Source organism: Curtobacterium sp. NPDC086286 (assembly GCF_044746255.1).
Taxonomy (GTDB): Bacteria; Actinomycetota; Actinomycetes; order Actinomycetales; family Microbacteriaceae; genus Curtobacterium.
Genome location: NZ_JBIVBW010000012.1, coordinates 1 through 41,915, shown reverse-complemented (window position 1 = coordinate 41,915; position 41,915 = coordinate 1). Strand labels below are relative to the sequence as shown.

Below are 41,915 nucleotides of genomic sequence, written 5' to 3'. Positions count from 1 at the left end.
GCCCGGTCACATTCCGAACCCGGAAGCTAAGCCTCTCAGCGCCGATGGTACTGCAAGGGGGACCTTGTGGGAGAGTAGGACGCCGCCGGACTCAACGTTACGAATACCAGGGAACCCCTGACCACCACGTGGTCAGGGGTTTTCTGCGTTTGCGGGTCCTCCACAGCCTCTCGTGGCGGTCGGTGCCGGGCCGGTAGGATCGTCGTGTCATGACTGCGCCATTCACCACCGCTTCCGGTTCCGATGTCCGTGTCCGCTTTTGCCCGAGCCCGACGGGGACGCCGCACGTCGGACTGATCCGTACTGCGCTGTTCAACTGGGCGTACGCGCGGCACACCGGCGGCAAGCTCGTGTTCCGCATCGAGGACACCGACGCCGCCCGTGACAGCGAGGAGTCCTACCAGCAGATCCTCGAGGCACTGCGCTGGCTCCGGCTCGACTGGGACGAGGGCGTCGAGGCCGGCGGCCCGCACGGTCCGTACCGGCAGTCCGAGCGGACGGACGTCTACGAGGACGTCATCGCGAAGCTCAAGGCCTCCGGACACGTCTACGAGTCCTTCGTCACCCCCGAGGAGATGGAGGCCCGCAACAAGGCCGCCGGGCGTGACCCGAAGCAGGGCTACGACAACCACGAGCGCGACCTCACCGACGCCGAGCGCCAGGCCTTCCGCGACCAGGGGCGTGAGCCGGCACTGCGGCTGCGCGTGCCCGACCGCGACCTGAGCTTCGAGGACCTCGTGCGCGGTGAGATCACCTTCAAGCAGGGCACCTTCCCGGACTTCGTGGTCGTCCGGCCGAACGGCAAGCCGCTGTACACCTTCACCAACCCGGTGGACGACGCGCTGATGGGCGTGACGCACGTGCTCCGCGGCGAGGACCTCCTGTCGTCGACGCCACGCCAGATCGCCCTGTACGAGGCCCTGTACGAGGTCGGCCTCGCCGAGTTCATCCCGGTGTTCGGGCACCTGCCGTACGTCATGGGGGAGGGCAACAAGAAGCTCTCGAAGCGCGACCCCGAGTCGAACCTGTTCCACCACCGTGCCGCCGGGATGATCCCCGAGGGGCTCGTCAACTACCTCGCGCTGCTCGGGTGGTCGATCGGTCCGGACCGCGACGTGTTCACGGTCGACGAGATGGTCCAGGCGTTCGAGGTCTCCGACGTCAACCCGAACCCCGCGCGCTTCGACCACAAGAAGGCCGAGGCGATCAACGGTGACCACATCCGCCTGCTGGACGCCGACGACTTCCGCGGGCGGCTGCTGCCGTACCTGTCGGGCATCGTGTCGGATCCGGTGACGCCGGAGCAGCTCGAGATCCTCACGAAGGCGGCGCCGCTCGTCCAGGAGCGCATGCAGCTCCTCGGCGAGGCACCGGGGCTCCTGGCGTTCCTCTTCACGTCGGACGACGCGCTCGAGATCGACGAGGACGCCCTGGGGACCCTCAAGGCCGACGCCGGTGACGTGCTCCGCGCGAGCATCGCCGCGCTCGAGCCGCTCGACGACTGGACGACGGCCTCGATCGAGGGCGCGCTCCGTGCGGCGCTCATCGACGGTCTCGGCCTGAAGCCCCGTGTGGCGTTCGGTCCGCTGCGCGTCGCGGTGTCTGGTCGACGGATCAGCCCGCCGCTGTTCGAGTCGATGGAGATCCTGGGCAAGGAGTCCACCGTCACGCGCCTGCGTCGCCTCGCGGACCGCTGACGTGGCCGAACGGCAGGGTGACGCGGCCGACCGGCAGGCTGACGCAGCCGAGCGGCTGACGGTCGACGTCGTCGTCGTCGGTGCCGGCCCGGCCGGGCTCAGCGCCGCCCTCAACCTCGTCCGTGCGAAGCGCACCGTGCTCCTCGTGGACGCCAACCGCCCCCGGAACGCCGCCACGCTGCGGTCGCACGGGTTCCTGACGCGCGACGGTGTCTCACCCCTCGAGCTCCGGAAGCTCGGGCGCGCAGAGGTCGAGGCCTACGCCGAGGCCACGGTCGTGCAGACGGTCGTGGACCGGATCGCGCCGGAGGGCGACCGGTGGCTCGTGCACGGTGCCTGGCGCGGCACCGAGGTCGAGGCGACGGCCCGTGCCGTCGTGCTCGCGACGGGCCTGCGCGAGGAGTTCCCGGCGCTCCCGATGCTCCGCGCGTTCTACGGCACCGCGGTGCACAGCTGCGTCGAGTGCGATGCCTACGAGAAGGCCGGCGAGCCGTTGGCGTTCCTCTGCGAGACGGACGACGTCGTCGATCGCGCCCTGCTGCTCGCGGCGTGGGCGGACGACCTCATCGTGTACACGAACGGCATCGCGCCGCTCGACGACGCCGGCCGTGCGCGTCTGGCCGCAGCGGGCGTGCGCGTCGACGAGCGGGCCGTGGCAGACCTCGAGGGGGACCGCTCCGGGATGACCGGCGTCCGCCTCGCAGACGGGCACGTGGAGCCGCGGACGGGTGGGTTCGTCCGGCCCCGGTGGCACGCCGACCTGGACTGGGTCGACGCGGACCTCCGCCGCGACGCCGAGGGGCTCGTCGTGGTCGACCGCTCCGGACGGACGAGCGTGCCCGGGCTGTACGCCGTGGGCGACGTGACGCCACCCGGACCGGAACAGCTGATCGTGGCGGCCGGCCACGGGGCGGTCACGGCCGCCGCGGTGCACCGGGATCTCGTCGGTGGTCTCACGGACCTCCGGGATGCTGTACAGTAGTTGATCGTGCCCCGGGCAACCGGGACCGAAGGCCTCCGGGCCTTTGGGGTATGGTGTAATTGGCAACACAGCGGTTTCTGGTACCGTCGTTCTTGGTTCGAGTCCAGGTACCCCAGCACTCGTAGAACAAGCCCCCGGGATCTCCCGGGGGCTTGTTCCGTTTCGGGCGCAGAAGCCGCGTGACACGCCAGGCGACGAACCGACACGCCAGGCCACAGCCCGACACGCCAGGGCGGCCGATCAGGTCAGGACTGCGCCCTGCTCTTCCGGTACGCGACCACCCAGTCCACGAGCACGTGCCCGGATGCGTCGGCCGGCACCTCGGCGTCGTGGATGATCGTCTCCGCCTGCAGCGTCACGCGCATCGGCGTCGTGGGCACCGCGCCCGTGACCGTCTCGAGCAGCTCGTCGTCCCAGTAGAAGCGCACCGCGTCGGCGGTCCACTCGACGGTCGCGACGTGCCAGTCGGTCTGCCCGCCGGACACCACCGTCGGGTCCTCGGGCAGGAACGTCATCGCCTCGGTCGCGGGGTCGTAGCTGCCCGGGATCGCCGACACCGGGCGGACGTCGCCGGTGAGGTCCCCCTCGGGCCAGTCGATCTCGCCCTCGTTCCAGTCGCCGGACAGCGGCCAGAGGATCATGACGAACTTGTAGCCGGGGACCTCGTCGGCGCGGTACCGGATCGAGACGCGCTGGTGCGTGTACGCCCGGTAGCCGGCGGGGAGGACCGTCGCCACGAGGGGCTGGGACCCGTTGCTGCGGAGGTGGAAGTCGAGCACCGAGTCGTGCACCGACACCACCTGGTCGGGGGAGTAGAGCCCCTTGCCCGACGTGTCCCGCATCCCGCTGTACTCCGCCATCCGCGGGTACACCGCGAGGAGTTCGCCGAGCGCGGCGTCGAGGTCGAAGTCCTGTGCGAGGTAGGGGACCCACCGCGTCCCCTCGGACTCGAGCGCCCCGGTGGGCATGCGTTCGGCGCGGGCGGTCGAGTCACCGGCACGCGTGGGCAGCACGACGGCCGTGGTGCCGGCGACCACGGCGACCCCCGCGATGCCGGCGATCGTCACGCCGCGGCGCAGGAAGGACCGCCGGGTGGTCATCCGGTGACGTGCCCCGGGCTCATGCTGCATCGCGCACCTCGTAGATCCGGACTCCGTCGCGGTCGTAGCGGAGGGTGCCCTCGTCGGCCACGGACCGCTCGATGGCGTCGATCTGCGCGCCGGTGAGCGTCCCGCGGGTCACGGCGTCGGCCCGCTGCGCTTCCGAGAACACGAGCCAGGAGTGTCCGCCCTGGTCGCGGTCCTGCAGGACACCGGTGAGGTCGTCGGCCGTCATGCCCTTCGGGAACCACGCGGCCTCGCTCTGCAGCGAGTCGACCTGGCCCCAGTGGCGGAGGAAGTTCTCGTAGTTCCCGCCGATGATCGACGGGAAGCTGCCGACGGTCGTGAGGGTGTCGTCGGCCTGGAACCGGCCGTCGAGCCACTTCGCCGCGGCCACGTCGGCCGGTGCGGTCTGGTTCGCCTGCTCGGTCTGGAACGTGGCACCGAGGAACAGCGCGGTGGTCACGGTCAACACAAGGGCCGTGGCGGCGATGCGGAGCCGGCGGCCGTGGAAGGCGTGGACGGCTGCGATCGCCAGGAACGGCGCGGAGAACAGGACGACGCGGAACTTCGCCTCGCCGCCGTAGCTCTGCCCGAGCACGAGCACGATCGGGCAGGCCGCCAGCCAGAGCACCAGGAGGGCGCGTCGGGCGTGCCCACCGCGGACCATCCGGACGAGTCCGATGACGGCGCACACGGCGACGAGTGCCGTGATCCCGAGGACCGCGCGGGACTGCAGGGTCGTCGCGATCGACGGGATGGCGATCGACGTCGACGCGGCGGTGACGTTGCTCACCGGGTCGAAGCCGGTGGTGAGACCGAACTTCTCCTGGATGTAGTCGAGGTTCGGCACGAGGTAGAGCAGGGGGAGCAGCGTCAGCGGGACGGCGAGCCACCAGGGGCGGAGGAAGCCGAGCACGAGGAGCGGCACGAACGCGGCGACGACCACGAACGGGGTCAGCTGGTGCGAGGCCGTGATGACGAACTGCAGGACGACGACGAGCGCCACCGCCGCGACCACGGCGGCCCGCGTCGGCGTGGCGACCGCCTCGGCCACGGGGGAGCGGCGTGCACGGAGCAGCCGGCCGGTCAGCGTCGCGCTCCACCGCCCGATCACGTTGGGCTCGCCGCGGAGGACGGTCAGCGCGACCAGGACCGCCGCGAGGAACAGGAAGAACGCGAACGCCTGCGGGGAGTAGTAGTCCTGCCCGACCCAGTTCGCGGCGCTGAACAGGACCGCGGCGACGTACGCCCAGCGGCCGTTCGCACCGAGTGCCCGTGCGATCCCGAGGACGAGTGCCCCGTCGGCGAGGGCGAACGCGAGTTCCGTCCAGCGCACCGGGTCCGCCGCGTCGAGCGTGCCGGTGGCGGCGCCGAGGAACGCGCTGAAGCTGAAGAACCCGGGCCAGCGGTTGTAGATGTCGATCGACGGGTCGACGGCGCCGTGCTGCAGGATGTACGCGGTCACCGCGATGTGCTTGAACACCCACGGCGGTCGGGGCTCGGCGGCGATCAGGTTCGAGGTGCCGTACATGACGAGCAGGAGGACGCCCGAGGACACCGCGCGGACCACCACGTGGTGGCGACGGTCGACGAGTGTCACCAGGGCGACGACGAACACCAGTGCGGCGCCAGCCCACCAGACCGCGGGCAGTGCAGCCAGGAGGCCCCACTCGCCCAGTCCGGTCGAGTCCGTCTGCGCGACACCCACCGCCCAGAGCGCGGCTCCGGTGACGAGGACGCCCGACGCGGCGACGGTGCGGACCAGGACCGCGGTCGGCAGGGCCGACCGCGCGCGGGCCGACCTGGGCGCGGTGCGCGCGGTCTGGACGCCCTGGCCGAGCGACACCCACCCGGCGACGAGCAGGAGGAGCCCGGCGGCGGGCAGCGGGACCCACTGCCCCGTCCAGACCATCGCGAGCCCGAGGACCGCGTCGATCGCGGCACTGGACGCGACGACGAGTCCGGCGCGCCCGATCGGCTCGCGGAGCCCGAGCAACCGGACCACCGGCAGACCCGGGACGACCAACAGCGCGACGAGCACGACGGCCGTGCGGAGCGGACCGGACGCGTCGGCCGCGATGAGGGCGGCTCCGGCGAAACCGAGTCCCGCGGCGACGAGGGACGGCACCGGTGAGGTCGGCAGCACGCGGGTTCCGTGGCGGAGCGACATCCTGGTGGGGGTCGTGGTGGCGGTCACTGCTCGACCACCGCGATCGACTGACGCATCGAGCGTCCCTTCGGGTCTGGGCCGGCGACTGGCAGCGGCCTTGCGGGTGTCACGACGGTAACCGGGGGCCGAGGGCGCACGGGAGAGCGGTCACCGGGAAGTGCGGAGGGCCTGCGGCATTGCGGGATCACGCACGCGTGGCGGGCGTCGAGCGAGGAGAAACCGCACGGTTCCGCCTGCTCGTTGACCCCCGCCGTCCCCGCAGCGACGGTGGGATGGCCGGCTGCGACCGCGCACGTCCCCCGACACGAGACAGGCTCTCCCATGACCGACACCATCCAGCGCTCGCTCCCGCCCCGCGTCGAGCTCGCCCGCCCGATGTCGAGCGCCGTCGACCCCACCTGGGGCGGTGCCGTGTGGGTCGGTGCCGTCGACCTCGCCGAGGTCCCCGGGGACGACGCCGGCACGGTGGGGCTGCACGACGCCGCCGGTCACCGGTCGGCCAGGCTCCTCGTCCGCGACGGCGTGGCACCCCTCGGGTTCGTCGACCTGCCGGTGTCCGACGAGACGATCGAGGTCGCCGCGCTCCGTGCCGCCGTCGCCGCCCTGCCCGCCGTCCCGCAGCCGCCGATCCCGGTGCGTCTGCCGAGCACCTCCGTCGTCCTGTGCACCCGTGACCGCGCCGACCAGCTCGGCGCCGCCCTCGACTCGCTGCTCGCCCTGGACCACCCCGACTTCGAGGTCGTCATCGTCGACAACGCGCCCTCCGACGAGTCGACGCGCGAACTCGTCGAGGCCCTCGACGACGACCGCGTGCGGTACGTCCGCGAACCCGTCCCGGGCCTCTCGAGCGCACGCAACGCCGGCGTCCTGGCCGCGCGGCACGAGATCGTCGCGTTCACGGACGACGACGTCGTGGTCGACCGGGCGTGGCTCCGTGCCGTCGCCTCGGGGTTCTCCCGCGGGGACGACGTCGTCTGCGTCAGCGGACTCGTCGCCAGCGGTGAGCTCCGCACCCCCACGCAGCGGTACTTCGACGAACGGGTGACCTGGTCGCGCAACCTCGTGCCGCGCGTGCACCGCCTGTCGGCACCGCCCGTCGACCGGCCGCTCTTCCCGTTCGCGGTCGGTGACTACGGCACGGGTGCGAACTTCGCGATGCGGCGGTCGGCGATCACCGACCTCGGCGGCTTCGACGAGGCACTCGGCGTCGGCACGGTCACCGGCGGCGGCGAGGACATCGACATGTTCTCGCGCGTCGTGCTCTCGGGCGCCGCGCTCGTCGTCGAACCCGCGGCGCTGGTCTGGCACCGGCACCGTGCGGACCTCCCGGCGCTCCGGAAGCAGGCGGAGGGCTACGGCACCGGACTCGGGGCCTGGCTCACGAAGATCGCCCTGCAGCCCCGCACGCTCGGGATGGCGCTGCAGCGCGCCCCGCGGGCCGTGCGCCACCTCGTCTCGGGCACCGCCGCCGAGCCGGCCGTCACCCCGGCAGCGGCACCGGTCGCCGTCGGCACCGCGGACGCGCCGCTCGACGACGCCGCGTTCCTCCGCGAGGTCGGACGGATGCGCTGGGTCGAGCTCCTGGCCGTCGGGCGTGGTGTGCTCCGCTACGGGCGGTCCCGCCGCACCGTCCGCGCCCGCGAGCGCACAGCGAACCGATAGGTCCGTCACCGGGGATCCACGGCGGATCGCGAGGATGCGCCAAACCGCAGGATCCCCGCACGGCGCTCCTCGGCCCCTCGATCGGGGGCGTCCGGTCGGCTTACCGTCCTCCAAGCACCAGCAGCGCACCACCGGCCCGCACGACCCAGGGGAGAAGCAATGCGTCCGACACACCCGACAGCGCGTCACCGGACGGTCGAACCGGCCGTCCCGGCATCCGACGACCACTCGGTCCTCGACCGGTGGACGCGCGTCGTCGCAGCGTTCCCCGAGTCCCCGGCGCTCGCCGGTGCCGGGACCGCCCGCACGTTCGCCGAGACGGACCGGACGGTCCGGGCGCTCGCCGCACGGCTCACCGAGGTCCTCCGGCCCGACGACCGCACCGGCGCCGGCGTCGGACCCGAGCGCACCGGCGCGTCGGTCCCGGTGGGGATCATGGCCGGGCACACGACCGAGACCGTGGTGGGCATGCTCGCGCTGATCGCCGCCGGGCGGACGATCGTCGTGCTCGACGACCACCTGCCCGAGGCACGCCTGCAGCACGTCGTCACGCTCGCGGGGATCGCCGAGGTGCTCGCCGACGACACCCGTGCGGACCTCGCCGCCGCGGTCCTCGGCCCGGACGGCACCGTGCACGACCTCGACGCCCTCATCGCGACGAGCACCGAGCAGGCCGCGACCGGCAGCGCGACCGCCGCCGGCACCGCGACCGGCACCGTCGCCGACCCCGCAGCGACCTCTCGCCCCGGTGGCACCGACCCCGCCGCGATCGTCTTCACCTCGGGCTCCACGGGCCTGCCGAAGGGCGTCGCGATGACGCACCGACAGCTCCTCCGGAACACCGAGCAGAGTGCCTGGAGCGCCGACTACCGCCCGGGCGACCTCGTGGGCGTCGTGCTGCCGCTTTCCTTCGCCGCAGGCATCCTCACCACGCTCGACAGCATGCTGAGCGGGGCCGCCGCGGTCCTGCTCGACGCACGCGACCTCGGGACCGAGCGACTCCTCGAGGGCATGGCCGCCGAGGACGTCACCGCAGTGGTCTGCACGCCGCACCTGCTCCGGTCGGTCGTCTCCACCGTGCGCGACCGCGGCACGGACCTGCACCCCGCGCTCGCCGGGCTCCGGCTCGTCATGACGGTCGGCGAGCCGATCACCGGCACCGACGTGCACGCCGCTCGCCCGGTCCTCGGCGCCCGCACGGTCCTCTGGAACGGGTTCGGGTCGAGCGAGATGGGGGCGGTCTCGTACTTCCCGGTCGGTCCGGACGACGCCGTCCCGAACGGCGTCGTGCCGGCCGGGTACGTGCCGCCGGGCAAGACCGCCCGGGTCCTCCGCGAGGACGGTACCGCCGCCGCGACGGGGGAGACCGGCCAGCTCGTGGTCATCGGAGACGGCATGACCGCCGGCTACTGGGGCGCGCCCGAGAAGACGAGCGAGCACCTCTCCGTCGACGAGGACGGCACCCCGCTGTGGCGCCAGGGTGACCTCGCCCGCGTCGAGGAGGACGGCTGCCTGGTCCTGCTCGGCCGCGACGACGACGCCGTGAAGGTCCGCGGGTACCTCGTCGAGCCGAGCGAGGTCGAGGCGGCGCTCCGTGCCGTCGAGGACGTGCACGACGTCGTCGTCACCGCCCTCGTCGACCCGCCCGCCGTCACGCGCCTCGTCGCCTACGTCGTCGGCCGTCCCGGTCGCCGCACCCCGGCGCCGGCGGCCCTGCGCCGCGCACTGCGGGCGACGCTGCCCGAGTACATGGTGCCGGCGGCGATCGTCCCGATGCCCGAACTGCCGCGCAACGAACGCGGCAAGGTCGACCGGGCGAAGCTACCCGGTGCGCCGTCGCTCGAGGTCGAGATGGTCGAGGGCGAGTACGACCAGTGGGAGCTCGTCGTCGGGCAGATCTGGGCCGAGGTGCTCGGACTCCGCGGCGTGCACCTCGACGAGGACTTCACCGCGCTCGGCGGCGACTCGCTCTCCGCCGAGGAGATGCTCGCGATCGTGCAGGCCCGGCTCGGCGTCGACCTCCGCGCGTCGGAGCTCCTCGAACAGCCCACCCTGCGCGCCTTCGCCCGACGGGTGCGCTCGGGGGCGAAGTCGCTGCCGAGCCACCCCGACGTCGTCAAGGTCTCCGAGGCCCGCGTCCCCGGGCGCCCGCCCGTGTTCTGCCTCAGCGGGGCCGGAGCCCTCGGCCTGACGTTCCTGCCGCTGTCCCGGTACCTGCCCGAGCACGACGTGTACGCCTTCCAGCAGCACGGTCTCGAGCGACGGGCGATCCCGGACTGGAGCATCCAGCGCACCGCGCGCCGCACCGTCGAGCTCATGCGCATCGTCCAGCCCCGCGGACCGTACCTGCTCGTCGGGCACTCCCTCGGCGGCCTCGTCGCCCTCGAGGTGGCGAAGCTCCTCACCGAGGGCGGCGAGCGGGTCGAGCACGTCGCGATCCTGGACAGCTACCTGCCGCGCAGCAGCACCGAGCAGGCGCAGCTGCACTTCGGCCGGATGGCGGAGAGCCCGGTGCGCAACCCGGCGCTCCGAGCACTCAAGCGCGGGCTCGACCGGGCGGCGAAGCGCATCCTGCCCGCCGGCGTGCCGGTGGGCGAGGAGTTCGCCAAGCGCGTCCGCGCCTACGGTGCCGGCGTCCTCCGCTACGGCGGGCAGAAGGACTTCGACGCCCTCTTCGACCAGGCCACGATCGTGACGCGGCGGCACACGCCCTCGCCCTACGACGGCACGGCGACGTTCGTGCTCGCCGACGGCAACCCCGACGTGGACGGCTGGAACGACGTGCTCCGCGGTGCGACCACCACGGTGCGCATCGAGAGCGAGCACAGCTCGCTCCTCCGCGAGCCGCACGTCGCCGAGCTGGCGACCGCCTTGCGCGCCGCCTTCACGACGCAAGAGGCGCGTCCCTGACGCGACCAGCGAGGGCCCTGGAGGCGCGGGGCGGGCCCGCCCCGCGCCTCCAGGGCCCTCGTGCGTGCCGACACGCCACCCGGCCGCGGCTTGCGGGTTTCCGTATCCGCACTCGGGGGTCCGCAACCAGTGCCCACCCGCATTGACCAGCCCCGTCCGCCGGACGATGGTTGGTCCAAGCCCAGGGAACGGTGTACCCCCGTTCCGACGCCCACCCAGCGCCGGGTCCTCCCTCGACCACTCCCGCATGCAGCCTGAACCCGACAGGAGCACCATGTCCGCCAGCACCGTCCGACCCCGAGACCCCCGCGTCTCGGTCGTCATCCCCGCGAGGAACGAGGCCCGCAACCTCGAGATCATCCTCCCGCAGCTCCCGCCCGTCTACGAGGTGATCCTCGTCGACGGCAACTCGGTGGACGACACCATCGCGACGGCGCAGCGCCTCATGCCGACGATCAAGGTCGTGCAGCAGACCCGCAAGGGCAAGGGCAACGCGCTCGCCTGCGGCTTCGAGGCCGTGACCGGCGACGTCGTCGTCATGTTCGACGCCGACTGCTCCGCCGACGCCGCCGAGATCCCGCGCTTCGTGCAGGCGCTCGTCGACGGTGCCGACGTCGCGAAGGGCTCCCGCTACGCACCCGGTGGCGGCAGCGACGACATCACGATCATCCGCGGCCTCGGCAACAAGGGGCTCAACATGATCTCCAACGTGCTGCTCCGTGCGCGGTACACCGACCTCTGCTACGGCTACAACGCCTTCTGGGCGGACACGCTGCCGACGATCGGGCTGCTGTCGTCGACGCTCCCGCAGCCGACCGACGGCTCGATGCGCTGGGGTGACGGCTTCGAGATCGAGACGATCCTGACCTGCCGCTGGTCCGCCGCGGAGTTCGCGATCACCGAGGTGCCGAGCCACGAGAAGCTCCGCGTGCACGGCACCAGCAACCTCAACGCGGTCAGCGACGGCATCCGTGTCCTGAAGTCGATCATGCACGAGCGTCGTCGTGCCCGCGAGGCCAAGGCCCGCATGCGCCTCATGCCGACCCCGGTCTCGGGCCTCGTGGTCCCGGCCGCCGTGCCGGCGATGGACGAGGAAGCGGCGTGAGCGTCGCGACGGTCGCCGTCGTCATCTGCGCCTACACGCAGCAGCGCTGGGGTGACCTGCAGGACGCGGTCGAGTCGGCGAAGCGCCAGCCCGACGCGACCGAGGTGATCGTCGTCATCGACCACGAGCCGGAGCTGTTCCGCCGTGCGGCCGCCCGCTGGCCGGAGCTCCGCGTCGTCGAGAACGCCGAGGACCGCGGCCTCTCGGGTGCGCGCAACACCGGCGTCGCACTCACCGAGGCCGACGTCGTCGCCTTCCTGGACGACGACGCGACGGCTGACCCGGACTGGCTGATGCACCTCGTCGAGGCGCTCGAGCTGCCCGACGTCGTCGGTGTCGGCGGCCGGGCGACCCCGTCGTGGCCGACCGCGACCGGCGCCGGGCCCTACCCGGACGAGCTGCTCTGGATCGTCGGGTGCAGCTACACCGGCCTCCCCACCACGTCCGCGGACGTCCGCAACGTCATCGGGTCGAGCATGGCCTTCCACCGTGACGTCGTGCTCGCCGCCGGCGGCTTCCGCTCCGGCATCGGTCGCGTCGGCAACCACCCGCTGGGGTGCGAGGAGACCGAGCTGTGCATCCGCATCGCCCGGATCCGTCCCGGCGCCCGCATCCGCTTCGAGCCGCGCTCGAACGTCTCGCACCGGGTCTCCCCGGACCGCGTCACGATGCGGTACCTGCGGCGCCGGAGCTACTACGAGGGCATCTCGAAGGCCGTGCTGAGCCGCCGGGTCGGTGCCCGCGACTCGCTCTCGAGCGAGTCGACGTACCTCACCCGGGTCCTGCCCGGCGCGGTGCTCCGCGAGCTCGGGGCCCTCGGTCGCGGTGGGGGCCTCCGTGCCCTGGCGATCGTGACCTCGGCGGTCTCGACCGTGTTCGGCTACGCCGTCGGCCGTGTCTTCGGCACCGTCGTGGTCCGTGCACCCGCCCCGGTGTCCGCGCCCGTGCAGCAGCCCGTCGGCGCTCCCTGACCGACACCCACCCACCCGACCCACCCACGCACAGAAGACGACATGCAGCGAGACGCCCCGACCCCGAGTGCCACCATCCGACGCCGTTGGAAGGTGGCACTCGCGGTCGCGGCAGCGGTCATCACGGGCGCCACCGTCTCGGCGCCGAGCCTCCTCGCGCCGTCGAGCGCCGGTGCGGCGACCACCGCGGACTGCAGCGCGGGGAAGGTCCTCACCGTCGTCGCGCACGCCGACGACGACCTGCTGTTCGAGGGCACCGAGCTCCGCAAGGACATCGACGCGGACAAGTGCGTCCGCTCGGTCATCGTCACCGCCGGGGACGCGGGCAAGTCCGCCACGTACTGGAAGGGCCGGCAGACGGGCCTCGAGGCCGCCTACGCGAACCTCGCCGGCGTCACGAACGCCTGGACCTCGGGCTCGGTCAGCGCCGGTGGCAAGACCCTCGTGACGCGCACCCTGACGGCGGACCCGCGGCTCAGCCTGGTCTACCTGCAGCTGCCGGACGGCAACATCGACGGCTCCGGGTTCGCCGCCACCCGGTACCAGAGCCTGCAGAAGCTCTACCAGCGCTCGATCACGAGCATGAGCACGGTCTCCGGTGCGACCTACGGGACCACCTACACGCTCGCCCAGCTCCAGGCCACCGTGCTCGCGCTGATGAACGGGTACGGGCCGCAGGAGGTGCACACCCTCGACCACGTCGGCACCTACGGCGACGGCGACCACAGCGACCACCACACCGTCGCGTACCTCACCAAGTCGGCGCAGCAGCAGCTCACGACGGCGAGCACGCTCACCGGGTACATGGGGTACCCGATCGCGGACAAGCCCTCGAACCTCACCGCCGCGCAGACGCAGGCGAAGGGGAACGCGTTCTTCGCCTACTCCGCGTACGACGCCGAGACCTGCGCCTCGGTGGCGTCGTGCTCGTCGCGTCCCGAGGGCTCGTGGCTCAGTCGTGAGTACACCGTCGGCACGCAGACACCCACCGACCCGGGCACCGGTTCGGGCGGGTCCGTCGGAGCCGACGTGACCGCCGGTGCGGCCGTCACCGCGAGCAGCGAGAACCCCGCGGACGGGCAGACCGCCGTGAAGGCCGTCGACGGCGTCGCGAGCGGCTACCCCGACGCGCCGACCGCCGAGTGGGCGACCCGCGGGGGCGGCACCGGTTCGTGGCTGCAGCTCGCGTGGTCGAGCCCGGTGACGCTCGGCGCCGTGGACCTCGCGGACCGTCCGAACGCCGACGACCAGGTCACGGCCGGCACGCTGACGTTCTCCGACGGGAGCAGCGTCGCCGTGCCGACGCTCGACAACGGCGGCGCGTTCACCCGCGTCACCTTCTCGTCCCGGCAGGCCAGCTCGGTGAAGTTCACCGTCACCGCCGTCAGCGCGACGACGCGCAACGTCGGCCTGGCGGAGATCCGGACGTTCGCCCCGGGCACCACGACGCCGACGCCCACGCCGACCCCGACGCCCACCCCGACGCCGACCCCGACCCCGACGCCGACGCCGACCCCGACGCCCGGGGGCGCGACCGACGTCACGGGCTCGGCGACCGCCACCGCGGCGTGGGACGACACCTCGACCGGGCAGACCGCCGCCAAGGCGATCGACGGAGTCGTCAGCGGCTACCCCGACAACACGACCGCCGAGTGGGTCGCTCCCTGGGGCACGACCGGTGTCTGGTTGCAGCTCGACTGGTCCTCGTCGAAGGCGGTGAACCGGGTCGTCCTGTACGACCGACCGAACGGCGACGACCAGGTCACGAGCGGCACCCTGACGTTCTCCGACGGCAGCCAGGTGGCGGTCGGGACACTCCCGAACGACGCGTCGCCGCTCACGGTGGACTTCTCGGCGCGGAACGTCACGTGGGTCCGGTTCACCGTCACCGGGGTGTCGGCGAGCACGCGGAACGTCGGCCTGGCCGAGTTCCGGGCGTTCACCGGCTGACCCGGGAGCACCCGACGGACGGGAGGCGCGGTGCCGGTGGGCACCGCGCCTCCCGTCCGTCGTCCGCGCGCGTCGCGGGTCGCGGGTCGCGGGCGCAGCGTGCGAGGTTCCGCGCACGGTGCGGCCCGTGAGCCGTTGCGCCGTGCGCGCGAGCTCGCACGCTGGTGCGGCGCGTGCCGCCGCGGGTGACCGTCGTCGTGGGCGCGACCTCATCGCGGCGAGCGGCGCGGTACCGGCGGGCGGACGCCTGCGGGAACGGCGGACATCGCGCGGGGAGAGCACGTTGCGGACGGGAGGCGTGACCGTTCTGGTTCGCGATCGCCGGGGATCGCGAACCGGAACGGTCAGGCGGCGAGGAGAACGCGACACGGACGCGAGCACGCGACGGACGGGAGGAGCGGTGCCAGGGGGAGCCGCGCCTCCTGGGCTTCAGCGACGGGCGTGGGTGAGCAGGGCGCGGAGGAGACCGGCCACGTGCGGTCCACGGCCGTAGTGGTCGCGCACCCAGGCGCGGCAGCGCTCGCCGAGGGAGGGGTCGCGGTCGGCGCGGTCGAGGGTGTCGAGGACCTTGGTGGCGAGCGCCTCGGGGTCGGTCGGGTCGACGGTCGACGTCGCCCACTCGCCGGCGAGGATCTCGCCCGTGCCACCGCTCTCGGCGGCGACGACCGGGCGGCCGGCGGACATCGCCTCGACGACGACCCGGCCGAAGCCCTCGGGTTCGATGGATGGCACGACGACCATGTCGGCGGCGTGGAGCAGGGTGACGACGTCGTCCCGCTCGGGGAGGAGCACGACGGAGCCAGCGGGGAGGGACGCGACGGCGCGTCGGACGTCCTCGGCGTCGTCGGGGTCGGCCGCTCCGGCGAGCACGAGCACGGGCGGGTGGTGCGGCTGCGTGGCGTGGTGCGTGCTGGCGGGCCCGAGCGCGGGGGTGAGGGCACGCACGGCGGCGCGCGGCGCGCGCGCGCGGTGGCGTTCGGCGTCCTGCTCGAGCACGAGGCGCCAGGCCTCGAGCAGCGCGAGCACGCCCTTCGACCGGGTGAGGCGGCCGTAGTAGAGGACGGTGCGGGTGTCGTCGTCGAGCCCGAGGGTGCGGCGGGCGCGGACTGTCGCGGACGGCGTGGCCGCGGGGAAGAGTGCGGTGTCGACGCCGTTCGGGACGACGGTGATCCGCGAGGCCGGGATGCCCACGTCCGCCCATGCACGAGCCATCGCGTGCGAGACGGCCAGGTAGTGCGTGCGGCCGCCGGCGATCGGGCCGAGGCGTCGGTAGTTCGGCGCGTGGTGCAGGTGCACGACGAGCGGGACGCCGGAGACCACGGACGCCACACGACCCCAGGGGAGGTGCTCGGGCCGGTTCAGCCAGATGACGTCGGGGCGCGAGCGGCGGAGACGGAGGCCGTCGAGGACGAACCGTGCGGCGTCGCCGGCTGCGCTGCGGAGGCCGAAGGACCGGTCGCCGGTGCGGTGCAGGGCGACCCCGAGCTCGGTGAACTGGTCGCTGCCGGGTTCGGCGCCGTCGGGTCCCGGGGCGAGGTGGCCGCGGTGCCAGACCTCGACGTCCTGTCCGGCGCGCACGAGCTCGCGGGTGTCCTCGAGGACGCACCGCTCGACCCCGCCGGTGATGGCGAGCCCGTTCGTGACGACCGCGATCCGCAGTCGACGGTCGGGGCGTTCCGGGGCGTGGGTCACGGTGTGCCTCCTCGCGCGATCGCGAGCCTGCGGATGAACCAGGGCAGGCAGCCGAGGACGCCAGCCACGCGGACGATGTTCCACACGAGGTCCTGGGGCACGAGGACGGACACCCCGGCGACGACCACCACGGCCGCGAGCACGAGGACCGTCCGGGCACGCGGGCCGCGCCACTCCCGGCGGTCGGGGAGCGAGAGCTGTTGCAGCGCCGCGAGCACCATGTAGGCGAAGACCGTGGAGACCCCGGCCCCGGCGATGCCGAGCAGCGGGACCAGCAGCAGGTTCGCGCCGATGTTGACGGCACCGGCGATGGCCGCGATCACCCCGACGGCGACGCCGCGACGCTCCACGAGCAGGAGCCGTCCGGTCGCGCCGCTGGCGATCACCGGGAACGCCGTGAGCGCCACGATGAAGACCACGACGGTGAGCTCGTGCACGCGGTAGGACGCCGGTGCGAGGATCGGCAGCGCGACCGGTGACACGAGGGTGACCGCGAGCAGCACCGGGGCGAGCAGCAGGTACAGCTGGTCCCGGGCGTGCAGGGCCAGCTGTCGACGGGCGACGGCGTCCCGGAGCGCCGCGAAGTGCGGTGCCCAGGCCTGGTTCGTGAAGGTCAGCAGGAGGATCACGGCGGAGCCGACGACGTAGGCGATCTGGTAGCGCGCGACCTCGTCCGGGCCGAGCAGCCGCTGCACGACGATCCGGTCGCCGGCGTTCAGCACGAAGTAGGACAGGTTGCCGAGGGCGATCGGCACGCCGAGCTTGAAGGCCCGTGCGGTGGTCTGGCGGTCGAACAGACCGGCGAGGCGAGGCCGGGTCGCCGCGAAGCCGATGACCATCGCGGCGGCCTGGGCGAACACGCCGCCCCAGGCGTAGGTCGTGGCGTCGGCGTGCACGAACACGAGCAGGCCGAGGCCGATGATCGAACCGCCGACCGAGGACAGCAGGCTCGTGACCGCGAAGACCCGGATGCGGTCCTGGGCGACCAGGATCGCGAGGGAGAGCTGCACGACCGCGGCGGGGAAGATCCAGAGGACGGCGACGAGCAGGATCGGGTGTTCGCCGACGAACCCGGCGACGTCGCCCCAGAGCGGGATCGTGGCGAGGGCGACCGCGGTGACGACGGCTGCGAGGACGATGCCGACCGCGATGAGCCCGCGGGCCTTCCGGTCGTCACCGCCGTCCTCGGCGCGCTGCAGCACGGACGCCTGGTCGAGTCCCGCGACCGCGAGCACGACGAGCGCTTGGTAGAGCGCGATCGCCGAGGCGAGCACCCCGAACTCGGAGAGCGGCATGAGGTGCGCGAGGACCGGCGAGATCAGCGAGCTCACGACGAGCTGCATCGACCACACGACCACGTACAGCAGGCCACGGCCGAACAGGACGGACGCGCCCTTCTGGACCGCGGTGCTGCCGGTGTCGGGGACGGTGTGGGCGGCGGCCTCGACGGCGGCGGCTGCCTCGGCGGCCTCGACCGCGGCGGCCTTCCGACCGGTGCTGTCGGCGTCGGGCGGGGTGGCTGCGGCGTGGCGGGCCTCGCGGCGGGTCTGGGGAACGGTCACGAGACACCCACCTCCGGGGTCCGGACGTGCTGTCGGAGTCCGAACGCCTGGTCGACGACGTCGAGCAGGTCCGAGCTCGCAGCGGTCGAGAACTTGCGGGCGAAGAGGTGCGGCATCGCGGTGGGGTCCGTCGTCCATCGTTCGAGCAGTCGACCGGCGTGGGGGAGCGTCAGCCACGGCGGGCTCTTCATCTTCGAGCCGTCCCAGCCGATGAACCACAGGGTGTGCGGGACGTGGTCCTCGGCGAAGCCGTCGACCAGGGCGGGTGAGTTCAGCACGGTCGGCACGAACGACTCGTCGGCGATCCAGGTGCGGCGCCAGAAGCGGACGAGGTCGGGACGGGCATCGACGACCTCGACGACCGCGGCGGCGTGTGCGGCACTGAGGACCTTGAGCTGCGACCCGCCGGTGAGCACGACGTCACGCGGGATCCGGCGGGGGATCGGCAGGCGGAGCATGTGCTTCCGCCACGCCCAGTGCGGGTACCGCATCCGGGCGACCCCGCCGCTGGCGCCCCACGCCGCGTGTGGGAGGGGGTGCGGGATGAGGAAGGACTGGTCGCGGTGGGCGTCGAGCAGCGCGGTGATCTCGGCGGGGTTCGCCAGCGGGTAGTCGCTGCCGGTCAGCACCGCCACGTGGCGCGCGCCGGTCTCGGCGAGGGCGGCACGGTAGCCGGAGACCTCGGCCGCGACGTTCTCCCACTTCGCCCAGCCCGTCCGCAGTCGCGGCAGGAGGCGGACCCGGTCGGGGAGCCCCTCGGTCATCGCCCGGTGCACGTCGTCCGGGGTGCGCGCGTCGACGTGCAGGAACACCGGGAACGGGTCGAGTGCCTCGACGAGTCGTCGGACGTGCTGGGGGTCCTCGTGGGCGAGGACGATGCACGCGAGCGCCGCGGGGGAGTTGGCCATGTCTCGAGTGAACAGGGCCGTCCGGACACCGACAAGGCGGTCCCGGGGCGGGTGCGGGGAAGCGGCGGTTTCCCGCAGCGGTCACCGGCGGCGGCGGTACCTCGGGCAGTCGCAGAGGGCGCAGTCGCTGCCCGGCCGGTAGTGCTCGTGGGCGTCCTGCGCGTGGCCGCACACGCAGACGGCCGTCTCCGTGGTGGCGTGGGACGTCGGCACGGTGACGGGCTCGAGCACGAGCGTGGGCCCCAGCGGCATGCGTCCTCCTCCGACCCGCGCGGTACGGGCAGCTGCACCGATCCTACGGGGCAGGGAGCGACGCGTCCGCCGACAGCGGGGGTCGGGCGTGGACCCGCCCGCGGGCTCACCCGGCGTGGAACCGCCCGGCCTCGACGTCCCGCCAGCGACGACGGCTGCGGAACCACGCCGCCGGGCCCGCCGGGAAGCCCCGGAGCTCGTGGTAGGCCAGCGACCGCGGCACCCCGGCGTCCGGGACGGCAGGGGTCGCGGGATCGACGGGCGCGGACTCGACGGCAGCGGGGGCCGGTGCGCTGCCGGTGCGCAGCCGTCCGACCGTCTCGCGGAGCTTCACCATCGCGGCGGCGGGCACGAGCCGGGCGAGGACCGCGACGTGCCGTCGGTCCTTGGCAGCGAGGGCGCACATCAGCGCGGTGAACCCGACGCCGTTGCCGTGCAACTGCTTGTGCAGGTCCTCGATGCTCTGCCGGTGCCGGTGGTGCACGACCGCTCGCGGCTCGAACCCGATGCGCCCACCGCGCCAGAGCGTCTCGATGAACATCGCCAGGTCCTCGCCGCCACGGGCCGGGGAGCCCGCGCCGAGCGTGGTGTCGAACCCGCCGACGGCGTCGATCACCGATCGGCGGAACGCCATGTTGGCGCCCGCGCCGTAGGCACCGATGCCGTACACGGCGAAGTGCTTCACGACCGACCCGTCCGGGCGGACCGCCTGCACCCGCGCGTGCCGCATCGTGCCGGCGACGTCGTCGGGGACGATCGTGACGGGCGCGAAGGTGCGCTCGCCGCTGAACCCGCCGTAGTACGCCTCGTACCAGATCTGCGCGGGCGTCGAGAGCTCGGTGGGGAGGATCACGCCGGACACCGCGTCGAGGTCGGCCTCGCGGACGAACCGCGCGCCGAGTGCGCGCAACCACTGCGGGTCGACCCGCACGTCGTCGTCGGTGAACGCGACGACCTCGCCGCGGGCGGCTGCGACCCCGGCGTTGCGGCCGGCGGACAGGCCGGGCCGGCGCTCCGTCACGAGGCGCACGCCCCGACCGGCGAGCAGTGCCGGGAGCCGGTCGTCGGCGGGCACCCGGACGCGGTTGTCGACGACGATCAACTCGTGGTCGGGGTAGTCCAGGTGCTCGAGGACGTCGAGCAGTGCGCCGAGGTCCTCGACGCGGTCCACCACCGTCGAGACGACGACGGAGATCGTCGGCAGGAGGGCATCCGGCACCGGTTCGACGTCGGCGAGCACGGTCTCCCGCAGCGATCCGAGGGCACGGGCGGCGTCGGCGGGGTCGTCGGTGAGCTCGACGTCGAGCGTGCCCGTCGGACGCCCGCCGCGGTAGCCGATCACCAGCGCGGACGAGCCCGTGCCGTCCGCGACGAGGCGGGGGAGCGGTGCGTCGAGGTCGACGTCGATCACGCGTCGGGGTGCGGGGAGTGCACGAGCGGTGCTGGTGGTGGCCATGGTGTGGACGGTAGGTGCCAGGCCGCGGCGGCGACAACGGGGAGCGGGGCCGCTGGCGGTGATCGTGCGGAACCCCGCACGGCAGCGCCGCCGAGCCCCCGGACGAGGGTGAGCGCTCACACCCGAAAAGCGAACGGCGCACGGTGGTCACGAGCAGGTCACGGATTCTTTGCAACCGGTTGCGGACGGCTGAGAGCGGGCGTAGCTTCCTCCTCCAGCAGGCAGCGTCGCCTGCTCCAGGCAGCGTCGACCCGATGGTCCTCGCCTGGTGATCTCAACGTGGAGACGACACTGTGAAGACAACACGCGCCAAAGTGCGGTTCGCATCCGTAGCGGGGATCGCGGTCATCGGCCTCGTGCTGACCGGGTGCTCGAGCGGCAGCTCGGCGTCGGACGACGCCAAGAACGGTCAGGACAGCCGCGGGCCCATCACCTACGTGCAGGGCAAGGACAACTCGAACGTCGTCCGCCCCCTCATCGCGAAGTGGAACAAGGCCCACCCCGACGAGAAGGTCACCTTCAAGGAGCAGTCCGACCAGGCCGACCAGCAGCACGACGACCTCGTGCAGCACTTCCAGGCGAAGGACGCGAACTACGACGTCGTCGACGTGGACGTCGTCTGGACCGCCGAGTTCGCGGCGAAGGGCTGGCTCACCCCGCTCACCGGCAGCATGAAGATCGACACGTCGAAGCTCCTGCCGGCCACCGTCAAGACGGCCACCTACAACAACACGCTCTACGCGGCACCGCAGACCTCCGACGGTGCGCTGCTCTACTACCGCAAGGACCTCGTCAAGACGCCCCCGACCACCTGGGACGAGATGATGCAGGACTGCGACATCGCCAAGCAGGCCGGCATCGGCTGCTACGCCGGGCAGTTCGCGAAGTACGAGGGCCTGACCGTGAACGCCTCCGAGGCGATCAACGGCTCCGGCGGCTCGGTCCTCAGCAAGAGCGGCACGCCGGACGTCGACACGTCCGACGCGAAGGCCGGCCTGCAGAACCTGGTCGACGCCTTCAAGGACGGCAACATCCCCGCCGAGGCGATCACCTACCAGGAGGAGCAGGGCCGCACCGCCTTCGAGGCCGGCAAGCTGCTGTTCCTGCGCAACTGGCCGTACGTCTACAGCCTCGCGAAGACGGACGGGTCGAGCACCGTCAAGGACACCTTCGGCATCGCGCCGATCCCCGGCAAGGACGGCACCGGCGCCTCGACGCTCGGCGGTCACAACGCCGCGATCAGCGTGTACTCGAAGCACAAGGCGACCGCGCACGACTTCCTCGAGTTCCTGGAGTCGAACGAGACGCAGAAGTTCTTCGCCACGCAGGGCTCCCTCGCCCCGGTCGTCGGTGACCTCTACACCGACTCCGAGCTGACGGCGAAGCTGCCCTACCTGCCGACCCTGCTCAAGTCCATCGAGTCGGCCGAGCCGCGCCCGGTCACGCCGTTCTACCCGGCCGTGACGAAGGCGATCCAGGACAACACCTACGCCGCGCTCAAGGGATCGAAGAGCGTCGACGAGGCGATGAAGGACATGCAGGCGGCCCTCAAGACGGCCACCAGCAGCGGCAGTTAGCACCCGAGTACGCGGCGTTCGCCGCATCGGACTGGAGGCGCGGGTCGGCCCCGCCCCGCGCCTCCCGTCCGTCCCATCCTGCGTTCCGACACCCGGCAAGGAGGCCGTCACGTGTCAGCAGCAACCGAGATCCCCGCCGCCATCCCCAACCCGACGGGCATGGAGCCGCAGAAGCGGCGCAAGGGCGGACTCAACGCCGAGCACGGCCGATGGGCCGTGTACCTCATCGGCCCGACGATCGTGCTCCTCGCCATCGTCATCGGCTACCCGGTGGTCAGCGCGATCATCCAGTCGTTCCAGCTCGACCAGGGTCTCGACAAGGCGACCCAGCTCTTCGTCGAGGGCGGCTTCGCCGGCGTGACGAACTACGTGCACTGGCTCGGGCAGCAGTGCGGGAACGTCACCTGCCCACCCGGCAGCCTCGGCTCCCAGTTCTGGGTGTCGATGGGCAACACGTTCTTCTTCACGGTCGTCACCGTCGCCCTGGAGACGGTGATCGGCGTGTGGATGGCGATCATCATGAACCGCAACTTCAAGGGACGCGCCCTCGTCCGTGCCGCGATCCTCGTGCCGTGGGCCATCCCGACCGCCGTCACCGCGAAGCTCTGGTACTTCATCTTCGACGCGAACGGCGTGCTCAACCACGTCATCGGGCAGCAGATCCTCTGGACGAGCGGCGAGTGGGCGTCCCGGTGGGCGGTCATCATCGCCGACACCTGGAAGACCACGCCGTTCATGGCGCTGCTCATCCTCGCGGGGCTGCAGCTCATCCCGGAAGAGGTCTACGAGGCCGGGAAGATGGACGGCGCCTCCACCGTCCAGCGCTTCGTGCTCATCACCCTGCCGCTCATCAAGCCGGCGCTCATGGTCGCCGTCCTGTTCCGCGTGCTCGACGCGCTGCGCATGTACGACCTGCCGGCGATCCTCACCGGCGGTGGCGGTGGTTCCGGCAACGCCACCACGACCCTGTCGATCCTCGTCGTCGAACAGATCCGGCAGGGCTTCAACTCCGCGTCGGCCCTGTCGACCATCACCTTCCTGGTGATCTTCATCGTCGCGTTCGTCTTCGTGCGGTTCCTCGGCGCCAACGTGGTGCAGACGCAGGCCGCCCAGCAGAAGGGGGAGCTCAAGTGACCCTCGCAGCCGACCGTCCCCGGTCCAACGCCCGAACCCGCGACATCGCCGTCGACCGCAGCGACGTTCGGGTCAAGCGCCACACCGGCCCGCGGATCCGCACCGCCGTGCAGGCCATCGTCATCGCCGTCTGGTGCCTCCTGCCGTTCTACTGGATGGTGGTGACCAGCTTCCGCGACGTCGGGTTCACGTTCGACGCCACACCGTGGCCGACGCACGTCACGCTCGACAACTACGCGACGGCGTTCTCCACCGCGCTCGGCAACCACCTCGGGCGGGCGCTCGCGAACAGCCTCCTCATCGGTGGCGTCGTGACGATCATCGCCCTGCTCGTCGGCACGAGTGCCGCGTACGCCCTGGCCCGTCTGGAGTTCAAGGGCAAGTCCCTCATCGCCGGTGCGATCCTCGCGGCGTCGATGTTCCCGGGCGTCGCGCTCATCTCCCCGCTGTTCCAGCTGTTCACGGACATCGGGTGGATGGGCTCGTACCAGGCGCTGATCCTGCCGAGCATCTCGTTCGTGCTGCCCCTGACCGTCTACACGCTCGCGAGCTTCTTCCGCGAGATGCCGTGGGACCTCGAGGAAGCGGCACGCATCGACGGGTGCACCCGCGTGCAGGCGTTCCGACGGATCATCCTGCCGCTGGCAGCCCCGGCCGTGTTCACGACGGCGATCCTGGCGTTCATCTCCAGCTGGAACGAGTACCTCATCTCCTCCCAGCTCTCGAGCGACGCGACGCAGCCGGTGACCGTGGCGATCGCCTCGTTCGCCGGGTCCCAGCCGCACCAGGAGCCCTACACGGCGGTGATGGCCGCCGGCACGATCGTCACGATCCCGCTCGTGGTCCTCGTGCTCATCTTCCAACGACGCATCGTGGCCGGCCTCACCGCCGGTGGCGTGAAGGGGTGACGACCATGGCACAGCGCGGACCGACCCGGCCCACGGCCCGGATCGAGGAGGCCATCGGCTTCGTCGGCACGTTCGGCATCCTGTTCCTCGGGGCCACGGTGTTCTGCGAGCTCACCGGTCGCCCGGCGCTCGGTTGGGCGCTCACGCTGCTCGTCTGCGTGCTCGGCGTGGTGGTGCTCGACCGGTGGCGGGTGTCGGTGCTCCGCCGCACCCGTTCGACCGACGGTGTCGGCGGGGCGGCGCCGGTCCACGCTTCGGTCGCGCGGCCGTCGGCGGCGCCGGTCGCTGCGGCCGGTGCCGGTCCGTCGGGGTGGCGGTCGGATCCGTCCCGCGTCGCCGTGCAGCCCGCGGCGGACGGTCGGGTGCACCGCCACGTCGGGTGGGACGAACTCGCGCCCGCCGGTCGTCGGGCCGCTCGGACGCGGCGCGCCGCGGTCCCGAGAACCGGAGCAGCGCCCGGCACGGCGCTCCCCGGGGCGGACAGTGCGCCGACGGTCGCGCGAGCGCAGACCGGCCCCGTCGCCGACGTGCGGCGGCCGTCGGACGGGTGACGGGCCTCCCGGGACCGTCCATGGGCATCCAGGAGATCGCGACCGTCACGGGCCTGTCGAAGTCGACGGTGTCCCGCGCACTGCGTGGGATGTCGACGGTCGCGGACACCACGATCGACGAGGTGCGACGGGTCGCCGACGAGCTCGGGTACGTGCCGAGCTCGGCGGCGGCCGGCCTCGCCACGGGGAGGCAGCGTGCGATCGGCGTCGTCGTCCCGGTGATCGACCGGTGGTTCTACGTCAAGGCGCTCGGCGGTGTCGACGCCGAACTGCGGCGGGCCGGGTACGACCTGGTGCTGTACAACCTCGGCGGACCCGGCGGCGACCGCGACCGGGCGTTCCGACGGTCGATGCTGCGGCACCGGGTCGACGGCCTCGTCCTGCTGTCGCTCGTGCTCGACGAGACCGAGCGCGCCGAACTGGAACTCACGCGGCACCCCATGATCGTGATCGGCGGTCCGGCGCCGGGCCTCCGGAACGTCGGCGTGGACGACGTCGCCGTGGCCGGGATCGCCGTGGAGCACCTGTGCGGACTCGGGCACCGGGACGTGGCCTACGTCGGCGGCCAGGACGAGGCGGGGATGAACGTGGCGGTGCCGTGGCTGCGCCGGGACGGGTTCGTGGACGCCCTCGCCGCGCGGGGGATCGCGGTGCGGGAGGACTGGATCCTCGACGGGCGGTTCTCCTTCGCGGGTGGCGTCGACGCGGGGGAGGCGTTGTTCGGCGGGCGTGACGGGCGCCGCGGTGTCGGGCGTGACGGCGCGTGGCCGACCGCGGTGTTCTGCGCGTCGGACGAGATGGCGCTCGGGGTGGTGCTCGCTGCGCGTCGAGCGGGCCTCTCGGTGCCGGAGGACGTCTCGGTCATCGGCATCGACGGCCACGAGTACGGCGAGGTCGCCGGGCTGACCACCATCGCCCAGGACCCGGTGGCCCAGGGGCGGGTCGCGGCGCGGGCCGTGCTCGCCGAGGTCGACGGCGGGCTCGCGGGGCCGCTGCCGGCGTCCCCGGCGCACCTCGTGGTGCGGTCGACGACGGGGCCGCCCCGGGCCGTCCGCGCGTAGGCGGTGGCATCGCCGCGCTCCGAACCACGAACGCGACATCGAACCGGGCGCCGTGCCTGGTTCGACGTCGCTTCCGTGGTTCGACGCAAGCCGCGCCGCGCCGCGCCGCCACGCCGCCGCGTAGGGTCGCCCGCATGGAGGTCACCAAGCTCGAGCACGCCTGCCAGATCGTCACCGAGGACAGCGCGCGCCTCGTCATGGACCCGGGCAACTTCACCCGGCCCGTCGACGTCACCGGTGTCGTCGCCGTCGTCGTCACCCACGAGCACCCGGACCACGTCACGCACGAGCAGGTCCGGCGGATCCTCGACGCGAACCCCGGGGCGGTCGTGATCGGCCCCGCCGGTGTCGCCCGGGCGCTCGCCGGCGCGAGCGACGCGGGCGGCGCGGACGGCGTCGTGGTGGACGTCGTCACCGCCGGGGACCGACGCACCGTGGGCCCGTTCGACCTGTCGTTCCACGGCACGCGTCACAACCTGATCCACTCGAGCGTCCCGATCGTCGACAACACCGGTGTCCTCGTGAACGGCAGGCTCTTCCACCCGGGCGACTCCTACACGGTGCCCGACGTCCCGGTCGAGGTCCTCGCCGCACCCGTCGGTGCCCCGTGGCTCAAGGTCTCCGAGATGATGGACTACGTCCTCGCGGTCGGGCCCCGCCTGGCCTACCCCGTGCACGAGGCAACGCTCTCCGACGTCGGCTACGGCATGCACAGCGGTCGTCTCCGCGAGGCCGTGGAGCCCTCCGGCTCGCTCGTCGTCCTCCGTCCCGGGGAGTCGCTCACGATCTGACGGGGGCGGTTGTCCCGCCGCGGCATGGCGGCGCACCCGGGCGACACGCCTCGTTTTGGCACGGCGTCGGGCTTGTGCAATACTTGTCGAGTTGTCGGAACGGCCCCATCGTACAGCGGCCTAGTACGTCGCCCTCTCACGGCGGTAACGCGGGTTCGAATCCCGCTGGGGTCACCACAGGTGGCTTGCCTCCGACTCCGACAACGACCATGACCCCCGCTTCCGGGCGGGGGATTCCCATGTGTGACGGCCCCATCGTACAGCGGCCTAGTACGTCGCCCTCTCACGGCGGTAACGCGGGTTCGAATCCCGCTGGGGTCACACCAGCACGAAAGCCCTCCGGTCCGCCGGGGGGCTTTCGTCGTCCCGGTCGGCTCTGCGAGGCTGACGGGGTGACCAGTGTCGTGCAACTCATCCGTTCCGGTGCCCTCAGCGACGTCGCGGAGTACGCGTACGCCGCGTCCGTGCCCGCCGGCAGCCGACTCGTGTTCCTCGCCGGCGCGTGCCCCCTCGACGCCGACGGCCGGACCGTGGCCGTGGGCGACGTCCGCGGTCAGGCGGCGCAGTGCGTCGAGAACCTCCGCACCGCGCTCGACGCCGCGGGGGCCGGGATCGCCGTTCTCGCCCAGACCCGGGTCCTCGTCGCGTCGACCCGGCAGGCCGACCTCGTGGCCGCGTGGGAGGTCGTCCGCGAGGCCATGGGCGACCACGACGTGCCGAGCACCCTCGTCGGGGTGACCGTCCTCGGGTACGACGACCAGCTCGTGGAGATCGAGGGCGTCGCGGCCGTCACGGACTGACGCGGTACGCTGATCCGGTCGTCAGACCCGGCAGTGGGGCCTGCCGGACCCAACCGCGGCCAGCCGCCAACGGTCCCTATCCCGAGAACACCGCACGCGCGGAGACGATCCGGCGTGCTCGGCGATAGGAGCACCGTGCACGAACGTCCACCCCACCTCCGCTGGTCGATGCTCGGCGTCGTCGCACTCGGCGGGGCGATCGGCACCGGTGTCCGAGCGCTCCTCGCCGAGGTCTTCCCGGCGCACGACGGCATCAGCTGGGCGATCTTCGCGATCAACGTCGTCGGCGCGTTCTGCCTCGGCCTCCTGCTCGAGGCGTTGGCGCACCGCGGCCCGGACGTCGGGCGTCGTCGGGGCCTGCGGTTGTTCGTCGGCACTGGCATCCTCGGCGGCTTCACGACCTACAGCACGCTCGCCGACGACACCGCGCAGCTGCTCGACGTCGGTCGCTGGGGTGCCGGCAGCGGGTACGCCCTGCTCACGGTCGTGGTGGGGCTGTTCGCCGTCGTGGCCGGCATCGGACTCGCCACGGTGCTCCGGTCCGGAGGCGCCCGGTGAACGCCCTCGAACTGCTCCTCGTCGCGGTCGGCGGGGGAGTCGGCGCGGCGCTGCGCTTCCTCCTCGACGGTGTCGTGAAGGCCCGGGTGTCCGGCTTCCCGCTCGGCACGGTCGTCATCAACGTGTCCGGATCGCTCGTCCTCGGGGTCCTGACGGGCCTCGGGCAGGCGGGCACGATCCCGCTCCCGGTCGTCGCGGTGCTCGGAACGGGCATGATGGGTGGGTACACGACGTTCTCGACGGCGAGCGTCGAGACCGTACAGCTCCTCCGATCCGGCAAGCCCCGGCTCGCCGTCCTGAACGGCCTCGGGATGCTCGTCGTCTCGGTCGGCGCAGCCGCGCTCGGCCTGCTCATCGGAAGGAACACATGACCTCGGAACGCCCCGGCGAACTCGTCCTCGTCCGTCACGGAGAGACGGAGTGGTCGAAGAGCGGGCAGCACACCGGCCGCACCGACATCCCGCTCACCGAGAACGGCATCGAGCAGGCGAAGCGCGCCGGCCGGTACCTGGCGGACCGCACGTTCGCGCTGGCGCTGTCCAGCCCGTTGCAGCGTGCCCGCGACACGGCGGCGCTCGTCGGTGTCGACGCGGAGCTCGACGAGGACCTCTACGAGTGGGACTACGGCGCGTACGAGGGCCTCACCACGCCGCAGATCAAGGTCCTCCGGCACGGCCCGTGGGACCTCTGGACCGACGGCGTGCCCGCCGGTGACACCCCCGGCGAGAACGCCGCCGAGGTCCGGGTCCGCGTCGAGCGCATCCTCAACCGTGCCCGACCGGTCCTCGCCGAGGGGCAGGACGCGATCGTCGTCGCCCACGGGCACGTCCTCCGCGCGCTCGGCGCCGCGTGGATCCGCCTCGCACCGCAGGACGGCGCCGTGCTGAAGCTCGGCACCGCCTCGGTGAGCGTGCTCGGGTACGAGCACGGCCGTCCCGTCATCGACGCCTGGAACATCCAGCCCCGCGACTGACGCGTCCGCGCACGCAGCCGCAGCGGGTCTGCGGCGGCCTGCTGCGGACGGGAGGCGCGGTGCCGGCCCGACCCGCCCCTCCCGTCCGCGCAGCCCGCGTCAGACGGTGCGGATCGCGCTCGTCGCGCCCAGCGCGCGACCGCGCCGCCGCTCGATCCCTCGCCCCACGAACAGCAGCGCGACGCTGACGAGTGCGCCCAGGGTGGTCTGCGCGACGCGGTCGAGCGCGAGGAGCTCCGGCGCCTCGGGCAGGCTCAGCCACGACACGGCGAGCGCGAGCGGCGTGAGGAAGAGCAGGCACACGGCGTAGTGCCGCGCGACGAAGATCTCGGCGAAGAACTGCCCGACGACGGCGATCAGGACGATCCACCACGCCGAGGGCTCCAGCAGCAGGATGCCCACCGCGATCACGGTGCCGCCGATCGTGCCGATGAACCGCTGGAACGCCCGGAACACCGTGTGCCGCTGGCGCAGTGCGGGCAGCGTCGACACCACGGCGATGACCGCCCAGTAGGGGTGCCCGAGCCCGGGGATCGTCTCGGCGACGGCCCCGGCGACGAGCGCTCCGACCACGTTGAGGGCCACGGTCTCCCACAGCGCGGGCGTCCGGAGCACCGCGAGCGAACGGTGCTTGCGCTCCGCCAGCGGCCGGAACCGGTGCGGGGCGTGCGGGTGCAGCACGAGGCGCAGGACGGAGCCGGACATCGCGACGAGCCAGGCCCAGACGACCGAGCACGCGATGATCGTGGCGATGACCGGGACGTCGGCCGGCCGGACCGGCACGAGCGACGAGACGAGGAACGCGAACACCGGGAAGATCGGCTGCGCCGGGATCGAGCGGAGGGCGCTCAGCGTGCAGACGGCGAAGACGAGCACGAGGACGAGCCCGACCGCCTGCATCCAGAGCTGCGACCCGGCCAGGGCGACACCCACGCCGGCGGCCATGCACACCGCCTGCATCGCGCCGGCGACACCGGTCGTCACCGCACGCTGCCGGTAGGGCTCGGTCGCGCCGAAGATCGCCGTGAACCCGGCGAACATGGCGAAGGCGGCGTACCCGGGCATCCCGAGGGCGATGAGCAGCGCGAGCGGGGCGCCACCGGCGACCGCGGCGCGGATCGCGCCCTCGATGTTGATGGTCCGGGTCGAGTGCGCAGGTGTCGTCATGTCGCGTCCATCTTCCCACCGCGACGGGTGTCGCGGAGTCGAGCCGCGCCTCCAGGCCGCCGGATCGGCGCGGGAGCACGTTGGTATACCAACCTGCTAGACTCGCCGGACCGAGCCGCGACAGCGGCGCATCGACGACAACGAGGAAGGGTCGCACCCGATGGGAAAGACGCTCGCCGAGAAGGTGTGGGACGACCACGTCGTGGTCAAGGGCGAGGACGGCAACCCCGACCTCCTCTACATCGACCTCCACCTCGTGCACGAGGTCACGAGTCCGCAGGCGTTCGACGGCCTGCGCCAGGCCGGCCGCCCGGTGCGCCGCCTGGACCTGACGATCGCGACCGAGGACCACAACACCCCGACCCTCGCGATCGACCGTCCGATCGCGGACCCGACCAGCCGGACCCAGATCGAGACGCTCCGTCGCAACTGCGAGGAGTTCGGCGTCCGCTTGCACTCCCTGGGCGACAAGGAGCAGGGCATCGTCCACGTGGTCGGTCCCCAGCTCGGCCTGACCATGCCCGGCATCACGGTGGTCTGCGGCGACTCGCACACCAGCACGCACGGAGCGTTCGGTGCGATGGCGTTCGGCATCGGGACGTCCGAGGTCGAGCACGTCCTCGCGACCCAGACCCTGCCGCTCAAGCCCTTCAAGACCATGGCGATCACGGTCGAGGGCACGCTGCGTCCGGGCGTGACGGCGAAGGACATCATCCTCGCCGTCATCGCGAAGATCGGCACCGGCGGCGGGCAGGGCTACGTGCTCGAGTACCGCGGCTCGGCGATCCGTGCCCTCTCGATGGAGGGCCGCATGACGATCTGCAACATGTCGATCGAGGCCGGTGCCCGCGCCGGAATGGTCGCCCCCGACCAGACCACCTACGACTACGTGCAGGGCCGCGACCACGCCCCGACCGGCCAGGACTGGGACGACGCCGTCGCGTACTGGGACACCCTGTCGACCGACGACGACGCGGTGTTCGACGCCGAGGTCTTCATCGACGCCGACGAGCTCGAGCCCTTCGTCACCTGGGGCACGAACCCCGGCCAGGGCGTCTCGCTGTCCGAGAGCGTGCCGTCGCCCGCGGACTTCGACGACCCGAACGACCAGGCCGCCGCGCAGCGTGCGCTGGAGTACATGGACATCGCGGCCGGCACCCCGATGAAGGACATCGCCGTCGACGCGGTGTTCATGGGGTCGTGCACGAACTCGCGCATCGAGGACCTGCGGGCCTTCGCGTCGATCATCCAGGGCCGCAAGAAGGCCGACGGGGTCCGGGTCATGGTCGTGCCCGGGTCCGCACGGGTCCGGCTCGAGGCCGAGGCCGAGGGGCTGGACAAGGTGTTCACGGACTTCGGCGCCGAGTGGCGGTTCGCCGGCTGCTCGATGTGCCTCGGCATGAACCCCGACCAGCTCGCGCCGGGGGAGCGCTGCGCGAGCACGTCGAACCGCAACTTCGAGGGGCGTCAGGGCAAGGGCGGGCGCACCCACCTGGTGTCGCCGCTCGTCGCCGCGGCCACCGCCGTGCGCGGCACGCTCTCCAGCCCGTGGGACCTGGAGACGTCCGAGTCGAACGCCGTCCTGGAAGGGGCAATCTGATGGACAAGATCACCACCGTCACCGGAATCGCCGCACCGCTCAAGCGGTCCAACGTCGACACCGACCAGATCATCCCCGCGGTCTACCTCAAGCGGGTCACGAAGACCGGCTTCGAGGACGCCCTGTTCTCCGGCTGGCGCCAGGACCCCGACTTCGTGCTGAACCAGCCCGAGTACCAGGGCGCGAAGGTCCTGGTGGCAGGCCCGGACTTCGGCACCGGCTCGTCGCGTGAGCACGCCGTCTGGGCACTGCGTGACTTCGGCTTCGCGGTCGTCATCTCGCCTCGCTTCGCCGACATCTTCAAGGGCAACGCGGGCAAGCAGGGACTGGTCACCGCGATCGTGACCGAATCGGAAGTCGAGCGGCTCTGGGCCGAGATCGAGCGGAACCCGGGGGTGTCGGCGACCGTGGACCTGGTGGCGCAGCGCGTGTCGCTCGGGGATGTGGACGTCCCCTTCGAGATCGACGCTTACACTCGTTGGCGGTTGATGGAAGGGCTCGACGACATCGGGCTCACCCTCCGTGACGAGACCTCGATCACGGAGTTCGAATCCCGCCGCTCCCGTTGGCGGCCGAAGACATTGCCGGTGAAGTAGTGAACTCTCTCGTACAGGACGCAGCGGCCGCAGGGGCGCGCGTGGGCCTCAAGTCGGACGAGATCGTCATCCGCGGGGGCAAGCCGCTCGTGGGACGCATCGAGGTCCGCGGGGCGAAGAACCTCGCGACCAAGGCCATGGTGGCGTCGCTGCTCGGTGACACCCCGTCGATCCTCAAGGACGTCCCGGACATCTCCGACGTCAAGGTCGTCCGCGGGCTGCTCGAGGTGCACGGCGTGCGCATCACCGATCCTGCACGAGGCGAGCTCATCCTCGACCCGTCGAACGTCGAGTCGGCGCACTTCGCCGAGATCGACGCCCACGCCGGCTCGAGCCGCATCCCGATCCTGTTCTGCGGTCCGCTGCTGCACAAGCTCGGCGAGGCGTTCATCCCCGACCTCGGTGGCTGCCGCATCGGCGACCGCCCGATCGACTTCCACCTCGACGCCCTCCGTGCCATGGGCGCGGTCGTCGACAAGCAGGTCAACGGCATCCACCTCACCGCCCCGGACGGCCTCAAGGGCGCGTACATCGAGCTGCCCTACCCGAGCGTCGGCGCCACCGAGCAGGTCCTGCTGTCCGCGACCCTCGCCGAGGGCGTCACGGAGCTCCGGAACGCCGCGATCGAGCCCGAGATCATGGACCTCATCGCGATCCTGCAGAAGATGGGCGCGATCGTCTCGGTCGAGCCGAACCGCGTCATCTTCATCGAGGGCGTCCAGTCGCTCCGCGGCTACACGCACCGTGCGATCAACGACCGCAACGAGGCCGCCAGCTGGGCCTCCGCCGCGCTCGCGACCAACGGCGACATCTTCGTCGAGGGTGCGAAGCAGCAGGAGCTCATGACGTTCCTCAACGTCTTCCGCAAGGTCGGCGGCGGGTTCGACATCCAAGAGGACGGCATCCGCTTCTACCGCGAGCTCGAGGTCCTCAAGCCGGTCGTCATCGAGACCGACGTGCACCCCGGGTTCATGACGGACTGGCAGCAGCCGCTCGTCGTGGCCCTGACCCAGGCCGCCGGGCAGAGCATCGTGCACGAGACCGTGTACGAGAACCGCTTCGGCTTCACCGACGCCCTGAACGAGATGGGCGCGGACATCGTCGTCCACAAGGAGGGCCTGCCCGGGCACGACCGTCGCGTCGCCCGCCGTCCCTTCGAGCAGGCCGCGGTCATCACCGGCCCGACGACGCTCCACGCCGCCAACGTCCGCGTGCCGGACCTCCGCGGCGGCTTCAGCCACCTCATCGCGGCACTCACCGCCGAGGGCGAGTCCCACATCACGAACGTCGGCATCATCAGCCGCGGCTACGAGCACTTCATCCCGAAGCTGCGCAAGCTCGGCGCCGACTTCGACTTCGCGGGCTAGCGCGGTGACTGCTGCTCCGGCACCTCGCGGTGACGGTGAGGGCCAGGAGGCGCGGCGCGCCTCCGCCTCGCAGGTCACCACCGGCATGCCCGTCCCTGGGCGCCGGTGGCGCCGCGGGGAGCTGAACACGGCCTTCCGGATCCTCGCCACCGTGGTCATCCCGACCTTCCGCTTCTCCGCGCGCTACCACTGGCACGGCCCGAACCGGTTGCCGGCCGAGGGCGCGTTCGTGCTCGCACCGAACCACTTCACCAACATCGACCCGCTCGTCGTCGGCACGGCGGTCTGGCTGTCCCGTCGGGCACCGCGGTTCCTCGCGAAGGCGTCCCTCTTCAAGGTCCCGGTCTTCGGCAAGATCATGTCCGGCATGGGCCAGATCCCCGTCGAGCGTTCCGGCCGTACCCGGCTGAGCGACCCGCTCGGTGGCGGCCGGTCCCTCATCGAGCAGGGCGGCGCCATCATCGTCTACCCCGAGGGCACGCTCACCCGTGACCCGGACCTGTGGCCGATGCGCGGCAAGACCGGCGCAGTGCGGATCGCGCTCGAGAACGACGTGCCGCTCATCCCGATGGCCCACTGGGGCACGCAGAACATCATGGCGCGGTACGGCAAGAAGCTCCGGCTCATCCCGCCGTCGCGTGTGGACGTCATCGTCGGCGACCCCGTCGACCTGTCGGCGTACCGCGGCAAGCCGATCGACCAGCAGGTGCTCGTCGAGGCGACCGAGCTGCTCATGCGGCACATCACCGCGCTGCTCGAGGAGCTCCGCGGGCAGCAGGCACCCCCGACCCGCTGGGACCCGGCGGCGAACAACCAGAAGGAGACCGGCCGGTTTGAGTGAGCAGCGACCGGGCCTCCGCCCGCACGATGACCACCCGGACCCCGCGGTCGCAGCCCCCGGAGCGGTGGACACCGCCGCGATCCGCGTGGTCATGCAGTCGACCGACAAGCCGCGCGTCGCCGTCATCGGTGCCGGCAGCTGGGGGACCACGTTCGCCAAGGTCCTCGCCGAGGGCGGTGCCGACACGGTCGTGTGGGCACGTCGTCCCGAGGTCGCGCGCGAGATCACCGAGACCAAGCGCAACTCGGAGTACCTGCCCGGCATCAACCTCCCGCGCACCCTGACCGCCTCGACGTCGCTGTCCGCCGTGCTCGACGGCGCCCAGCAGGTGTACGTGTCGGTGCCGTCGCAGACCCTGCGGTCGAACCTCGACGCGATCGCGCCGCTGCTCGCGCCGGGGGTGCCCGTGGTGAGCCTGATGAAGGGCGTCGAGAAGGCGACCGGTCTGCGGATGAGCGAGGTCCTGCTCCAGGGCCTCGGCATCGACCAGGACCGCATCGCCGTCGCGAGCGGCCCGAACCTGGCGCTGGAGATCGCCCGTCGGCAGCCCACTGCGGCCGTCGTGTCCTCGTCGTCGGCCGAGACCGCCAGCGCGGTGGCCGCCGTCGCCACGAACCCGTACTTCCGGTCGTTCATCAACACCGACGTCATCGGCACCGAGTTCGGCGGCGTGCTGAAGAACCTCATCGCCGTGGCGATCGGCATCGTCGACGGCGTCGGCTACGGCGAGAACACGAAGGCGTCGATCATCACGCGCGGGCTCGCCGAGATGACCGACTTCGCGGTGTCGCTCGGCGCGCAGCCCTCGACGCTGTCCGGGCTCGCCGGTCTCGGCGACCTCATCGCCACGTGCCAGTCACCGCTCTCGCGGAACAACACCGCGGGGCGGCTGCTCGGCCAGGGGTACCGGTTCGACGAGGTCGTCCGCCAGATGAACCAGACCGCCGAGGGGCTCGCCTCGGTCGCGCCGATCCTCGAGCTCGCCGCGGCGAACGGCGTCGACATGCCCATCGTGGGGCAGGTCGCCGAGGTGCTCGCCGGTAGGCTCGATCCGCGCAACATCGCGCCGCACCTCACCGAGACCGACGAACCCCAGGGCGAGTGACCGGTCCGACCCCGACCAGCAAGAGGACTGCCATGCCCACGATCGCACCCGTGCCACCGACGACCGTCGCCGTGCTGTTCGGCGGCCGTTCGAGCGAGCACGAGATCAGCTGCGTGACCGCCGGCGGGATCATGGACGTCGTCGACCGTGCCGAGTACGACCTCGTGCCGATCGGCATCACGAAGGACGGGGCGTTCACGCTCCAGCCCGACGACCCGGCGCAGTGGGCGCTGCGTGACGGCACGCTCCCGACGGTGCCCGACAACGGCACCCGCGTGGCGTTCCCGACGTCGCCGGCGACGAACGAGCTCGTGGTCTCGCACCCGGACGGCTCCGTCACGACGATCGCGGTCGACATCGTCTTCCCGATCCTGCACGGCCCGTTCGGCGAGGACGGCACCGTCCAGGGGCTCCTCGAGATCGCCGGTCTGCCGTACGTCGGTGACGGGGTGCTCGCGAGCGCCCTGGCCATGGACAAGCACGTCGCCAAGGCGGTCCTCGAGCACGCCGGGCTCCGGGTCGCGCCGTGGACGACCGTGCTCCGTCGCGAGTGGTCGGCCGACCCGGTCGACGTCGCCGAGGCGATCGCCGCGCACGGGTGGCCGCTCTTCGTGAAGCCGGCACGTGCGGGCTCCAGCATGGGGGTGTCCCGCGTGGACGGTCCCGACGAGCTCGGTGCCGCGATGGACCTGGCGTTCGAGCACGACTCCAAGGTCATCGTCGAGCCGCGGGTGATCGGGCGCGAGGTCGAGGTCGCGGTGCTCGAGGGTCGCGACGGCGTCCCGCGCACGAGCCTGCCGGGCGAGATCGTCGTCGCCGAGGACGGCTTCTACGACTTCGCGTCGAAGTACCTCGGCGGTGACGAGTCGCTGCTCTGCCCGGCCCCGCTCACCGAGGCGCAGACGGACGAGATCCGGTCGATCGGCGCCCGGGCGTTCGAGGCGATCGGCGGCTCCGGGCTCGCCCGCGTCGACTGCTTCCTGACCGACGACGGCTTCGTGGTGAACGAGGTCAACACGATGCCGGGGTTCACACCGCTGTCGATGTACCCGCGCTGCTGGGCGGCGTCGGGCGTGTCCTACGGCGAGCTCGTCCGCGAGCTCATCGAGCTGGGGCGCGCCGCCGTCCGCTGACCCGGGCCTACTGGTCGACGTCGGACGGGTCCAGGCACTGGTGCCCGTCCTTCGGGAGCGTCGACACCGCGTCGGTGACGTCCTGCACGACCTGGTTCGTGGTCTTCGTCGCGTCGATGACGAGCTGGACCGCCGGCGACCGCCCGAATGTCGTGTAGACGATCTGCCCGCCACGGTCGTCCCGGATCCAGTCGACGTCACCGAGCGAGAAGCACGGCAGGTCGGAGACCGTCGGGACGGCCACGCCGCAGTGGTACAGGGCCACCTCGGGGTCGCCCCACGCCGCCGTCGACTGGGCGTTCGTGTTCCGCAGGTCGAACTTCGAGTCGACCGCTGCCGGCAGCCGGACCTGCACGGCCGCGCACGCGGCGGCGTCGGCTGAGGGCGCCGGGGACATCGCGACGGCGTTCGTGCAGCCGGTCAGACCGGCCGCGAGGGCGATCACGACGCCCACGATCGCGGTCTTCCGGGTGGGGCGGCGCACGGTGTCCATCGACGTCCAGGCTACCGTTCTCGTGTGGACGCGACGTACGACGCCTGGGCCGGACCGACCGTGGGGGAGCTCGGCGAACTCGTCGTCCTCGACCGCATCGTGCGCCGGTTGCCCGCCGGCACGCCGCTGCTCGGCCCCGGCGACGACTGCGCGGTCGTGGCGGCACCGGACGGCCGGTTCGTGGTGACCACGGACATGATGGTGCACGGGCCGGACTTCCGCTGGGCCTGGTCCGCACCCGAGGACGTCGGGTGGAAGGCCGCGGCGACGAACCTGTCCGACGTCGCCGCGATGGGTGCGGTGCCGACCGGCCTCGTGATCGCCCTGGCGGCACCGCAGGACACCCCCGTGGCGGTGCTCGAGTCCTTCGCGGACGGGGTGCGCCTGGCGGTCGACGCCCTGGCGCCCGGCTGCGGCGTCGTCGGCGGGGACCTCTCCACGTCGTCGGCGTTCACGGTGTCGGTGACGGCCTTCGGCGACCTCGAGGGCCGTGCCCCCGTCGTCCGCTCGGGTGCCCGCCCTGGGGACGTCCTCGCCGTCTCGGGGGAGCTCGGGCCAGCGGCGCGTGGGCTGACGCGGCTCTTCCGCGAGGGTGTGGACGCCGACGGCGAACCCTCCCGCGAGGCGGTCGTGGCGAGCGGCGCGGACACGGACCCCGACGTCGGACGACAGCGGCGCCCGGTCCCGCCGATCCCGGACGGGCCACGCGCGGCGTCCGCGGGGGCGACGGCGATGCTCGACCTCTCCGACGGGCTGGCGATCGACGCCGGACGGCTCGCCCGGGCCAGCGGGGTGACACTGGCGCTCGACGAGGCCTCCGACAGCGGGCACGTCATCGACGAGGTGGCGCTGCACGGCGGCGAGGACCACGGGCTGCTCGCCGCGTTCCCGCCCGGTGTCCCGCTGCCCGGGGGGTTCCGTCGGATCGGCGTCGTGCTCGACCGGGGCGACGCGGACCTCGTGCGCTGGGGAGTGCCCGTGCCGACGACCGGCTGGGACCCCTACGCCGACTGGGACGGCGCGGCCGGCTGACCGGCTCGCGGGCGCGGCCTCAGGCGGCGGCGACCACGGCCTCCCACGCGACGGTCTCGCCGTAGCTCCGCTTGCTGAACGGCTCGAGCCCCGCGGGCCACGTCGGCTCGGGGGAGCGCTTGCTCCGCTCCACGACCACCACCGCGGCCGCCGTGAGCCGGGGCACGAGCGTCTCGAGCACCTCGGCCAGCTCGTGCTCGGTGACGTCGTACGGCGGGTCGATGAACACCAGGTCGAACGTCCGCACGGTGCCGCGCAGGTACCCGAGCACCGGCTGCGGCTGCACGTCGATCCGCACGCCGGGAACCCGCTGCTGCACGGCCTTCGCGTTCGCCCGGCAGGCCTGCGCCGCCGCCGACGCGCGGTCGACGAGCACGACCTCGACCGCACCGCGGGACGCCGCCTCGAGCCCGAGGGCGCCCGTGCCGGCGTACAGGTCGGCGACGGAGGTGTCGTCGACGAGCCCGCGTGCCTCGAGCGACGAGAACAGCGCCTCGCGCACCCGGTCGCTCGTCGGCCGCGTGCCGGACTTCGGCACCCGGAGCGTCGTGGAGCCGGCGGCGCCGGCGATGATGCGGGTCATGCAGCCACCGTAGCGGGCCACCGGGCGCTCCAGGCGTTCTCCACAGGCGGTCCAGGAGGCGCGGATCGCGTCGGTGCCGCCGGGTACCGTTGACGTGTGGTCACGACCGGAACGACAACCGAGCCGGCGGTGCCGGACCTCGGCCCCGCACCGCTCGACGCGCGGTTGTCGACCGTCCTCGGTGGACGGACGGCGAGCGCGATCGAGAAGGCGTTCGGGTACCGCATGGTCGGCGAGTTCCTCGAGCACGCACCCCGGCGCTACGCCGAACGCGGTGCCCTGACCGCGCTCGACTCCCTCGCGATCGGCGAGTCGGTGACGATCGTGGCCGAGGTCGTCGACGTCCGCGAACGGACGATGCGTGCGCGCCGCGGGTCGATCCTCGAAGCCAAGATCGGCGACGGCAAGGGGCTGCTCACCCTGACGTTCTTCAACCAGGGCTGGCGGACGAAGGACCTCGTGCCCGGTGCCCGCGGCATCTTCTCCGGCAAGGTCGGCGACTACCGCGGCGCACGGCAGCTCGCCCACCCCGACTACGAGCTGTTCGACCGCGACGACCCCCGGGCGACGGCGGACCCCGAGTCCGAGGAAGCCATCCGCTTCTCCCGCCAGCCGATCCCGATCTACCCGGCGACGTCGACGCTGACCTCGTGGCAGATCGCCAAGTCGATGGCGATCGTGCTCGACACGCTGCCCGACGTCCCGGACCCGATCCCTGCCCGGGTGCGGACCCGGCTCGACCTCGTGCCGTTCCGCAAGGCCCTCGAACTCCTGCACCGCCCCGAGAAGGTCGCGGACTTCAAGCGCGCGCAGGACGCCCTCCGCTACCGCGAGGCGTTCGTGCTCCAGACCGCCCTCGTGCAGCGCCGGATCGCCGCGCGCGCCACCGCCGCGACGCCGCGCTCCGCCGCGCCCGGCGGGATCCTCGAACGCTTCGACGCCACGCTGCCGTTCACCCTCACGGACGACCAGCGGTCGGTCGGCGCCGAGATCGCGCACGACCTGGCGGCGGACTGGCCGATGCACCGCCTCGTGCAGGGCGAGGTCGGCTCCGGCAAGACCCTCGTGGCGATCCGGGCGATGCTCACCGTGGCCGAGTCCGGCGGGCAGTCGGCGCTCATCGCCCCGACCGAGGTCCTCGCGGCACAGCACCTCCGGTCGATCGCGAAGTTCCTCGGCCCCGACCTCGCGGCCGAGCTCCGGCCGGTGATCCTCACGGGGTCGCAGTCGACGGACGAACGGCGGCGGGCCCTGCTCGCGGCGGCGTCCGGCAGCTCGCGGCTCGTGGTCGGCACGCACGCGCTCCTCGGCGACCGGGTCGACTTCGCCGAGCTCGGCCTCGTCGTCGTGGACGAGCAGCACCGCTTCGGGGTCGAACAGCGCGAGGCCCTCCGCACGAAGGGGGCCACACCGCCGCACGTGCTCGTCCTCACCGCGACGCCCATCCCGCGCACGGTGGCGATGACGGTGTTCGGCGACCTCGACGTCTCGACGATCACCGGGCTGCCCTCCGGCCGCGCCGGCGTCGAGACCTTCACGGTCCCGCTCGCCGAGCACCCGGGCTGGGAGTCCCGCATCTGGACCCGCATGGCCGAGGAACTCGCCGACGGCCGACAGGCCTTCGTGGTGTGCCCGGCGATCGACGACGCCCACACGCAAGACGACGGCGAGCCCGACCCGGCGAGCGACGACACCCCGAAGCGCGCCCCGGCCACCGTGCTCGCCACGGCGGAACGGATCCGGACGATGCCGGTCCTCGCCGACCGCCGGATCGAGGTCCTGCACGGCCGCATGACGGCGGACGAGAAGGACCGGGTGATGACCTCCTTCGCGGCCGGCACGGTCGACGTGCTCGTGGCGACGACCGTGATCGAGGTCGGCGTCGACGTGCCGAACGCCTCGATGATGGCCGTGCTCGACGCCGACCGGTTCGGCGTCTCGCAGCTCCACCAGCTCCGCGGGCGCATCGGCCGCGGCCAGTACGCCGGCGTGTGCCTGCTCGTGACCGCGGCCGAGGCCGAGACGACCTCGCGGGAACGGGTCGACGCGGTGTCGGCGTCCGACGACGGGTTCGAGCTCGCGCGGGTCGACCTCGAGCTCCGGCGCGAGGGCGACGTGCTCGGCGAACGGCAGTCGGGCGGGCGGTCGTCGCTGAACCTCCTGCGCGTCGTGGAGCACGCCGACCTCATCGTCGACGCGCGCGAGGAAGCCGAGCGCGTGCTGGAGCCGGATCCGCAGCTCGACGGGCACCCCGCGCTCCGCGAAGCCCTGGCCCGGCGGCTCGACGAGTCCGACGCCGCGTTCCTCGGCAAGAACTGAACGCCGGTATCGTCGCTGGCATGGCGCAGATCGCGGTGGTCCCCGGTTCCTTCGATCCCGTGACCCTCGGGCACCTCGACGTGATCGGGCGTGCGGCGGGGCTCTTCGACGAGGTGCACGTGCTCGTCGTGCACAACCCCGACAAGCGGCCCGCGATGTTCGACGCGGTCGACCGTGTCCGCCTCATCGAGGAGTCGCTCGTCGAGACGGGCGTGTCCGACAACGTCCTGGTCGGGGAATGGACCTCGGGGTTGCTCGTCGACTACTGCCGGCAGGTCGGTGCGAAGGTGCTCGTCAAGGGCGTCCGATCCGGCGAGGACGTCGCGTACGAGACCCCGATGGCGATCATGAACCGGCACCTCGCCGACGTCGAGACGGTGTTCCTGCTGCCCGAGGCCGCCCGCGCGCACGTGTCGAGCTCGCTCATCCGTCAGGTGGCGTCCCTCGGCGGCGACGTGACCCCGTACGTGCCGCAGGTGGTCGCGGCGGCCCTCCACGAGCACACCGGGCGCTGAGCGCCGGACGCACGGAACCGGACACGCCCGCCCCCGCCTCGACTCGCAGGCCCGAGCGATGTAGGCTTGTCGATCGTGTCTTCCCACGTGAACAGCCCCTACGCCCTGCGCGTGCGCGACCTCGCGCACCGGCCGGGCGAGATGCGCGAGCACTCGCTCGACATCGCGGTGCCGGATGCGATGGGAGCCGGTGTCATCTCCGTCCGCGAAGGCGCCGAGATGCACATCGACCTCCGGCTCGAGGGCCTGCACGAGGGCGTCCTCGTCTCCGGGCACGCCAGCGCCGAGGCCGAGGGCGAGTGCTCCCGGTGCCTCATCGACATCAGCGAGCCCGTCGAGGTCGATTTCGCCGAGCTGTTCGCGTATGATGCCTCGGAGGATTTCGACTTCT

General features: G+C 72.3%; 37 protein-coding genes, 3 tRNA genes and 1 rRNA gene. 31 read left to right on the top strand and 10 right to left on the bottom strand.

The annotated features are described in order from the left end of the window. From rrf to ACIPKM_RS18135, 4 genes are all read left to right on the top strand, one after another. Positions 1-91, top strand: a 5S ribosomal RNA gene (gene rrf / locus ACIPKM_RS18150); the annotation flags it as partial. A 118-nt stretch (positions 92-209) separates the two neighbouring features. Beyond that, positions 210-1,697: a glutamate--tRNA ligase gene (gene gltX / locus ACIPKM_RS18145; RefSeq protein ID WP_261647472.1), complete on the top strand. Its 1,488-nt coding sequence runs from the start codon at positions 210-212 to the stop codon at positions 1,695-1,697. Positions 1,698-1,752: 55 nt separating this feature from the next. After that, entirely contained in the window at positions 1,753-2,679 is a 927-nt protein-coding gene (locus ACIPKM_RS18140; protein ID WP_261647478.1) for an NAD(P)/FAD-dependent oxidoreductase, read from the top strand. A 44-nt stretch (positions 2,680-2,723) separates the two neighbouring features. Next, positions 2,724-2,795: transfer RNA gene (locus ACIPKM_RS18135), tRNA-Gln, on the top strand. 129 nt (positions 2,796-2,924) lie between these two features. Here the strand turns inward: ACIPKM_RS18135 and ACIPKM_RS18130 are convergent. Both ACIPKM_RS18130 and ACIPKM_RS18125 read right to left on the bottom strand, forming a co-directional pair. Further along, positions 2,925-3,809, bottom strand: a complete 885-nt coding sequence (locus tag ACIPKM_RS18130; RefSeq protein WP_083403445.1) for a glycoside hydrolase family 16 protein — start codon at positions 3,807-3,809, stop codon at positions 2,925-2,927. Beyond that, positions 3,799-5,979, bottom strand: a complete 2,181-nt coding sequence (locus ACIPKM_RS18125; protein ID WP_261647474.1) for a hypothetical protein — start codon at positions 5,977-5,979, stop codon at positions 3,799-3,801. The genes ACIPKM_RS18130 and ACIPKM_RS18125 overlap by 11 nt, the downstream gene beginning before the upstream one ends. A gap of 294 nt (positions 5,980-6,273) precedes the next feature. Here ACIPKM_RS18125 and ACIPKM_RS18120 point away from each other — a divergent pair, with 294 nt between their 5' ends. The 5 genes from ACIPKM_RS18120 (at position 6,274) to ACIPKM_RS18100 (ending at position 14,550) form a co-directional block, all read left to right on the top strand. Further along, on the top strand, positions 6,274-7,614 hold the full coding sequence (locus ACIPKM_RS18120) for a glycosyltransferase family 2 protein (protein ID WP_261647475.1): 1,341 nt from the start codon (positions 6,274-6,276) through the stop codon (positions 7,612-7,614). A 159-nt stretch (positions 7,615-7,773) separates the two neighbouring features. Beyond that, positions 7,774-10,524, top strand: a complete 2,751-nt coding sequence (locus tag ACIPKM_RS18115; protein ID WP_261647476.1) for an alpha/beta fold hydrolase — start codon at positions 7,774-7,776, stop codon at positions 10,522-10,524. A gap of 274 nt (positions 10,525-10,798) precedes the next feature. After that, on the top strand, positions 10,799-11,629 hold the full coding sequence (locus tag ACIPKM_RS18110; RefSeq protein WP_083294974.1) for a glycosyltransferase family 2 protein: 831 nt from the start codon (positions 10,799-10,801) through the stop codon (positions 11,627-11,629). Continuing rightward, positions 11,626-12,600 (top strand): glycosyltransferase family 2 protein, encoded by a 975-nt coding sequence (locus ACIPKM_RS18105; RefSeq protein WP_070416441.1) that lies wholly within the window; start codon positions 11,626-11,628, stop codon positions 12,598-12,600. Before ACIPKM_RS18110 ends, ACIPKM_RS18105 begins: the two co-directional genes overlap by 4 nt. A gap of 42 nt (positions 12,601-12,642) precedes the next feature. Beyond that, positions 12,643-14,550, top strand: a complete 1,908-nt coding sequence (locus ACIPKM_RS18100; protein WP_071296127.1) for a discoidin domain-containing protein — start codon at positions 12,643-12,645, stop codon at positions 14,548-14,550. A 429-nt stretch (positions 14,551-14,979) separates the two neighbouring features. Here the strand turns inward: ACIPKM_RS18100 and ACIPKM_RS18095 are convergent, their stop codons facing one another. The 5 genes from ACIPKM_RS18095 to ACIPKM_RS18075 form a co-directional block, all read right to left on the bottom strand. Continuing rightward, positions 14,980-16,242 (bottom strand): glycosyltransferase family 4 protein, encoded by a 1,263-nt coding sequence (locus ACIPKM_RS18095; RefSeq protein WP_402737258.1) that lies wholly within the window; start codon positions 16,240-16,242, stop codon positions 14,980-14,982. Further along, a complete protein-coding gene (locus ACIPKM_RS18090; protein WP_139201990.1) occupies positions 16,239-17,804 on the bottom strand; it encodes a lipopolysaccharide biosynthesis protein in 1,566 nt (521 codons plus the stop codon). Before ACIPKM_RS18090 ends, ACIPKM_RS18095 begins: the two co-directional genes overlap by 4 nt. Further along, on the bottom strand, positions 17,801-18,712 hold the full coding sequence (locus tag ACIPKM_RS18085) for a beta-1,6-N-acetylglucosaminyltransferase (RefSeq protein ID WP_336696692.1): 912 nt from the start codon (positions 18,710-18,712) through the stop codon (positions 17,801-17,803). The genes ACIPKM_RS18090 and ACIPKM_RS18085 overlap by 4 nt, the downstream gene beginning before the upstream one ends. An 81-nt stretch (positions 18,713-18,793) precedes the next feature. Continuing rightward, positions 18,794-18,964, bottom strand: a complete 171-nt coding sequence (locus ACIPKM_RS18080; RefSeq protein ID WP_156794728.1) for a hypothetical protein — start codon at positions 18,962-18,964, stop codon at positions 18,794-18,796. Between the two features lie 106 nt (positions 18,965-19,070). Then, entirely contained in the window at positions 19,071-20,420 is a 1,350-nt protein-coding gene (locus tag ACIPKM_RS18075; protein ID WP_402737257.1) for a glycosyltransferase, read from the bottom strand. Between the two features lie 314 nt (positions 20,421-20,734). Here ACIPKM_RS18075 and ACIPKM_RS18070 point away from each other — a divergent pair, with 314 nt between their 5' ends. The 12 genes from ACIPKM_RS18070 to ACIPKM_RS18015 all read left to right on the top strand — a co-directional run bounded on the left by ACIPKM_RS18070 (position 20,735) and on the right by ACIPKM_RS18015 (position 28,773). Beyond that, positions 20,735-21,997 (top strand): ABC transporter substrate-binding protein, encoded by a 1,263-nt coding sequence (locus tag ACIPKM_RS18070; protein WP_402737256.1) that lies wholly within the window; start codon positions 20,735-20,737, stop codon positions 21,995-21,997. 159 nt (positions 21,998-22,156) lie between these two features. Then, entirely contained in the window at positions 22,157-23,131 is a 975-nt protein-coding gene (locus tag ACIPKM_RS18065) for a carbohydrate ABC transporter permease (RefSeq protein WP_071296132.1), read from the top strand. 95 nt (positions 23,132-23,226) lie between these two features. Continuing rightward, the gene (locus ACIPKM_RS18060) at positions 23,227-24,039 is read left to right on the top strand and encodes a carbohydrate ABC transporter permease (RefSeq protein ID WP_402737261.1); all 813 of its coding nucleotides are present in this window, start codon (positions 23,227-23,229) and stop codon (positions 24,037-24,039) included. Positions 24,040-24,044: 5 nt separating this feature from the next. Then, a complete protein-coding gene (locus tag ACIPKM_RS18055) occupies positions 24,045-24,590 on the top strand; it encodes a hypothetical protein (protein ID WP_402737255.1) in 546 nt (181 codons plus the stop codon). A 20-nt stretch (positions 24,591-24,610) separates the two neighbouring features. Beyond that, positions 24,611-25,651 carry a LacI family DNA-binding transcriptional regulator gene (locus tag ACIPKM_RS18050; protein WP_092386715.1) on the top strand — a complete coding sequence of 347 codons (1,041 nt, stop codon included), beginning with the start codon at positions 24,611-24,613 and terminating at the stop codon, positions 25,649-25,651. Between the two features lie 134 nt (positions 25,652-25,785). Further along, a complete protein-coding gene (locus ACIPKM_RS18045) occupies positions 25,786-26,442 on the top strand; it encodes an MBL fold metallo-hydrolase (RefSeq protein WP_402737254.1) in 657 nt (218 codons plus the stop codon). A 101-nt stretch (positions 26,443-26,543) separates the two neighbouring features. After that, positions 26,544-26,619: transfer RNA gene (locus tag ACIPKM_RS18040), tRNA-Glu, on the top strand. Positions 26,620-26,690: 71 nt separating this feature from the next. Continuing rightward, a tRNA-Glu gene (locus tag ACIPKM_RS18035) sits at positions 26,691-26,763 on the top strand. A gap of 71 nt (positions 26,764-26,834) precedes the next feature. Then, positions 26,835-27,242 (top strand): RidA family protein, encoded by a 408-nt coding sequence (locus ACIPKM_RS18030; RefSeq protein ID WP_402737253.1) that lies wholly within the window; start codon positions 26,835-26,837, stop codon positions 27,240-27,242. 168 nt (positions 27,243-27,410) lie between these two features. Then, positions 27,411-27,800 (top strand): fluoride efflux transporter FluC, encoded by a 390-nt coding sequence (locus tag ACIPKM_RS18025; RefSeq protein ID WP_402737260.1) that lies wholly within the window; start codon positions 27,411-27,413, stop codon positions 27,798-27,800. After that, positions 27,797-28,171 (top strand): fluoride efflux transporter CrcB, encoded by a 375-nt coding sequence (crcB, locus tag ACIPKM_RS18020; RefSeq protein WP_071296136.1) that lies wholly within the window; start codon positions 27,797-27,799, stop codon positions 28,169-28,171. The genes ACIPKM_RS18025 and crcB overlap by 4 nt, the downstream gene beginning before the upstream one ends. Continuing rightward, positions 28,168-28,773, top strand: coding sequence for a histidine phosphatase family protein (locus ACIPKM_RS18015; protein ID WP_070416429.1), 606 nt, complete (start codon positions 28,168-28,170; stop codon positions 28,771-28,773). The genes crcB and ACIPKM_RS18015 overlap by 4 nt, the downstream gene beginning before the upstream one ends. A 99-nt stretch (positions 28,774-28,872) precedes the next feature. Here ACIPKM_RS18015 and ACIPKM_RS18010 read toward each other — a convergent pair whose 3' ends face one another. Then, on the bottom strand, positions 28,873-29,940 hold the full coding sequence (locus ACIPKM_RS18010) for an FUSC family protein (RefSeq protein WP_229086633.1): 1,068 nt from the start codon (positions 29,938-29,940) through the stop codon (positions 28,873-28,875). A 160-nt stretch (positions 29,941-30,100) separates the two neighbouring features. On the opposite strand from ACIPKM_RS18010, the gene leuC reads away from it, so the two are divergent. The 6 genes from leuC to ACIPKM_RS17980 all read left to right on the top strand — a co-directional run bounded on the left by leuC (position 30,101) and on the right by ACIPKM_RS17980 (position 36,582). Further along, positions 30,101-31,540 (top strand): 3-isopropylmalate dehydratase large subunit, encoded by a 1,440-nt coding sequence (gene leuC, locus ACIPKM_RS18005; RefSeq protein WP_402737252.1) that lies wholly within the window; start codon positions 30,101-30,103, stop codon positions 31,538-31,540. Further along, positions 31,540-32,136 carry a 3-isopropylmalate dehydratase small subunit gene (leuD, locus tag ACIPKM_RS18000; protein ID WP_070416426.1) on the top strand — a complete coding sequence of 199 codons (597 nt, stop codon included), beginning with the start codon at positions 31,540-31,542 and terminating at the stop codon, positions 32,134-32,136. Before leuC ends, leuD begins: the two co-directional genes overlap by 1 nt. Next, complete coding sequence (murA, locus tag ACIPKM_RS17995) at positions 32,136-33,503, top strand: UDP-N-acetylglucosamine 1-carboxyvinyltransferase (protein ID WP_071296140.1); 1,368 nt, start codon at positions 32,136-32,138, stop codon at positions 33,501-33,503. Before leuD ends, murA begins: the two co-directional genes overlap by 1 nt. Positions 33,504-33,588: 85 nt before the next feature. Continuing rightward, entirely contained in the window at positions 33,589-34,344 is a 756-nt protein-coding gene (locus tag ACIPKM_RS17990) for a 1-acyl-sn-glycerol-3-phosphate acyltransferase (protein ID WP_071296141.1), read from the top strand. A 91-nt stretch (positions 34,345-34,435) separates the two neighbouring features. After that, a complete protein-coding gene (locus tag ACIPKM_RS17985) occupies positions 34,436-35,449 on the top strand; it encodes an NAD(P)H-dependent glycerol-3-phosphate dehydrogenase (protein WP_070419107.1) in 1,014 nt (337 codons plus the stop codon). 32 nt (positions 35,450-35,481) lie between these two features. Beyond that, positions 35,482-36,582, top strand: coding sequence for a D-alanine--D-alanine ligase family protein (locus tag ACIPKM_RS17980; protein ID WP_071302178.1), 1,101 nt, complete (start codon positions 35,482-35,484; stop codon positions 36,580-36,582). 7 nt (positions 36,583-36,589) lie between these two features. Here the strand turns inward: ACIPKM_RS17980 and ACIPKM_RS17975 are convergent, their stop codons facing one another. Further along, positions 36,590-37,075, bottom strand: coding sequence for a DUF3515 family protein (locus ACIPKM_RS17975; RefSeq protein ID WP_071302177.1), 486 nt, complete (start codon positions 37,073-37,075; stop codon positions 36,590-36,592). 24 nt (positions 37,076-37,099) lie between these two features. Here ACIPKM_RS17975 and thiL point away from each other — a divergent pair, with 24 nt between their 5' ends. After that, entirely contained in the window at positions 37,100-38,107 is a 1,008-nt protein-coding gene (gene thiL, locus ACIPKM_RS17970) for a thiamine-phosphate kinase (RefSeq protein ID WP_402737251.1), read from the top strand. Between the two features lie 19 nt (positions 38,108-38,126). On the opposite strand, the gene ACIPKM_RS17965 is transcribed toward thiL, so the two are convergent. Continuing rightward, on the bottom strand, positions 38,127-38,690 hold the full coding sequence (locus ACIPKM_RS17965; RefSeq protein WP_070416420.1) for an RsmD family RNA methyltransferase: 564 nt from the start codon (positions 38,688-38,690) through the stop codon (positions 38,127-38,129). Between the two features lie 129 nt (positions 38,691-38,819). Between ACIPKM_RS17965 and ACIPKM_RS17960 the strand changes: the two genes are divergently transcribed. The 3 genes from ACIPKM_RS17960 to ACIPKM_RS17950 all read left to right on the top strand — a co-directional run. After that, positions 38,820-41,009, top strand: coding sequence for an ATP-dependent DNA helicase RecG (locus tag ACIPKM_RS17960; protein WP_402737259.1), 2,190 nt, complete (start codon positions 38,820-38,822; stop codon positions 41,007-41,009). 20 nt (positions 41,010-41,029) lie between these two features. Beyond that, positions 41,030-41,524, top strand: coding sequence for a pantetheine-phosphate adenylyltransferase (gene coaD / locus ACIPKM_RS17955; protein ID WP_402737250.1), 495 nt, complete (start codon positions 41,030-41,032; stop codon positions 41,522-41,524). A 75-nt stretch (positions 41,525-41,599) separates the two neighbouring features. Further along, on the top strand, positions 41,600-41,915 hold a 316-nt coding region (locus ACIPKM_RS17950), incomplete at its 3' end, for a YceD family protein (protein ID WP_402737249.1).

What these genes read in the sequence shown, in the direction of transcription:
- leuD (WP_070416426.1), top strand. Translation starts at nt 31,540, where the DNA reads ATGGACAAGATCACCACCGTCACCGGAATCGCCGCACCGCTCAAGCGG.
- ACIPKM_RS18075 (WP_402737257.1), bottom strand. Translation starts at nt 20,420, where the DNA reads ATGGCCACCACCAGCACCGCTCGTGCACTCCCCGCACCCCGACGCGTG.
- coaD (WP_402737250.1), top strand. Translation starts at nt 41,030, where the DNA reads ATGGCGCAGATCGCGGTGGTCCCCGGTTCCTTCGATCCCGTGACCCTC.
- ACIPKM_RS18100 (WP_071296127.1), top strand. Translation starts at nt 12,643, where the DNA reads ATGCAGCGAGACGCCCCGACCCCGAGTGCCACCATCCGACGCCGTTGG.
- ACIPKM_RS18130 (WP_083403445.1), bottom strand. Translation starts at nt 3,809, where the DNA reads ATGCAGCATGAGCCCGGGGCACGTCACCGGATGACCACCCGGCGGTCC.
- ACIPKM_RS18050 (WP_092386715.1), top strand. Translation starts at nt 24,611, where the DNA reads ATGGGCATCCAGGAGATCGCGACCGTCACGGGCCTGTCGAAGTCGACG.
- ACIPKM_RS18015 (WP_070416429.1), top strand. Translation starts at nt 28,168, where the DNA reads ATGACCTCGGAACGCCCCGGCGAACTCGTCCTCGTCCGTCACGGAGAG.
- ACIPKM_RS17985 (WP_070419107.1), top strand. Translation starts at nt 34,436, where the DNA reads ATGCAGTCGACCGACAAGCCGCGCGTCGCCGTCATCGGTGCCGGCAGC.
- ACIPKM_RS18045 (WP_402737254.1), top strand. Translation starts at nt 25,786, where the DNA reads ATGGAGGTCACCAAGCTCGAGCACGCCTGCCAGATCGTCACCGAGGAC.
- ACIPKM_RS18115 (WP_261647476.1), top strand. Translation starts at nt 7,774, where the DNA reads ATGCGTCCGACACACCCGACAGCGCGTCACCGGACGGTCGAACCGGCC.
- gltX (WP_261647472.1), top strand. Translation starts at nt 210, where the DNA reads ATGACTGCGCCATTCACCACCGCTTCCGGTTCCGATGTCCGTGTCCGC.
- ACIPKM_RS17965 (WP_070416420.1), bottom strand. Translation starts at nt 38,690, where the DNA reads ATGACCCGCATCATCGCCGGCGCCGCCGGCTCCACGACGCTCCGGGTG.
- ACIPKM_RS18055 (WP_402737255.1), top strand. Translation starts at nt 24,045, where the DNA reads ATGGCACAGCGCGGACCGACCCGGCCCACGGCCCGGATCGAGGAGGCC.
- ACIPKM_RS18080 (WP_156794728.1), bottom strand. Translation starts at nt 18,964, where the DNA reads ATGCCGCTGGGGCCCACGCTCGTGCTCGAGCCCGTCACCGTGCCGACG.
- leuC (WP_402737252.1), top strand. Translation starts at nt 30,101, where the DNA reads ATGGGAAAGACGCTCGCCGAGAAGGTGTGGGACGACCACGTCGTGGTC.
- ACIPKM_RS18120 (WP_261647475.1), top strand. Translation starts at nt 6,274, where the DNA reads ATGACCGACACCATCCAGCGCTCGCTCCCGCCCCGCGTCGAGCTCGCC.
- ACIPKM_RS18110 (WP_083294974.1), top strand. Translation starts at nt 10,799, where the DNA reads ATGTCCGCCAGCACCGTCCGACCCCGAGACCCCCGCGTCTCGGTCGTC.
- ACIPKM_RS18085 (WP_336696692.1), bottom strand. Translation starts at nt 18,712, where the DNA reads ATGGCCAACTCCCCCGCGGCGCTCGCGTGCATCGTCCTCGCCCACGAG.
- ACIPKM_RS17980 (WP_071302178.1), top strand. Translation starts at nt 35,482, where the DNA reads ATGCCCACGATCGCACCCGTGCCACCGACGACCGTCGCCGTGCTGTTC.
- ACIPKM_RS18025 (WP_402737260.1), top strand. Translation starts at nt 27,411, where the DNA reads ATGCTCGGCGTCGTCGCACTCGGCGGGGCGATCGGCACCGGTGTCCGA.
- ACIPKM_RS18065 (WP_071296132.1), top strand. Translation starts at nt 22,157, where the DNA reads ATGGAGCCGCAGAAGCGGCGCAAGGGCGGACTCAACGCCGAGCACGGC.
- ACIPKM_RS17975 (WP_071302177.1), bottom strand. Translation starts at nt 37,075, where the DNA reads ATGGACACCGTGCGCCGCCCCACCCGGAAGACCGCGATCGTGGGCGTC.
- ACIPKM_RS17990 (WP_071296141.1), top strand. Translation starts at nt 33,589, where the DNA reads ATGCCCGTCCCTGGGCGCCGGTGGCGCCGCGGGGAGCTGAACACGGCC.
- ACIPKM_RS18010 (WP_229086633.1), bottom strand. Translation starts at nt 29,940, where the DNA reads ATGACGACACCTGCGCACTCGACCCGGACCATCAACATCGAGGGCGCG.